Annotated in this window: 51 protein-coding genes and 1 tRNA gene (2 of these 52 only partly in view); 24 read left to right on the top strand and 28 right to left on the bottom strand. The window is 42.3% G+C overall.

Features of this window, described 5'->3' with window-relative positions; all coding sequences use genetic code 11:
- On the top strand, positions 1-1,957 hold the 3' portion of the coding sequence (locus PseudUWO311_RS04170) for a VIT domain-containing protein (RefSeq protein ID WP_142653839.1). Its footprint begins 575 nt before the window's first position; 1,957 of the gene's 2,532 nt are visible here — the last part of the coding sequence; the start codon falls outside the window, past its left edge; its stop codon occupies positions 1,955-1,957.
- 56 nt (positions 1,958-2,013) lie between these two features.
- On the opposite strand, the gene pglZ is transcribed toward PseudUWO311_RS04170, so the two are convergent.
- From pglZ to PseudUWO311_RS04155, 3 genes are read right to left on the bottom strand one after another with little or no spacing between them, the layout of a single operon-like run.
- Positions 2,014-4,323: a BREX-2 system phosphatase PglZ gene (pglZ, locus tag PseudUWO311_RS04165; RefSeq protein ID WP_142653838.1), complete on the bottom strand. Its 2,310-nt coding sequence runs from the start codon at positions 4,321-4,323 to the stop codon at positions 2,014-2,016.
- Positions 4,324-4,326: 3 nt separating this feature from the next.
- Positions 4,327-8,106 carry a phage resistance protein gene (locus PseudUWO311_RS04160; protein ID WP_142653836.1) on the bottom strand — a complete coding sequence of 1,260 codons (3,780 nt, stop codon included), beginning with the start codon at positions 8,104-8,106 and terminating at the stop codon, positions 4,327-4,329.
- A gap of 6 nt (positions 8,107-8,112) precedes the next feature.
- Positions 8,113-8,760, bottom strand: coding sequence for a Uma2 family endonuclease (locus PseudUWO311_RS04155; protein WP_142653834.1), 648 nt, complete (start codon positions 8,758-8,760; stop codon positions 8,113-8,115).
- A gap of 102 nt (positions 8,761-8,862) precedes the next feature.
- Between PseudUWO311_RS04155 and PseudUWO311_RS04150 the strand changes: the two genes are divergently transcribed.
- Both PseudUWO311_RS04150 and PseudUWO311_RS04145 read left to right on the top strand, forming a co-directional pair.
- Entirely contained in the window at positions 8,863-9,435 is a 573-nt protein-coding gene (locus PseudUWO311_RS04150; protein ID WP_142653832.1) for a Uma2 family endonuclease, read from the top strand.
- An 11-nt stretch (positions 9,436-9,446) separates the two neighbouring features.
- Entirely contained in the window at positions 9,447-10,283 is an 837-nt protein-coding gene (locus tag PseudUWO311_RS04145) for an Rpn family recombination-promoting nuclease/putative transposase (RefSeq protein WP_142653830.1), read from the top strand.
- A gap of 27 nt (positions 10,284-10,310) precedes the next feature.
- Here PseudUWO311_RS04145 and PseudUWO311_RS04140 read toward each other — a convergent pair whose 3' ends face one another.
- Genes PseudUWO311_RS04140 through PseudUWO311_RS04130 form a run of 3 tightly spaced genes read right to left on the bottom strand, consistent with a single transcriptional unit; the run spans position 10,311 to position 11,145 of the window.
- Entirely contained in the window at positions 10,311-10,697 is a 387-nt protein-coding gene (locus PseudUWO311_RS04140; protein ID WP_142653828.1) for a type II toxin-antitoxin system VapC family toxin, read from the bottom strand.
- Entirely contained in the window at positions 10,694-10,921 is a 228-nt protein-coding gene (locus PseudUWO311_RS04135; RefSeq protein ID WP_142653826.1) for a type II toxin-antitoxin system Phd/YefM family antitoxin, read from the bottom strand. Before PseudUWO311_RS04135 ends, PseudUWO311_RS04140 begins: the two co-directional genes overlap by 4 nt.
- A gap of 20 nt (positions 10,922-10,941) precedes the next feature.
- Complete coding sequence (locus PseudUWO311_RS04130) at positions 10,942-11,145, bottom strand: DUF7008 domain-containing protein (protein ID WP_142653824.1); 204 nt, start codon at positions 11,143-11,145, stop codon at positions 10,942-10,944.
- A 58-nt stretch (positions 11,146-11,203) separates the two neighbouring features.
- Here PseudUWO311_RS04130 and PseudUWO311_RS04125 point away from each other — a divergent pair, with 58 nt between their 5' ends.
- Complete coding sequence (locus PseudUWO311_RS04125) at positions 11,204-12,145, top strand: HNH endonuclease (protein ID WP_142653822.1); 942 nt, start codon at positions 11,204-11,206, stop codon at positions 12,143-12,145.
- Here the strand turns inward: PseudUWO311_RS04125 and PseudUWO311_RS04120 are convergent.
- Complete coding sequence (locus tag PseudUWO311_RS04120) at positions 12,053-12,982, bottom strand: hypothetical protein (RefSeq protein WP_142653820.1); 930 nt, start codon at positions 12,980-12,982, stop codon at positions 12,053-12,055. The genes PseudUWO311_RS04125 and PseudUWO311_RS04120 overlap by 93 nt on opposite strands.
- A gap of 75 nt (positions 12,983-13,057) precedes the next feature.
- On the opposite strand from PseudUWO311_RS04120, the gene PseudUWO311_RS24825 reads away from it, so the two are divergent.
- Together PseudUWO311_RS24825 and PseudUWO311_RS04110 are read left to right on the top strand one after the other, a co-directional pair.
- The gene (locus PseudUWO311_RS24825; protein WP_142653818.1) at positions 13,058-13,225 is read left to right on the top strand and encodes an element excision factor XisH family protein; all 168 of its coding nucleotides are present in this window, start codon (positions 13,058-13,060) and stop codon (positions 13,223-13,225) included.
- The gene (locus PseudUWO311_RS04110; protein ID WP_223807441.1) at positions 13,146-13,469 is read left to right on the top strand and encodes a XisI protein; all 324 of its coding nucleotides are present in this window, start codon (positions 13,146-13,148) and stop codon (positions 13,467-13,469) included. Before PseudUWO311_RS24825 ends, PseudUWO311_RS04110 begins: the two co-directional genes overlap by 80 nt.
- A 22-nt stretch (positions 13,470-13,491) precedes the next feature.
- On the opposite strand, the gene pglW is transcribed toward PseudUWO311_RS04110, so the two are convergent.
- The 6 genes from pglW to PseudUWO311_RS04080 all read right to left on the bottom strand — a co-directional run bounded on the left by pglW (position 13,492) and on the right by PseudUWO311_RS04080 (position 22,509).
- A complete protein-coding gene (pglW, locus tag PseudUWO311_RS04105) occupies positions 13,492-17,625 on the bottom strand; it encodes a BREX system serine/threonine kinase PglW (protein ID WP_142653814.1) in 4,134 nt (1,377 codons plus the stop codon).
- Between the two features lie 24 nt (positions 17,626-17,649).
- A complete protein-coding gene (gene lipA / locus PseudUWO311_RS04100; protein ID WP_142653812.1) occupies positions 17,650-18,522 on the bottom strand; it encodes a lipoyl synthase in 873 nt (290 codons plus the stop codon).
- 588 nt (positions 18,523-19,110) lie between these two features.
- Positions 19,111-19,470, bottom strand: a complete 360-nt coding sequence (locus PseudUWO311_RS04095; protein ID WP_142653811.1) for a DUF3155 domain-containing protein — start codon at positions 19,468-19,470, stop codon at positions 19,111-19,113.
- A gap of 168 nt (positions 19,471-19,638) precedes the next feature.
- A complete protein-coding gene (gene nrdR, locus PseudUWO311_RS04090) occupies positions 19,639-20,091 on the bottom strand; it encodes a transcriptional regulator NrdR (RefSeq protein WP_142653809.1) in 453 nt (150 codons plus the stop codon).
- Positions 20,092-20,354: 263 nt separating this feature from the next.
- The gene (locus tag PseudUWO311_RS04085) at positions 20,355-20,957 is read right to left on the bottom strand and encodes a hypothetical protein (RefSeq protein ID WP_142653807.1); all 603 of its coding nucleotides are present in this window, start codon (positions 20,955-20,957) and stop codon (positions 20,355-20,357) included.
- A gap of 19 nt (positions 20,958-20,976) precedes the next feature.
- Positions 20,977-22,509, bottom strand: coding sequence for a serine/threonine-protein kinase (locus PseudUWO311_RS04080; protein WP_142653805.1), 1,533 nt, complete (start codon positions 22,507-22,509; stop codon positions 20,977-20,979).
- A gap of 273 nt (positions 22,510-22,782) precedes the next feature.
- Between PseudUWO311_RS04080 and PseudUWO311_RS04075 the strand changes: the two genes are divergently transcribed.
- The 3 genes from PseudUWO311_RS04075 to PseudUWO311_RS24820 all read left to right on the top strand — a co-directional run bounded on the left by PseudUWO311_RS04075 (position 22,783) and on the right by PseudUWO311_RS24820 (position 26,966).
- Positions 22,783-25,713: a cation-translocating P-type ATPase gene (locus PseudUWO311_RS04075; RefSeq protein WP_142653803.1), complete on the top strand. Its 2,931-nt coding sequence runs from the start codon at positions 22,783-22,785 to the stop codon at positions 25,711-25,713.
- A gap of 473 nt (positions 25,714-26,186) precedes the next feature.
- On the top strand, positions 26,187-26,537 hold the full coding sequence (locus PseudUWO311_RS04070) for a Spx/MgsR family RNA polymerase-binding regulatory protein (protein ID WP_103669468.1): 351 nt from the start codon (positions 26,187-26,189) through the stop codon (positions 26,535-26,537).
- Positions 26,538-26,732: 195 nt separating this feature from the next.
- Positions 26,733-26,966: a hypothetical protein gene (locus tag PseudUWO311_RS24820; protein WP_142653801.1), complete on the top strand. Its 234-nt coding sequence runs from the start codon at positions 26,733-26,735 to the stop codon at positions 26,964-26,966.
- On the opposite strand, the gene PseudUWO311_RS04060 is transcribed toward PseudUWO311_RS24820, so the two are convergent.
- Complete coding sequence (locus PseudUWO311_RS04060) at positions 26,928-27,389, bottom strand: VOC family protein (protein ID WP_142653800.1); 462 nt, start codon at positions 27,387-27,389, stop codon at positions 26,928-26,930. The two genes, PseudUWO311_RS24820 and PseudUWO311_RS04060, sit on opposite strands and share 39 nt — an antisense overlap.
- The gene (purF, locus tag PseudUWO311_RS04055; protein ID WP_142653798.1) at positions 27,386-28,915 is read right to left on the bottom strand and encodes an amidophosphoribosyltransferase; all 1,530 of its coding nucleotides are present in this window, start codon (positions 28,913-28,915) and stop codon (positions 27,386-27,388) included. Before purF ends, PseudUWO311_RS04060 begins: the two co-directional genes overlap by 4 nt.
- 299 nt (positions 28,916-29,214) lie before the next feature.
- Between purF and glpX the strand changes: the two genes are divergently transcribed.
- The 3 genes from glpX to PseudUWO311_RS04040 all read left to right on the top strand — a co-directional run bounded on the left by glpX (position 29,215) and on the right by PseudUWO311_RS04040 (position 32,572).
- Positions 29,215-30,258, top strand: a complete 1,044-nt coding sequence (gene glpX / locus PseudUWO311_RS04050) for a class II fructose-bisphosphatase (RefSeq protein WP_142653795.1) — start codon at positions 29,215-29,217, stop codon at positions 30,256-30,258.
- A gap of 317 nt (positions 30,259-30,575) precedes the next feature.
- Complete coding sequence (locus tag PseudUWO311_RS04045; protein WP_142653793.1) at positions 30,576-31,877, top strand: glutamyl-tRNA reductase; 1,302 nt, start codon at positions 30,576-30,578, stop codon at positions 31,875-31,877.
- A gap of 260 nt (positions 31,878-32,137) precedes the next feature.
- Positions 32,138-32,572 carry an HHL1-like protein gene (locus PseudUWO311_RS04040; RefSeq protein WP_142653792.1) on the top strand — a complete coding sequence of 145 codons (435 nt, stop codon included), beginning with the start codon at positions 32,138-32,140 and terminating at the stop codon, positions 32,570-32,572.
- A gap of 54 nt (positions 32,573-32,626) precedes the next feature.
- Here PseudUWO311_RS04040 and PseudUWO311_RS04035 read toward each other — a convergent pair whose 3' ends face one another.
- The 4 genes from PseudUWO311_RS04035 to PseudUWO311_RS04020 form a co-directional block, all read right to left on the bottom strand.
- Positions 32,627-33,331: a PleD family two-component system response regulator gene (locus tag PseudUWO311_RS04035; protein ID WP_142653791.1), complete on the bottom strand. Its 705-nt coding sequence runs from the start codon at positions 33,329-33,331 to the stop codon at positions 32,627-32,629.
- Between the two features lie 35 nt (positions 33,332-33,366).
- Positions 33,367-34,377, bottom strand: coding sequence for a diguanylate cyclase (locus tag PseudUWO311_RS04030; protein ID WP_142653790.1), 1,011 nt, complete (start codon positions 34,375-34,377; stop codon positions 33,367-33,369).
- A complete protein-coding gene (locus PseudUWO311_RS04025; RefSeq protein ID WP_142653789.1) occupies positions 34,364-34,741 on the bottom strand; it encodes a response regulator in 378 nt (125 codons plus the stop codon). The genes PseudUWO311_RS04030 and PseudUWO311_RS04025 overlap by 14 nt, the downstream gene beginning before the upstream one ends.
- A 183-nt stretch (positions 34,742-34,924) precedes the next feature.
- On the bottom strand, positions 34,925-36,088 hold the full coding sequence (locus PseudUWO311_RS04020; protein ID WP_142653788.1) for a GuaB3 family IMP dehydrogenase-related protein: 1,164 nt from the start codon (positions 36,086-36,088) through the stop codon (positions 34,925-34,927).
- 274 nt (positions 36,089-36,362) lie between these two features.
- Between PseudUWO311_RS04020 and PseudUWO311_RS04015 the strand changes: the two genes are divergently transcribed.
- On the top strand, positions 36,363-37,319 hold the full coding sequence (locus PseudUWO311_RS04015; RefSeq protein WP_142654010.1) for a branched-chain amino acid ABC transporter permease: 957 nt from the start codon (positions 36,363-36,365) through the stop codon (positions 37,317-37,319).
- A gap of 30 nt (positions 37,320-37,349) precedes the next feature.
- Positions 37,350-37,976, top strand: a complete 627-nt coding sequence (locus PseudUWO311_RS04010; protein WP_142653787.1) for a murein L,D-transpeptidase family protein — start codon at positions 37,350-37,352, stop codon at positions 37,974-37,976.
- A 68-nt stretch (positions 37,977-38,044) separates the two neighbouring features.
- Here the strand turns inward: PseudUWO311_RS04010 and PseudUWO311_RS04005 are convergent, their stop codons facing one another.
- Complete coding sequence (locus tag PseudUWO311_RS04005; RefSeq protein ID WP_142653786.1) at positions 38,045-39,076, bottom strand: aromatic ring-hydroxylating oxygenase subunit alpha; 1,032 nt, start codon at positions 39,074-39,076, stop codon at positions 38,045-38,047.
- 71 nt (positions 39,077-39,147) lie between these two features.
- Positions 39,148-40,179 carry an aromatic ring-hydroxylating oxygenase subunit alpha gene (locus PseudUWO311_RS04000; RefSeq protein WP_142653785.1) on the bottom strand — a complete coding sequence of 344 codons (1,032 nt, stop codon included), beginning with the start codon at positions 40,177-40,179 and terminating at the stop codon, positions 39,148-39,150.
- Between the two features lie 463 nt (positions 40,180-40,642).
- On the opposite strand from PseudUWO311_RS04000, the gene PseudUWO311_RS03995 reads away from it, so the two are divergent.
- Positions 40,643-41,422 carry an ABC transporter ATP-binding protein gene (locus PseudUWO311_RS03995; protein WP_142653784.1) on the top strand — a complete coding sequence of 260 codons (780 nt, stop codon included), beginning with the start codon at positions 40,643-40,645 and terminating at the stop codon, positions 41,420-41,422.
- A gap of 36 nt (positions 41,423-41,458) precedes the next feature.
- Here PseudUWO311_RS03995 and metK read toward each other — a convergent pair whose 3' ends face one another.
- Positions 41,459-42,697 (bottom strand): methionine adenosyltransferase, encoded by a 1,239-nt coding sequence (gene metK, locus PseudUWO311_RS03990; protein ID WP_142653783.1) that lies wholly within the window; start codon positions 42,695-42,697, stop codon positions 41,459-41,461.
- 244 nt (positions 42,698-42,941) lie between these two features.
- Between metK and PseudUWO311_RS03985 the strand changes: the two genes are divergently transcribed.
- From PseudUWO311_RS03985 to PseudUWO311_RS03975, 3 genes are all read left to right on the top strand, one after another.
- Positions 42,942-43,418: a T3SS (YopN, CesT) and YbjN peptide-binding chaperone 1 gene (locus PseudUWO311_RS03985; RefSeq protein WP_142653782.1), complete on the top strand. Its 477-nt coding sequence runs from the start codon at positions 42,942-42,944 to the stop codon at positions 43,416-43,418.
- Between the two features lie 103 nt (positions 43,419-43,521).
- The gene (locus PseudUWO311_RS03980) at positions 43,522-44,688 is read left to right on the top strand and encodes a homocysteine biosynthesis protein (protein ID WP_142653781.1); all 1,167 of its coding nucleotides are present in this window, start codon (positions 43,522-43,524) and stop codon (positions 44,686-44,688) included.
- 111 nt (positions 44,689-44,799) lie between these two features.
- A complete protein-coding gene (locus tag PseudUWO311_RS03975) occupies positions 44,800-45,660 on the top strand; it encodes a Uma2 family endonuclease (protein WP_142653780.1) in 861 nt (286 codons plus the stop codon).
- A gap of 80 nt (positions 45,661-45,740) precedes the next feature.
- Here PseudUWO311_RS03975 and PseudUWO311_RS03970 read toward each other — a convergent pair whose 3' ends face one another.
- From PseudUWO311_RS03970 to PseudUWO311_RS03955, 4 genes are all read right to left on the bottom strand, one after another.
- The gene (locus tag PseudUWO311_RS03970) at positions 45,741-46,613 is read right to left on the bottom strand and encodes a hypothetical protein (protein ID WP_142653779.1); all 873 of its coding nucleotides are present in this window, start codon (positions 46,611-46,613) and stop codon (positions 45,741-45,743) included.
- Between the two features lie 165 nt (positions 46,614-46,778).
- Positions 46,779-47,009, bottom strand: coding sequence for a hypothetical protein (locus PseudUWO311_RS03965; RefSeq protein ID WP_142653778.1), 231 nt, complete (start codon positions 47,007-47,009; stop codon positions 46,779-46,781).
- Positions 47,010-47,085: 76 nt separating this feature from the next.
- Entirely contained in the window at positions 47,086-48,039 is a 954-nt protein-coding gene (locus PseudUWO311_RS03960; protein ID WP_142653777.1) for a tetratricopeptide repeat protein, read from the bottom strand.
- Positions 48,040-48,077: 38 nt separating this feature from the next.
- The gene (locus PseudUWO311_RS03955; protein ID WP_142653776.1) at positions 48,078-48,335 is read right to left on the bottom strand and encodes a hypothetical protein; all 258 of its coding nucleotides are present in this window, start codon (positions 48,333-48,335) and stop codon (positions 48,078-48,080) included.
- A 348-nt stretch (positions 48,336-48,683) separates the two neighbouring features.
- On the opposite strand from PseudUWO311_RS03955, the gene PseudUWO311_RS03950 reads away from it, so the two are divergent.
- A complete protein-coding gene (locus PseudUWO311_RS03950; protein ID WP_142653775.1) occupies positions 48,684-50,132 on the top strand; it encodes an ATP-binding protein in 1,449 nt (482 codons plus the stop codon).
- A 5-nt stretch (positions 50,133-50,137) separates the two neighbouring features.
- Entirely contained in the window at positions 50,138-51,607 is a 1,470-nt protein-coding gene (locus tag PseudUWO311_RS03945; protein ID WP_142653774.1) for a tetratricopeptide repeat protein, read from the top strand.
- Here PseudUWO311_RS03945 and PseudUWO311_RS03940 read toward each other — a convergent pair.
- A complete protein-coding gene (locus PseudUWO311_RS03940) occupies positions 51,585-52,778 on the bottom strand; it encodes an MFS transporter (protein WP_142653773.1) in 1,194 nt (397 codons plus the stop codon). The two genes, PseudUWO311_RS03945 and PseudUWO311_RS03940, sit on opposite strands and share 23 nt — an antisense overlap.
- 120 nt (positions 52,779-52,898) lie before the next feature.
- Between PseudUWO311_RS03940 and PseudUWO311_RS03935 the strand changes: the two genes are divergently transcribed.
- Positions 52,899-52,985 (top strand) — tRNA-Ser (locus tag PseudUWO311_RS03935).
- Positions 52,986-53,213: 228 nt separating this feature from the next.
- The gene (locus PseudUWO311_RS03930) at positions 53,214-54,257 is read left to right on the top strand and encodes a YheT family hydrolase (RefSeq protein ID WP_142653772.1); all 1,044 of its coding nucleotides are present in this window, start codon (positions 53,214-53,216) and stop codon (positions 54,255-54,257) included.
- A 52-nt stretch (positions 54,258-54,309) separates the two neighbouring features.
- Here the strand turns inward: PseudUWO311_RS03930 and PseudUWO311_RS03925 are convergent, their stop codons facing one another.
- The gene (locus PseudUWO311_RS03925) at positions 54,310-55,677 is read right to left on the bottom strand and encodes a hypothetical protein (protein ID WP_142653771.1); all 1,368 of its coding nucleotides are present in this window, start codon (positions 55,675-55,677) and stop codon (positions 54,310-54,312) included.
- 1,040 nt (positions 55,678-56,717) lie between these two features.
- Here PseudUWO311_RS03925 and PseudUWO311_RS03920 point away from each other — a divergent pair.
- Together PseudUWO311_RS03920 and guaD are read left to right on the top strand one after the other, a co-directional pair.
- Positions 56,718-57,341, top strand: coding sequence for a ribonuclease H-like domain-containing protein (locus PseudUWO311_RS03920; protein ID WP_142653770.1), 624 nt, complete (start codon positions 56,718-56,720; stop codon positions 57,339-57,341).
- 258 nt (positions 57,342-57,599) lie between these two features.
- A protein-coding gene (gene guaD / locus PseudUWO311_RS03915; protein ID WP_142653769.1) for a guanine deaminase crosses the window boundary here: on the top strand, positions 57,600-57,671 show its 5' portion. The gene runs 1,260 nt beyond the window's last position; 72 of the gene's 1,332 nt are visible here — the first part of the coding sequence; it begins with the start codon at positions 57,600-57,602; its stop codon lies beyond the right edge, outside the window.

The raw sequence follows: 57,671 nt of genomic DNA, 5'->3' as shown, positions 1-57,671 counted from the left end.
AAGCCTTAAATTCGAGCAAGGCGATTATGAATTTGTATTCCCCATGGTCGTGGGACCTCGCTATATTCCAGGGGCAGCGATCGATCCAAAGGGAAATACTACTCAAGTCCCTGATGCCTCGCGAATTAATCCGCCCATACTCAAGCCTGAAACGCGATCGGGCAATGATATTACGGTGAGCTTGCAAATTGATGCAGGTGTTCCCATTCGCAATCTTTATTCCACTTCGCATCGCATTGATGTTCAGAATAATGGCGAAACCATGCAACTAAAATTAGCGGCTGGCGATAACATTCCTAATAAGGACTTGATTGTGCGTTACAAAATTAGTAGCGATCGCACTCAGCCCACGATCCTCACAACCACAAACGACCAAGGCTCACACTTTGCAACTTATCTGATTCCTGCGATCGCCTATCGTGCCGATCAAATTGTACCCAAGGACGTTGTGTTTTTAATGGATACATCAGGTTCTCAATCAGGCGATCCGATTATCAAATCAAGGGAACTGATGCGCCGCTTTATCAACGGATTGAATCCCAACGACACATTCACAATTATTGATTTTTCTAGCACCACTCGCCAGCTTTCTAGTTATCCGCTCCAAAATACCGTTGCCAATCGTCAAAAGGCGATGAACTATATTGATCAAGTTGATGCTAATGGAGGTACAGAATTAATGAATGGCATCAATGCTGTAACTAACTTCCCCTCATCATCTAATGGACGTATTCGCAGCGTGGTACTAATTACCGATGGTTATATTGGCAATGACAATGAAGTAATCTCTGCCGTTCAGAAAAATCTCAAACCTGGTAACCGTCTTTATAGTTTCGGTGTTGGCAGTTCCGTTAATCGCTACTTGCTTGAGCGTGTTGCTGAAATGGGACGAGGTACTTCGCGAGTAGTACGTCAAGATGAACCAACCCAAGAAGTTGCCGAGAAGTTCTTCCGTCAAATCAACAATCCTGTCCTTACGAATATTCAAGTGAAATGGGAAGGTGATGGCGCGGCTCCCGAAATCTATCCTAGTAATGCTCCTGACCTATTTGCGGAGCAGCCTCTAGTATTATTTGGCAAAAAGGGCGATCGCGCCAATGGCAAACTCAAAATCACAGGTATCGCCGCAGGTGGCGAGCGTTACGAGCAAACCCTTGATGTGAATTTTGATAAAGGCAATAGTAATCTCGGCATTGCCCAACTATGGGGACGCGCTCGCATTAAAGATTTAATGAATCAGATGTTTGGTGGCGAAGTCAAATCACTTGTTGATGCAGTGACTCAAACTGCTCTCAACTACCGCTTGCTCTCTCAATACACTGCTTTTGTTGCAGTGAGCGAAGAAGTGCGCGTCAATCCTGACGGCGGCAAGGTCACAGTAAATGTTCCAGTAGAAATGCCTCAGGGTGTAAATTTTGGCGTAACTTCAGGCGAAATCGCCGATAGTCGAAGTCTCAAGCCTGCTGCCCCAAGCTCTGTACCTATGACTTCTCAGCGCACTACGACTTTATCTCCTCAGCAATTTAGCACTTCAACAAAATTGCAAGGAGAAGCTATTTTTTCAATTACTGGCAGCGATAAGCTTAACACAAGACTCAGTCCTAAAATTGATAGCAGTAATACTCCTGCTGAACCATCCAAGGTAAGCCAACAATCTACTGTATCAAAAGTCCAAATCGTGAGTATCTCAGGCATTGCTGGTGTTGATATTAGCATTGTCCAGCAAGCGATCGCTCAACAATTGCAGTCAATTAATATTCCTGCTGGATTCAATGGAACTGTAGTCTTAGAGATTCCCATTCAAAATGGCAGGTTGACAAGATTTGTACTGGATGATGTGGCTTCGACTGTGAAGGATAAAAATCTTGTAGAGATGATCAAGCGATCGCTACAAAATATCGTCTTGTCATCGACAGCTAATGGCAATATCCGTCTCACTCTCAACGTTATTTCTTAAAATCGCAAAGTCTCACAAGCAAAAGGCAGCGAATCGCTGCCTTTTGCTTGTGAAGCTTAAATATTCCACCAACTAGGAAACTTATTTAGTGACTCTATCCAACCACTAGGGAAAGATTTTCCTGAAGATAATACTGCAACAGGAGTTACTAACTCTTGGGGGTTGACTCCACCATGATATCCATTTTTTTTGGGCTTATAGCGAAGCTGCTCTGACCAAGGTGCAATTACTACCCTGTGTTCCGATGCAACAACTCGACTTCCAGTCAATCGACATTCTTGGTCTGTAAGATTGCCATCATCAGGTCGCCATCTTTCGCCTCCCTCTGTTGTAGATATTAGTTTAGTTCCATGCTCAATAATATGGCCATGATCGCTTGCCAAAATCACGATGCGATCGCTATTTTTTGCTTCATGTAAAAGAGCAGGGAGGAGGTTTATGGATTGCTGTGTCCAGTTCACATGCAACTGCTCACCTTTAGTTAGACGGTCATCGATCGCATTGACAACTACACCGATGACTAGGCGATCACTAGATGCAATTGCTTGGCGCACATCTTGGCTAAGAGTTACATCTTCTTCTCCTTGTAGATGGGTTTTATGGAATAGGAGAGGAGCTTGTTTTTTCTGTTGTTTGCTGCGCTCGTTAAGGTCAGGATGAAATGTAAATCCAGAGGTTTCGTCCTTTGCACTACCACTTCTTACTCGCCCACACAATAAGCTAGTACGTGATATTTCAGTGATTGATGGAACTGTGGCTAGGGCTGGTATTACTGGAAAATCTCGATCTTCTTTGTGCAATAGTAACCAACCTTGACGAGTGATATTTTCTAGTAGTTGAAAACATACTGACATACTCATTCCATCTAAAACAATCAAAAGAACTGGATTGTGAGATACGATCGGTGCAACGATATCTTTGAGAACATTTTCAACTACTAATACTCCATTTAATACTTCATTGTTATTTGAGCCTAACTCTGTCCAACTAGCAAAAAGATGGGCAAAGTTTTGTGAATGGTCTTCGCGTGCTTTGACAGCAAGATTAAAAAGCTCAGCATAGGCGGCTGAAAGTATTTGTAACGGCTCATCGGCAGTCAGCGAATGTCTTGCCCAGTCTGCAAAGCAGTTGTCACTGAGTTCAATGTCGATCGCGCCCGTTAGGGATTGTGGCAAAGAATTTGTCTCTGTTTGTTGTTGAACCCACTTACACAGCCTAATCGCCATATCGAGATTATTGATGCGACTACGATATTGCTCCTCTTTAGCTAAGGTATGTCCTAATACTTCATGACGACAAGCGAGCAGTTTTTTTAATCCACTGGAGTTTTTGAGTGATTTTTTTAGAATAGACGATAGAGTTTGTCCAAAGGACTCAAGTCGCTGATGAAAACCTAGTGGTGAGATCTCGCTGAGGTGGGCTAGATGACTAGCACCAACTTCTTGCAAAATCTCGTCGGCGCGATGCAAGATTTGCGATCGCTGTTGGATTTCTGATGATAAACGCCATTGAATCACTTCCTGAGTTGCATCTCGCCAAGCAATTCCCAAATCGGGAGTTAGGCTTTCTCCTTGTAAATAGCGCTCTTCGATTTTACCGATCGCCTTATCCAGCTTTCCTGATGCTTGGGGATGAAATAAAACTCCAAATACTAAGCCTAGAGAGACTAAATCGTTGCGTTCTGTTTGGCAGGCACAGCGCAATATGTAATGAGCTGTTCTGCCGACAAGATTTGTGAGGTAAGCAATTACGGCTTGTTGAAAGATCGGTGGAGCAGTTTTGAGTTTAGTAATACGATCGTTATCTATTGACCATTTCAAAATATATGGTAAATCGGGAGAGAAATCGGAAATGTCTAAACCGCGATTTAAAAGGATTGTCCAAACTGTCTCGGCATCGAGAAAGCCGTTGCTAACAGGTGCATAACTATCGGTGCTACTCCAATCAATCAAATATTCGGCGATCCAGCGTTCTTTCCGCAGACGTGGATCGATCGCATTTGCTTGAAATAAGGATTTGACGACTTCCCAAACATCGATCGCCAAAAGTTTCCGTTTAGCCAATCGCATGAGAATATCTTCGCCAAGATCGTTGTCTTCTAGGGGAGTTAGAAGAACGTGGATTTTATTGTTTTGACGATCTTGATCTAGATTGCGGATTGCATCTTGCATGACATCTCGCATGATTAAGCGGATTGCTAGAGGAGATTTACATGGATGAATGTAAATGGTGATATCGCCATCGGTTTGCACTGTTTCGCTAATCCATTGTCCTGAAGTGTGAATACCAATGAATTTGGCATTTTCACTTTTTTTGCGAATGGTCGTAACTTGCACCTTAATTTGATTGATACTGGGGACGATCATTGTTTATTCGACAATCCAACTTAAATTAATACGGATTTTTTGATTTTGTTTTTGCTGTGATTTTAAACTACTGAGAAGTTGCTCGGCTTCGGCTAGATTAATGTTTTCATGGTTTTCTTGACTAATGATTTGTTCGCTAGTTGGGAGCGGTGGAGCAGGTGTGATGGTTGGATTAATATTTGTGGCTAATGATTGGGTATGGGTTAGTGGCTTTGTAGAATCAGCGGCAATTTGAGTGGGCTGGTTAGGTAATAGGGGAAATGGGGCAGAGGTTGGCAATGGGATATTTTTTGGCTTTGCTGTAAGGATGCGGGTGGCTTTAGCTTCTGAATCTTTAAGTACAGGTGATAAGGCGATCGCATATTCATCGCCACTAAGGGCATAGGTCAGGTTATCTAGCAAAGTTTTAACTTCAGCTGAGCGCTCATCAGTTATATCTTGGCTTATGACCTGAATGGCGCTGAGAATTTCCCAATTTGCACGATCCAAAGATTTACCAAGTGTTTTTAGTTGCCTGAAACATTCTTTCATCGCAGTCTCAGAGGTAGCGATCGTAATATCCGCCAGGATATTGATTACGTCTTCTGATTTACTGGCTTTGAGTCTTTCGAGAGCATGACTGATCGCTAGAGCTGTTTGCAGCCGATCGCAGTTTTTATTGATCTGATTGGCGATCGCAAATCGTTTTATAGAGTCAGTGAGTATATTGGCATAGTGTTTGGCATGGTCGATATTTTCTGATGCGAGATTGGCGATTTGTTCATTGAGGATGGCGACATTTTGAGCATTGAGCAATCTAGAGATTTGCACATTAAAAATGCTACTGGCGCGATCTAGGGCAACTTGCCATATTGCTTCATCGGGAAGCTGTTGGGTGCGAAACTCGATATCATCGGGCAGAGATTTGAGGGTTGGCTCGATCGCGAGATTGCTGCGATAAGCAAGGCGATTGGTTTGCGCCGTGAAGATGAGTATGACGAGATTTTGGGCGATCGCAGGTAGTCCCATTGGTTTTAGCTCATCAAGCCAACGGCGCAACTGCCCTACGGATATCGCTCCGCCTGCTTCCGCAATTTTGCGTGTGAAGAGTTGCTTCCAATGCTGTCCGAGCACAAAGTGGGTGGCATCTGGAGCCATTTCGCCTAGTAATAATGGATTGGCAATTTGGCGAACTAGTAGGCGGAGTTTCCGATCTTCGATCGCAATTCTGCCATCGTTTTGCTGGGTTGCATCAAGGATCACGCGATAGACTTTCTCAAGATTATTACTGGCTTCAATTTCGGCTTCAAATTCTGGTGCGGAGGGAAATTCGTAAACTAGTGCTTGTTCTAATAAATTGGTAAGTGCATCTCGCAGGGTAGAAGCCACAGGCGGCTGGAGCTGTAGTCCTTCGTAAAGGGATTGAAAACGTTCGTTTAATTCGAGCGATCGCGCAGAGTTAATGGAATTAGTATCGGAAGATTCGAGTCCATAGACTACTTCTAAATGATGTAAAACTCTTTGGTGGAGACTGCTGCGCTGATTTTCTAATAAGGACTTTGCGGCTTGACGATCCTGTGCTGAGAGATTATTCGCAAACTGGGCAAACCGTTCGCCTGTGCCAGCGAGAATATGCTCAAGGGTAACGAGCATACCAAGATCGGTGAGAGCGTCTTCACTGAGAAAGGCAGGAATCCAACCTAGGGTCTTGGCTCCTTGGGGATGATCTTCGCTGAAGGATTGAATCCGACTGATATCATCACGCGGGGTATGGGTATCGACATCAAAGGGATAGTCGATGATAATTTTCCAGCGATCGCTATTGTTTTCTAGGACGGTGAAAGGTAGTTCGCGAATGTTCCGAAACATGACTGTACAGGAGCGTCTTGTGTTTTTCCAAAGATGGGTAAAACTCTGCTCTAGTTCATCTTCGCCTTGGATGTTTAGTTGCTTGAATAATAAGTCACGCACGAGCCTGATCCGATTACCATGGTTGTCTTCGCGCTTGCCTTGGGCGATGATGCTCTCGGTATCCACTCCAGAAAGCTGAATAGAGATTGTTGGCATATTACCTTCGGTGAGACGAATTTCGCCGATAGTGCCAGCCCATTGCCGACATTTTTGCAAAACGATCTGTCCTTCTCTCCCTGGAATCGGGGCTTTGATAGTGCCGTGGTTGAGTGCAGACAGACGTTCGGGCGTGAGACTGCGCAAGACTTCCACTTCAGGCACAAGCGCCGATAATAGTAGAGTTTTAATCAAGCGATCGTCGTTGAAAAAGGCAATGCGCTTGGGGTCATTCTCTAACAGAAGTTCAAATTCTTCGCGGCGCAAACCGTGCTGCTTCTCAATCATGGGCAGCAGTTTTTGATGGTAGAGCCGCTTGGCATTGTCAAAATGAAAGGCTGTTTCGGGACTGAAGGATTCGTCCCCATGGGCGATCGCATCAAATAAATCTCCCACGGGCAGAATATCTCCAACGGCAAGATAATCGCGCCTGTCCACAAGCATTTGCACCATGATTTTGAGGGCGGTGCGTTCGCGTTGGAGGACGCTAGAGACGGCGATTAGGGCTTGAATCAAGGCGGGGCTAAATGGATAGACTTGTCGAAACATTTCCCGATCGCCTTCGCGGGTAAGTAGGACATTCATGGCTGCTTCACGAATGCTGAGAGTTTTGTCAAAGGCGGCATCAATCTCGGTTGTGGCGGCAGGATTTTTAGGACGGAGAACGCGCTTTTGGGCGATCGCAGGTAAGTTGCGATCTTCGAGAACGATGCGATCGAATCTGCCTTCCCAATGTTTGAGGGCATCACTAAAGTTAAGGCGTTCGGCTCCAGGGACAGCATTGCCGATTAGGTCGCTGAGGTCGCGCTGTCTTGCCACAAAGCTGACAATCGGAATTGGGCGATCGGGGGTTTGAGCTTCGACGAGTTTGGAGAGTTTCTGTCCTTCGCGATGGATAAAGCTTAAGTCGGTGGCGCGACTGGCTAACCAGAGAATCAATTCATCAAGAAATAAAATGAGGGCATCATAGCCGAGGCTCTTGGCGTGCTGACTGATTACTGATAGTCCTTTATCAAGAGATAGAAAAGCTTCGCCTTTGGCTTGTTGATCGTAGGAATTGAAAAAAGCTTTAATCAATGCACCGATGATTTGCGATCGCACTTCGGTTGCGGGTGGTGCATTGGTGGCTTTTTCAAAACTCTCAACATTCCAATCATTGGCGGCAATTTCACCCCAGCCAGTATTAGTGGCATTTGCGCCATTGAGCGCTGCAAAAAAAGCGACATCGCCCATTTGCGATCGCAGATTTGCGGCATCTTGAAACATTCCTTCCGCAAGATATACGCCTGGAATCGGTGCTTCGGGATGGGTGCGGCGGATGAAATCGACATAGCCACCAAGGATGCAGGACTCCATATTTTCGGAGCCGATCGCATGGTACGGAACTAAAAGGAACTTTTTACCTGTGACCCATTCGTTATTTTTGGCGATTACGGGTGCGAGTTCGTTGATGCTGCGGGCGGTGAGGTTGCCTTTGAGGATGAGGTAGAGGACAGCCATAAAGTGGCTTTTGCCGCTACCAAAGCTGCCATGTAGATAAGTTGCCTTACTGACGTTGGTTTGGAGAGTGCTGCGGATAAAGTTGAGTGCTTTTTCAAAGCATTTCTGTAATTCGGGCGTAACGACATAATCGCGCAGGATCTTATCGGCATCATTCGCCACTGATGACAGATTGAGTACAAAGTCACCTTTTTGGAGGCTTTCAGGAATTTCGATTAGGTCTTTGAGGAGCGTCATGGGCTTTTATTTAATATTTTTAGCGATCGCCCATTCCCGCACTTGGCGAATTAAGGCATTTTCTTTAACGGTGGGTTTAAGGCTGAGAAATCTTTGTAGATCGGTGGTTTTGACGAAGGGCAGCGCGATACTGTATTGAGAAGCTGCATAGCGATCGCCATCCGTTGATGACTCAAGCACAAATATGGTTAGTACTTGTCCGTCATAGCGCCAAATTTCAGGTACTCCCAGACGGGCATAGATTTTGAAGCGATTGAGTGAGCTGCTGGTGATATCGATTTCGATCGCTAGATCTGGAGGTGGATCGGTCTGTAAATCAATGTTTTCTTTCCCCCAGATTGCGGCTTCATTTTGGATGTAATAACACTGGTCTGGTTCTAAGCCACGGGCAAGATCTTGGCGATCGCAGGTCATCGAGCCAAGGCTACGAATCTCTAGTTCACAAGCTTCTGTGAGGGCTTCAACAATTCTACCTAATAATTTTTTGTAGGTTTCATGGAGGTCAGAGGGCATCCGAATTTCTAGTTGTCCTTGGTCATAGGTGAGTCGGGTGCGAGGTTGTTGTTCGCAGTCACGGGCGATCGCGCGATAGGTTTCCCAACGAATGCTGGAAAGTAAAATGCGCTCAGATGGTGGGGTGAGTGTGGTATGCATACCCAGTAAGAGTTTTAAAAGACTATTTTTGTTAAGTAATGCGATCGCCTGTCTGGTTATTATAATCGTTAACTATGGTCAATTTTTAGGAGGCGATCGCATATGGTGTTAGCCGCGACTAAACGATATACCGCATCGGAATATTTAGCCTTAGAGGATAAAGCCGAATTTAAGAGTGAGTTTATTGATGGAGAAATTATCCCGATGGCAGGAGCTTCCGCAAATCACAACAAAATCGCCTTAAATTTTTGTCGGCTTTTACCGCTAGTAATTGGCGATCAAACCTATGAGACATTCATGAGCGATATGCGGTTATGGATGCCTGAATATAATCGTTATACCTATCCTGATGTGATGGTGGTGGCGGGTGAGCCTGTTTTTGTCGATCAAAGACAGATGGAAGTGACTAATCCCTGTTTGATTGTGGAGATTTTATCTAGCTCTACTCAAGGCTACGATCATGATGGCAAGTTTCGCCAATATCGATCGCTGTCTAGCTTTCGGGAATATGTTTTGGTGTATCAAAATGGTTATGAAGTCGATCACTATGTTAAGGAGTCGGAAGATCGATGGGTATTGCTGACCCATAGGGGAGAGGGGGCTGTAATTAAGTTGGTGTCAGTGCCGCTAGAGGTCAGTTTGCGAGATTTGTATAAACGGGTGCAATTTAGTTAAGGTAGGGCAATATGCGATTTATTAATCCGAAAACTGATTATGCTTTTAAAAAGATCTTTGGCTCTGAACAGAGTCATGATATTTTGATTAGCTTTCTCAATGCCATTCTCTATGATGGTAAACCGATAATTCAAGATTTAGAGATTCTTAATCCTTATTTAGCACCGAAAATACGCGGTGTTAAGCAAACCTATCTCGATGTCAAAGCTAATCTCGATAATGGGACAACCGTAATTATCGAGATGCAGGTGTTAAATATTGAGGGGTTTGAGAAGCGGATTTTGTATAATGCGGCGAAGGCTTATTCTAATCAATTGGGAGTGGGGCAGGACTATAGCTTGCTCAATCCTGTGATTGCGCTCACGATTACCGATTTCGAGATGTTTCCAGAGATTGATCAACTAATTTCGCGGTTTATCCTCAAAGAGAAAGACTTTTTGATTGATTATCCGATCTATGACATTGAGTTGGTATTTGTGGAACTGCCCAAGTTTGAGAAAGATGTTAATGATTTAGAAACTTTGGCGGATAAGTGGTTATATTTCTTGAAATGTGCGCGACAGTTGGCGATCGTGCCTGAAAGTATGAATGTTGTGCCTGAGATTAGCCAAGCCTTTGCGATCGCCAATGAGATCAATCTTACGCCTGAGCAAATTGAGGATATGGAGATGCAGGAGATGTTTATCCATGATCAGCGCAATGCGTTTAAGAAAGCCATTAATCAGGGCAAGGCTGAGGGCAAGTTGGAGATGGCGCGACAGTTGCTAGGTGTTTTGGATGATGAGGCGATTAGTCGGGCTGCGGGGCTAAGTGTGGAGGAGGTGGCGCGGCTGAGAAATATAGAATAAGTTGCGGCGCGATCGCGCCGCCAATCTTTACCAAATTAGGGTTACGGGATAATTGGCAAATAGCCCATCTTTAGTAACTATGGGCATTTTTTCGGTTAATCCTTGAGAGAGGATAAGGCGATCGAATGGGTCTTTGTGATGAAACGGTAAACCCGCTAAGGTATCGAGATGATGGGACTGTATTTCTAGCATCTCGATCGCATTGCCGTAGACCTCACGGTTGACCAATTCTGTGAGGGTCATGCCTATCTCTAGTTTGCCAATACTGACTTTGATTGCAATCTCCCAAAGACTGGCTATGCTCAAATACCTTTGATTAGTTGGAGATTCGATCGCATTTTTGGCAGTTAGACTCAGATTTTGGTTGCCTTCGATAAACCATAAAAAAGCGTGGGTATCGAGTAAGAGCTTCATGGGGCATACTCCGCAAAGTCTTCTAATGGCTCGTCAAAGTCATCGGACATTTTGATTAAGCCTTTGGCGCTGCCAAATTTTGGGACTGGTCGAGTTTTACCGATCGCAATAATTTTAAATAATGTGCCATCGTCATTGACCACGATTACTTCTTCGCCTCTGTTGGCTTCTGCGAGGAGATTAGCGAGGTGCTTTTCTGCGTCTTGTAAGGTGACTTGGTGCATAGTTTTTACTTTTTTACTTTTTACTTTTTACTTTTTACTTTGCCAACGGGTTCCCACATCCTCAAACTCTCAACCGTATGCCCGATCGCTTTAGCTTCTTCAATCAAAAATACTTCGTAATAGTCACCCATGGCTAAGCCGAATTCTGAATCTATGTCGTTGTGCCATTGTTTGAGCCAAGGGATTAGCTCGACTAAACTGGCTAGTAATGGCGCGACCATCATAAGCAATAGGACATATAATCGTTATAACTTAAAAATATCTTTTTCACTAACAGTTAGTATGAAATTTTGGGTAGGAGTCACAGACAATGATTGGTATAAGTTCTTATCTCAATTGCAGCCAGATGAAGTGAATTTTTGGCAGCCTAGTGGCAGACCTCCATTCAAAAAAGAGATTGAAATTTTCCTGTTCAAGTTACATAGTCCACTTAACTATATAGCTGGTGGCGGCTACTTTATGCGATATTCTGACCTACCAATGACAATAGCTTGGGAGGCTTTCCAAGAAAAAAATGGAGTTAGCTCTTTTCAAGATTTTAGGTCAAAAATAATTAAATATAGAAGAAGTAATAATAAACCTGATGTCCCTAATCCAAATGTTGGATGTAGTATTTTATTAGAACCATTTTTCTTTAAGAGAGAAGATTGGATACCTATTCCAGAAGACTGGAAGCTCAATATTGTTCAAGGCAAGACCTACAATACAGAGACGGAGATAGGAAATAGATTGTGGTTACAAGTTCAAGAGAATCTTAAAAAAGTTTCTTCGGTCTCAAGCAATACATTAGTAGATTCTAGTTTAGATAAACTTAGACCGTCTGGTTCTGGTTATGGAAAATCTTATTCTGTGAATCCTCGCTTGGGACAAGGTGCATTTCGTGTTTTGATAACTGATATATATCAGAGAAAATGTGCAATTACAGGCGAAAAAACTTTGCCAGCCTTAGAGGCAGCTCACATAAGGAACTTTGCAGAAAACGGTCCTCATGCGCCTAATAATGGCATTTTACTTCGTGCTGATCTACACCGCTTATTTGATGGATTCTATCTCACAGTTACAAAAAACTTTCAGGTAGAAGTTAGTAATCGAATTAAGGAAGAATACGAAAATGGTAGAGAATACTATGCTTTACACGGGAGAAAATTGTATATTCCTGAAAATCCAAAATATTTGCCAGACAACGAATATCTTGAATGGCATAACAGTAAATTTACTGGTTAAAGAATTTCCCAATGTTTCGCAATTTTGTACCAACACCCGCATATTTTGGCTAGGATTGTTGCGTGATAGGCGATCGCATAGCCGCGTAAAACTGCCCAACAGGAAATGCCCCGACCCACAGGCAGGATCGATCATCTTGAAACCATCCAAACCAAACTCCTTCAGCGCAGGTTCCAACGTGCGATCCAAAATAAACGCCTCCACAAAATCAGGAGTCTGCAACAACGCATACTGCTTCCGCACCGCCTCCGACAAGTCCTGATAGAGATCGCCCAAAAATCTGGCATCCCAATTAGAATCCGTAAAATCATGGACTAACAAACCCGTATTCGCATCAATTTTTTGAAAGAACCGCAACAACAACGCCGCCGCATCCCCACTCAACCAATTCGCCATCCGCCAGATACCATTCCCCTCGCCAAATACTTCCCCCGCCACAGGCAACTTCGCCAAATCCTGAAAAACCGCCAACAAATAATCGCGATCGCTATGGGTGGGAAATTTTTGAAAATATAACTCATGCTCATCCCTTGCCCGTGACAAGCGATCTCCCACCCCCGCCAACCTCGGCGGCTCGATCATTTTGTTATCTTCCAGAAATCGCACAAATACACAACTCAATACCCAAGCCGCCGCCACCTGCGCCACAGAAAGCGATCGCCATTCCTCAAAACTCTGCGCCGTATGCTGTGCCTTCTTTGCCTGCTCATAGGTACTCCGCAACCGCAACCCGATTTCGGGTATTTCTGTAGATGTGCTGCGATCGATCAAGTCATCCTCCAACTTCTTCAAGAGAACTTGTAAATCTTTGAGCAATGATGAGCGAGCGATCGGCATAGTTTTTATAGAATTGTAGGGTCAATTATATGATCTTAAAAGCGTAGGATAAACTGGGATATCAGGAGGAAAGCAATGTCAGCCCGCGATCTATTTCACCAAGTTGTCAGACACGCCCTTGAAAAAGAAAATTGGCAAATAACCCACGATCCCTATGGATACCATCTCCCAATACCGTCAACATATCCAAAACCTCCTAAAAGAACATGCCAGCCTAGTTTGGGATACCCGAATTCGCGCTGAAACTATTTTTGATACCGAACATGACCATTATCAACTCATCTATGTGGGTTGGCGCAACTCCAAACGAGTCTACGGCGTTGTTCTTCACCTTGACATTATCGATAATAAAATTTGGATTCAGCAAGACGGTACAGAAATTGGCATAGCCAATAAGTTAGTAGATCTCGGCATTCCTAAAACAGATATTGTCCTCGCCTTCGATCCGCCAAATCTCTGCAAATACACCGATTTTGCGGTTAGTTAAGTAGAAATCATAGCCAAGGCAACTATTGTAAGTCTGGGCTGACTGCCCGATGTCGATTTTCTAGCCAGCCTTTGGGAACGGTTACTTTCTGCGAAGGACTCAATAAGGGAATCGCTTTACCTTCTAAAAATGCTTGCCGATCGCCTGGCACTAAAACCCATAAACCAGCCAAATCATCACCCACCCGATCTCGCCATTTCTCAAGCCAATTCAAGCGATCATACCTTGCCAGCATTCCCACATAGCTTAATAAAACCGTGCAATTAGCCGCAGCTAATCGTCGATCGACTAAGGCTAATGCGCGATCAACCAGCAATAATAACTTGTCCCAATCCCCTTCATCGGGTTTTGCATCAGTCTCAATTACCAACTCCCAGTTGACCTTAGCAGCATCAGCAACCTCTTGCAAAGCATCGAGCAGCATATCCTCAAAACTAAGATGTACCACGGGCAATCGGTTAGAGATTTCCGCGATCGCCTGTTGGTAATAGGTTGGCAAAACCAGCATCACCAAAAAAGATCCCTGCTTAATTCCACGTTGCAACTTCTCCTCAAATAACCGTGCATCAGCCGCCGCCTCATCGATCTCACCCAAAATCAGCGTACCCAAAGCCGTCGGTTGCCGTGAAAAGGAATTTACAGAAGACGAATCAGAATAAGGACTAAACAAGCGATTCACATAGCAGCCCCAACCTTTTGCCCCCGTTGCATCCCAGCGAAATTCTAACCCTGCTGCCGTCAGCAATTCATCAAGTTGCGGATGGTCTGGTATCTTCTCAGCTGCGGGATAGCGACTAGCAATGCGATCGCGGATTTCCACGACCGTCAGATTATTTACCCCAAATAACGCGCCTTGGGACAATTTGAGTGCCCGTTCTGCTTCCATGCCACGCGGATAAAACTCTTGCCGACTAGATAGCGCCGCCTGATACGAAGCCACCGCCGCCAACCGCATCAGTCTAGACTCATTCAGAGTCTCCATCGTCACAGGTACAGAAATTTCCCTCAATTGCGAAATTGATCGACTTGGCGGTAACAGTGGATCGCTTTGTGCCAAGCGATCAGCGACCTGCCCCAAGGCGATCGCATAGTTAAAGGCTTCGATATCAGCAGCGATCAAAGGCGATGCTAGAGAAGGCTTCGCGTCATCTTGATTATCATCTAGCTTATTTTCATAAAGCTTAAACCGAGGTTTTGCCATCTCCGCTTCCACTTCTAAAACAATTCGCAAAATAGCGATCGCATAGTTAGTGCGTTGCGGCTCATCATAATCCGAACCCCTCGCCACCAAAATCGCCGTCGCCGCCTCGTCTAGCGACATCACCAATCCTGCCGCCGCCAAAATGTCGGCGACATCACTTCGCAATTTCACAATTGCCGAATCCTTCGCCCAACTACTTTTAGATTTCGGTGACCCTTTGCCACTAGCGCGGATGATGCGTTGCACCAGCGTATTAATACTGAGCTTGCTAGGATCGACCACATTCTGCGATATAGGCTGATAGCCCACCTTACTAAGCTCTACTTCGGTGATATCCATGCGATCGCGGAACTGTTTGACAACATCAGCAATCTCACGCCTAGTTTTATTCCCGACACCCCGCAGACTCACCAGCCAAGCTGTCTGTACTGATAGCAATTCCTTAACTGTCAATATGTTGTGGCGATCGAGTGCTTGCAATGCCCTCGCTCCTAGCCCCAGCTCAGCGATGGGAGTATCCTCTGTAGCGATCGCAATTTGCTCTTGTAGGTTGATGCGCTCTTCTTCTGTGAGAGTTGCTCCCGATGGTTCTAGTCCCGCAAAACATTCCCGCCATTCCCGCAGCATTTGTTCTGCATTATCAAAGCGATCGGCAAAATTGCGCTTTAGTGACTTAGCAAAAAACTCTGGCAGGCTATCTCGTAAAGCCAAATCAAATAACTCTGCATCAATCGTAATCTCGCATTCCAAAAAAGAAGGATCGCTAATACCATCTCCCCATTTCGGAATCGTCCCTGTCGCCAATTCATACAGAGTAATAGCGACAGCATAGCGTTCTGCATAGCTATCCCAGATCGGTGGTTTTCTTAGGGGTAGTAATGGATCGAGATAGCCCGTAGTTCCCGCTCGAATCTGATCTATTGGTACTTTGGAAAGTGAAAAATCAAACAAAACCGCATGGAGGCGATCGCCCCGTCCCACCTGACCAACGGCGATATTATCGGGTTTGATATCACGGTGATAGAGCTTTTGATCTTCCAAATAGCGCACCGCATTGAGCAAATCTTCTCCAAATCGCTCTAGTAATTCTAAATGTAGTCTTCCTTCTCGGCGCAGTCTTTGTCCTAAGGTTTCGATTTTTTTCTCAGCTTTTTTCTCGACATAGATCGGGTTCATCAAAAAGGCAAAGCGATCGCCAATCATCGAAGTTCCACGAAACTCTACAATTGCCTCGTGATGTAGCTTTTGTAAAACTTCGGATTCACCGCGTAGGCGATCGTTATACTCAGGATCGTTCGCAACCTTGATTACAAACTCTTGACCATCGAGCTCAACTAAAAAAGCGATCGCTGACCCTCCCTGACCTAGACGATGCAATATCTGAAAACCTCCCGCTAGAATATCTCCTTTTTGCGCAACAATTGGATCTTCGACAAACTGTTCGCTAGGAGTGGTCAATTCCTCTTCAACCAATTCCAAACGCTCAAGAAACTCCACTGTGGAGTCGATCCGCAAACTCACATCAGGATGGGTACTCAACTGAATCAGATCCTGTAATTCCTTGCCCACCCCGTCAATTACACCACTGATTTGTAATCCCTTCGTCGCTCTTAACTTGTTGCTGAGTTCTGCGCCATCACTAGCAGGTGGCTTCCCAGAGAATAGATGATAAGCGATCGCTCCTAAGGAAAAAACGTCAAGATGTTCTCCCTCACTTATGTTAGATAGAGCTTCTGGAGCGAGATATGCCTTACTGATGTCATCAACTAGTACTTCCACATGACTAGTTGCGGCGATCGCCATCTCCCCACCCGTTGTCGAAGCATCGCCACGATAGCCAACCTGCCAATTGAGAATTTTGATTTGTCGCCTTTGTCGAGATAGCTGCACTACAAAAATGCTTTGCGGACAGAGTGCACGATGAACAACTCGTTTCTGATGGGCATAAGCCACAGCTTCGGTAATTTGCCGTAATAGATCTAACCGAATATCCACGCTTAAAATGTCCTTATGCTGAACTAGATAGAGATCTAATCGCATTGAAGAAGGATCGTGATCGAAAATAATTGCCGAGCCAAGCTGATGCTCTGTATAACCATAAGCCCGTAAAATCCCAGGATGCTGCAAGGATTCGAGTAACTGAAATTCCCGTAATGCAGCTCGTTCGACAATTTTTTTTTGCACATCTGGCCAGTTACTATGCACCAGATACAACCGCACTCGCCTTACGGAGTTCGGTAAGCTAACATGCTTTGCAAGCCAATCCTGATAGCCCAGCCCCTCTCCAATCTGTGACTCAAGATTGTAATCACTAACCCTGCGTTGTTGCTGAGATACGCGAATTCCAGCTTGTTCCATTGCTAGGGCAAAGGCTTTACTCGTCGGACGATCGTGTATCCCTTTAGGTTGTTCGTCTAGCCCAGGGCAATCCCGTTTCAATAAAGCTGCCATAATTCCCGCTCGCATTGGTGTAGTCGCTGTCGCTAAGCGATCGCGTAAACAAATCCGAAATCGAGCATTATCCTTTAAATCACACTTCAAATCAGGAGCAGAACAAAAAACTAAGGCTTCGATAAATGGCAACTTATACTTTCCACGAAATGCTTTTTGAGATCCAAGTAGCGATCGTAATTTCTTAGCTTTGCTATTTGCCAAAATCAACGGATTGTCATAAGCGCGAGACTTGCCATCATTCTCCCAAGACCAAGTTCCAGCATCTCCAGATAGTCTCCCTGGACGGCTTTTAATCTCTACTAAAAACACCCCTTGAGTCGTAAACGTTAGCAAATCGATCTCGTTAATACTGCCATCACTAGCAATAAATTCAAAATTTGACCAAGCCCTATACGGTTCACAGTTTGGAAAATGCTGCCGTATATATTCGAGAGCTTCTCTCTCCCAAGCAAAATTTGACTCGGTAACTGTTATCCAGTTACTAGGACTAGGTACTTGCATTTATTCGATTTTCCATTGATTTCGTTAAACTTTTGGGTATAGCTTCATTAACGCTTGTACCTGTTCTGCATGATAAGAACTGCGCGTAAGCGGCGAAGACACCACTTGTAGAAATCCCATAGCTTCACCAGCAATCCGCCATGCTTCAAACTGCTCAGGCGTTACGAACTCATGCAAAGTCAAATGCTTTGCCGAAGGTTGTAGATATTGGCCAATGGTAATAATATCGCAATCAACTGTTCGCAAATCACGCATCACCTCCAAAACCTCTTCGTTGGTTTCGCTCATTCCTACCATAATGCCTGACTTGGTATATACCCAAGGCGCTATTTCACGAGCTCGTCGTAATAGTTCTAAACTGCGTTGATATTCTCCCTGTGGACGCACTCGTCGGTAAAGCCGTGGCACAGTCTCAGTATTGTGATTAAGTACATGAGGTCGGGCTGCCAAAATCGTTTCTAAGGCTTCCCAATTAGCACAAAGATCAGGAATAAGCAGTTCAATTGTCGTTTGTGGCATCAACTTCCGAATCTCTTCGATGCACCGTACAAACTGGGAAGCACCGCCATCTGGCAAATCATCCCGATTAACAGAAGTAACGACGACATGCTTAAGCTTCATCCGACGTACTGCTTCACCCAAATTAATTGGCTCCATCGGATCGAGAGCTTGAGGCTTTTTCTCAAAGTCAATATCGCAGTAAGGACAAGCGCGAGTACAAGCTGGCCCCATAATCAAAAATGTGGCAGTACCTTGGTTAAAGCATTCGCCAATGTTTGGACAAGATGCTTCTTCGCAAACAGTATTTAGCCCCAAATCGCGCAAGACTTCTTTAACATTCCCAACGCGCTCCCATTGAGGGGCTTTAACTCGCAACCAATCTGGTTTGACTGCCATATTTGTAATTACCTAGATTTCTAGCCTATGCAGTTCATGCAATTTTTGTAACATTTTGTATTCTAACATTATTGCGAGTTAGAGATAATTACAGCGCTTTTTGCTTTATCAAAACCCAAGAAATTTTTTAAAAGTGTTGCAAAGCAACACTTTTAAAAAATTTCTTGTGATACATGAAACCTAAACAGCCTTTAACAGCGCTTTACGCCATAAAGTAGACTTTGAAAGAAAGGCTTGAGATCCCCCTTTCTACAAACCCAAAAAAATCCAGAAGTGACATTTCACTTCTGGAAGATGTAATAAAATAGCTCAACAGTTAATATCTGTATAGATAAATAAAAATCCCCATTTTGCAGCTACCTAAATAACTGTAAAAATTTTAAGTATATTTAATAAGAAAACAAATCAAACATACTTAGAATAAGAAATTTACTTTTTAAAGAAGTTTATAAATAAATCCAGATTTCTTCACATTGCCACGGTGAACGCCGTTTGTAGAAGAAATAAGCATGTATATATAAAATTGATTAAAAAGTGACCAATAGAAAAATCGAGATATTTGCTTGCTCTAAATAGACTGATAAAAATTTATCTACATCCAGCTAGTGCAACTTCTCTTTCTTCGGGTGGTTTCAGACTAGGGAACAAGAAGTGATTTTCTTCAACATACTGTGCTCCAAATAGTCCTTTTTCCGCCCAGAAGTATCGATCTGTTGTATGCTCGTTACGTCTTACAAGCAACAGTGCTGGGGGAAGAATACCATGTGTATGAATGTACTTTCGTGCAGCCGTCACAGGCTTGTCTTCACCGCTATCGATACTAAATTGAGGAATATGTTCTAGGATTTTGCGCCCTTCTTGGCGACGTCTACTTTTGCGCTTACGTCTCCTTGCCAAATTGATACCTCCTAATTTAGACCCTGAAATGCGATCGGGATTACAAAACATAGTTATTATAGCTAGGGTCAATAAAAAATTTCAACTTTTCTTTACAAATTTTTGTCACAAGTTATTTCTTTTGGTATAGCTTGGCACTACTGTGAAACCCAAAAGCTATGTATAGCAAGGCAATCATAGTTTGGTTTGATTTTAATTAACACAACAACAAACTTGACGTTAATTTGCTGCAAAGTGGTTTAAAGCTTCGGCAAAATCTCGAACCCCCCGAAATTGTCGGTATACCGATGCAAATCTCACATATGCAACCTCACTGACATCCTGTAAATATTGCAGCACCATTTCACCAATTTCTACGCTTGAGACTTGATGGCAATCGCGTACTTGGAGTTGTGCTTCGATTTCGTCAATGATTGATTCTAAAGTTGTCTGTGATACCCCTGTCTTTTCACAAGCCCGAATCATGCCACGTAAGAGCTTAGAGCGATCGAAGGATTCACTAGCTCCATCCCGCTTCAAAACAGTAATTGGCACAAACTCAATACGTTCGTAAGTAGTAAACCGACGATGACAATTAAGACATTCGCGTCTGCGTCGAATACTACAGCCTGCCTCTGCCGAACGAGATTCTAAAACACGGCTATCGGTATGCTGACAAAACGGGCAGAGCATGACATATCTCAAAATGTGATGTGTGGAACAAACATAGCGCAGAGCAAAGCTTTACCCTATCTATAACAACTGTAAATTATAGTGGTCAGTTTCGCCCAACCAGAAGATTTTTGTCCAGCAATTCTCATCATAAAAATCGTTTTTTTGAAAGCCCACCTAAGGTGGGCTTTCAAAAAAACGATTTTTATAAAAACCAGAAGATTTTAGTTGAGAGTGTTGCTTTGCAACACTCTCAACTAAAATCTTCTGGTTTTACACGGTAACTATGGGGTGTACCCCAATGACAACCATTTTAGAAGTTTGGGTTGGCAATATAGTGGCAGCTCCTTGCAATATGTATTAGAGCTATAAGCCATCAGAGAATCAGGATTAATCGGGGCAATGTACTTTAAGGTAGCTCTGACATAGCACTCACCTAATTGATCAAAATTAGCTGGCTTAGCTGGATAAGCCAATTCATTCTGTGAACCCTTAACTCTTAACCAAGGAGTGCCGTCACTGTCTAAAGCGATCGCATCACTAGATGGCTCAGGAGGTTCAGCTCTATGTAGATTTGGAGTTCCTTTAAAAACTGCCGTAATGATCGCGCCTCTTTGAATCCGCGACCTAATCTGTCCATTCGGGGTGTATCGACAATTTAAAGCATAATCTTCTACACCAGATCCCATTGGTTGTATGACTAGCCATTTGCTAATGGTATAGAAACCACGATTCCCCCTTTGAAAAGCGGATCTAAAGTCCCCATTACTATCGGGATTGGGGACATCAGCAACTTGAGCGATCGCAGCATGAGGACTCAACATTACAGAGCTAATTGAGCTTGAAGTTATTAATAAGAGAAATAGGTTACGCAAATTTAATCTCATATTTCTATCCTTTTAAAAATTAAGATGAGCATCGATATAAGGTAGCCATGCGCTCAAAATTTTTGTTGGGATCGCGTAGCAAAAATGGCAGGTGACCAACGGGCGGAGATTTAAAATTAGGCTGGCGACCCTCAATGTATTCCCATCTTGTAGTTTTGCGATCATAGGCAGTATCGATCGCAAGTTCACCAGATGGACTGAACCAACCAATGTTTTCGTATGTTTTACGAATATCTTTAGCAAAATCTTCGTAAATCTTTTTCTGAGCTGTTAATCCCTGCTTGCCATTGCTTGCCTGTGTCCATAACTGATCAATTAAAACTAGATCCGCACAAGTAATTTGATTAAATTCATCGGGGTGAAATGTTCCATCACGTTCAGATTGATTTCCTGCGGCTTTGAGAAGCAATAAATAGGTTTCATGATCTGCGGCTTTCCAGTTTTTTTCTTTGAGATAGATACCTAATTGCCCATAGTTAGCCTTGCGATCTGATAAAGGTGCTGCTGAGGGCTGAACTAAAGGAGAAGATGAAGTCTCAGGTGTGGCGACAGAAAGACTGGGGGTAGGACTAAGGCTGTTAATTGGCAGGCTATTGCTTTTGAGAGGGTTCCATCCTGTACTAAACAGATAAATTCCACCAGTTAAAGCTAACAAAGCGATCGCAGATGTCAATAATAGAGGATTTGACTTAACCTCCCGATCATCAGTAATTCTAGGAGAAACCGTACTTAGTTTTGGTAGTTTCGCGATGTCTTTTAGGACTTCATCAACTGTCTGATAGCGATCGCGTGGATTGCAACGTGCCATCCGATCTAAAACTGCGGCGAATTCACGACTAACTTTTGCATAGCTGCGCCAAGTAATCTCATTGTCGCGATCTCTTGGGAACTGGCTAGGATGCTTACCTGTCAAAGCTTGCAGTGCTAGCATCCCCAAAGAATAGATGTCGCTATTTGATACAGATTGACCACGCTCTTGTTCGTATGACATATACCCAGGCGTACCAATTGGTAATGTCACCTTGGCTTTATGATGGGCGCTTGCTACTTCCATTTGGACTTGCTTTACAGTGCCAAAATCAATTAATACTAGTTTGCCATCACTATGACGACGAATCAAATTACTAGGTTTGATATCGCGATGAATGACATTGTACTTATGAACAAATTGCAGGATTTCTAATACTTCTTTTATGATTTGAGCAACTCTGGCTTCAGCCATTTGACTACCAGGAGGCATTTCTTGGCTGAGGGGATGTCCTGCGATAAATTCTTGAACGAGATAGAACTCTTTGCTCTCTTGAAAATATGCATAAAGTTGGGGAATCAGATCATGTTTTCCCAATTCTTGTAATGTTTCGGCTTCTGCTTTAAATAGTTCCAAAGCCTTTTGGGTGAAAACAGGATCATCAATGGTGGGATTAAGATGCTTGACCACGCATTGAGGATTTTTGGGCAAGCGAGTATCTTCAGCAAGATAAGTTTGCGAAAAACCTCCTTCTGCTAACTCTCTGATAATACGATAGCGGCGATCAAGTAGCTTGCCTAACATGTTGTCATTATACAGCAATGTTCGATCAAACAAACGCCACAAAGATTATTGAAAGTGTTGTAAAACAACACTTTCAATAATCTTTGTGGCGTTTGGCGTAGTCTTAAGATTTCGCTAAAGCCTCTGGTGCTAGGTTTATATTTATAGTGATTTTCATTTTGTCTTAGGCAAAATAAAAACTCAAAAATCTCACTGAGATTGAGTTTTTATTTTCAAATGAGTACATATTCAATTGAAAAACGCTAGATGAGGAATTAATAGGAGTAGACCAGCATGGCATCACTTCACCAGCCACTATGGGCATTGTCCTTTGAAGAAGTATACGAATCTCTTGGCACTGCTGCCGATGGATTATCGCAAATAGAAGCGCAATCGCGATTAGAGAAATTTGGTGCAAATGAATTGCCTGAACCTGCCCATCGTCCTTTGTGGTTGCGGTTTGCCGATCAGTTAACTCATTTTATGGCTCTCCTACTCTGGATCGCAGGGATTCTTGCCTTTATTTCCCGCACTCCTGAACTTGGTTGGGCAGTCTGGTCAGTGATCTGGATTAATGCCATCTTTAGCTTTTGGCAAGAGTTTCAAGCGGAGAAAGCGCTATCAGCTCTCAAAAAAGTTTTACCGATGCAAGTGAAAGTTTATCGAGACGGTGAATTAAAGCAAATTCCCTCTAGGGAACTGGTGCGTGGCGATGTCATGCAATTGGAAGAAGGCGATCGCATTTCCGCCGATGCGCGGTTGATATCAGCAGAAAGTTTGTATCTAGATGTATCTGTAATGACGGGAGAATCTTTACCCGTAGCACGAAGTCCTTATCCAGTGAGGTTGCGCGAGACAGTGTCAGTGCGTGGCGGTAAAACGATGCTACGTCAAGGCGAACAGCCGATGCAGGAAAAAGTGAATCCATCGGAAATTGCCAACCTTGTGTTGGCAGGTTCAACGGTAGCGGCAGGACGAGCAGTAGCAGTTGTCTATGCAACGGGCGCTGAGACTGAGTTTGGACAGGTCGCCCATTTAACTACAGAGGTAAAGCGTGAGCCCAGTACGTTAGAAATTCAAGTTTCGCGAATTGTGCGGATCATTACCGCGATCGCAGTCAGTATGGGAGTGCTTGTCTTTGTGCTGGCTTACTTTCTGGTCGGTATAGAAGTAAAAGAAAGCTTCATTTTTGCGATCGGGATCATTGTTGCATTAGTACCAGAGGGATTATTACCAACTGTAACGTTGTCTTTAGCGATCGGTGTACGGCGAATGGCAAGGAAAAATGCTCTAGTGAGAAGGCTTTCGGCTGTAGAGTCTCTAAGTGCTACCACGGTTATTTGCACCGATAAGACTGGGACATTAACCAAAAATGAAATGACGGTGCGTTATTTGTGGCTACCGACACAACCAGATCTAAACGATAATTCCGAACCTAATGCTGAGACCAATGCTCAGCAAACCAATAGATTAATTGAAGTCACAGGCGCAGGCTACGATCCCACCAGTGGCAAGGTAAATATGCCCTCTGATTCCGAGATTACGTGGAAAGCTCAGATCCTGCTAATTGGTTCAGCACTGTGTTCTAATGCGCGTTTAGTGCATCTTAATGCACCTAGTCGTTGGCAAGAAATTGGCGATCCGACAGAAGCGGCTCTATTAGTAGCTGCGGCAAAAGCAGAACTAAATTTGGAGAATTTGCAAAAGAAGTTTCCACGGTTACGAGAAATTCCCTTTGACTCTCGCCGACTAATGATGACCGTCATTTTAAATTGGCAATCATCGGAACTATGGGCAGATGAACTTCCCAATCTTGCATTCACCAAGGGCGCACCATTAGAAGTTCTCAAACATTGTCATTGGATTTTGCGTGATGGTGTTCAGCAAGAATTGACCCATGACTATTGGCAAGAAGTAGTTACAGCAAATGATGATTTAGCCAAGCAGGGATTTCGGGTGTTAGGACTGGCGGCGCGTCGTGGTGGGCAAGAACTGATTGATCTCAAGGCACAGGAATTAGAACAGAATCTGATTTTTATTGGTCTAGTAGCCATGTTCGATCCGCCCCGTGACGAAGTACCAAAGGCGATCGCCCAATGCCATCAAGCTGGGATTAAGGTGACGATGGTCACGGGTGATTATGGACTCACTGCTGAAGCGATCGCCCGTCAAATTGGACTGGTTGGAGATCGCGTGCGGGTAGTCACTGGTGAAGGGATGGGACATCTCTCCGACGCGCAACTAAGGCAAGTTGTGAAATATCGGCATGGACTAGTGTTTGCGCGGATGTCACCTGAACATAAATTGCGTTTAGTCCAAGCTTACAAAGATATTGGTGAAATCGTTGCGGTTACAGGGGATGGAGTAAATGATGCTCCTGCCTTACGGGCTGCAAATATTGGTGTAGCGATGGGACAGAACGGTACGGATGTGGCACGGGAAGCTGCTGATATTGTGCTAACCGATGATAACTTTGCCACGATTGTGGTAGCGATCGAGCAAGGGCGATCCGTGTATCAAAATATTCGTAAGTTTATGACCTACATTCTGGCATCCAATGTTGCGGAACTAGTACCATTTCTCGCTATGGTGATCCTCAAAATCCCTCCTGCCCTAATTATCATGCAAATTCTAATTGTTGATTTAGGAACGGATATTTTGCCTGCACTAGCTTTAGGAACCGAGCGTGCGGAATTAGGAACGATGCAGTTACCGCCTCGCGCAAAATCGCAACCTCTTCTTGATCGGTCTCTGCTTCTACGCGCTTACTGCTTCCTCGGCTTAATCGAAGCAGCATTAGGAATGCTTGGTTTCTTTTGGGTGTGGCACAGCTATGGTTATGACTTCAAATCATTGCAATCGATTGCGCCATCCATACTTTCTCGTACTGCTAATCCAGAGATTACCTTCATTTATGCTCAAGCTACAACGATGACTCTAGCAATTATCGTCGCCTGTCAAGATGGGAACGTTTTCGCCTGCCGCTCCGAACAAACTTCCATCTTTCGATTAGGATTCTTTTCTAATCCTTTTATTTGGCTAGGAATTGCTACAGAATGGATATTAATTATCTCAATTATTGAAGTCTCGTCCCTAAGACAAATTTTCTCTACAGCCCCACTAACATCATGGCAATGGCTATTTTTGCTGGTCTGCCCACCAATCTTACTAGGTGCAGAAGAACTTCGCAAACGATTTCTGCGCAGTAGAAGACGGAAGCATTAGCGATCTTTATGACTATATCCATGTCAACTACTCCCTTCCCACTAAAAGAATAGGCGTTATAAAATTAACAAATGGGGGGCGCGGCAAAGCCATGCACCACCATTTGTTAACTGGAAAGGGTAATACCTATAATGTTATACCAAAACACAAAGTGGCTACGCCACTTTGTGTTTTTAAAACCCTTACAGGGTTTGCTTTTTAATTCACAGAAGTGTTGTCACACTTTTGTGAATTGGTATTACTTAACATATGATTTTTTTGCGAGGTATTTAACCGATGAATATCGATAAATGCTGCAATCCTCAAATAGTGAGTAGGCGCAAATCACCTACTCACTATTTGAGGGTTGCGATAAATACCATACAATAGCTGTAGGTAGTCAAAGCTGCCTTGTCGTGTTTTATCTGCCACTAAAGGAGTGGGCTTGCCTATCCCTGTATCTTTTTTTAACAAGTCATAATCCGAGAAAATTTATGTCTATTCAAGTTTATGGCATACCCAATTGTGGAACCTGCAAAAAAGCGATCGCTTGGTTAGACAATCAAGGAATTGCCTACGAATTTATCAATACCAAAGACTATCCGCCATCTCGAACTGCGATCGCCGAATGGGTAAATGCATTAGGGGAAAGAGTAATGCGAAACACCTCTGGACAATCCTATCGATCACTCGGCACTGAAAAAGATACATGGTCACATATCCAATGGATTGAAGCCTATGCCAAAGATTCAATGTTGCTAAAACGACCTTTATTTGTCAAAGATGGTAAGGCGATCGCGATCGGATTTAGAAACCCTGAAGAAATAAAGCAAAAATTAGCTTAAATGAGGCATCTTGTAATCACACATACTCATTCTAAAGAGTGATAGTAATCCCTATGTGAGCTAACGTAATATTAAATCAGTAAATTACGAATTACGAGTTACGAATTACGAATTGATAACTAGTAATTACTAATTCCTAATTTACTAATCGTTAGATTATCTCCAAAAAATTTAATCACATGGGTAAAAACAACAATGAGCCAAAGATTAAAGCGGTGGGAATCCCCGCGCAATGAAGGTCGAAACGATAAAGGTAAGGGTGGATCTGCTCGCCAACGCCAAAAGAAAAAGCAAATGCAAATGCTTCGTAAGAAATTAAAAGCAGGAATTAATCCTAAACAAAAAAGAGATGGTACTAGCGCCATCTCTTTTTTGTTTTTTGCCAACAGGTTAATGCGAAACCACAGGAATCTGTTGAGCAAAGTCTGAATCTCCGACTTTGTTGAAATCAGTCTCACCAAAAATTGCATTTTCAAATTTGTAATGCTTGAATTCTAAAATGTTGCCTGAATTATCAGCCAAGAAAAAGGTTCGATGCTCTAAAGGGGTGTCCACAAAGCGAATTTTTGGTTTTTGATAAAATTTAAGACGCTTATCATGGACTTTTTCTAACAGAGCCATCCAGTTATTTTCGGAATAAAAAACTAACCCGAAATGTCGCGGATAGATGCCACGTTGAGAATCAATATTCTCGTGATCAACATGCGCTACCAACTGGTGACCATACAAACTCATGATCAGCGAGTCGCTTGACTCGCGTCCTGCCAAACAACCCAAACCATCAATATAAAAAGCTTTGGTGCTTGGAATATCTTTTACTGGAAATGCGAGATGAAAGAGGATCTTGGTCATGTTGCCGTATTTTCTAGCATAAGTTTGGTGCGCTTGAGTTTATCAGGAACTTCAATCGGATATTTCCCAGTAAAACAAGCTGTGCAAAAATGCGTGGTATCAATTTGTGTCGCTTTTAACATTTCGTCGTGACTGAGATACGCAAGCGTGTCAACCTCAATCTGTTTGGCGATCGCATCGACAGAACTGTGCGAAGCAATCAAATGATCTTGCGAGTCCGTATCAATACCATAAAAACAAGGGTGAGTAACGGGCGGCGAAGAAATACGCATATGTACCTCAATTGCACCAGCTTCACGCAATGCTCTAACTATTTTACGACTCGTCGTTCCCCTTACGATCGAATCATCGATCACAATTACCCTTTTACCCTGCAAAACATCCTTGAGGGTATTGAGCTTCATGCGGATTCCTGATTCTCGCATCGCTTGGGTTGGCTGAATGAAAGTCCGTCCCACGTAACGGTTTTTGATCAAAGCCTCACCGTAAGGAATCCCTGACTCTCGTGAAAATCCGATCGCCGCAGGAATACCAGAATCTGGGACACCGATCACAATATCAGCTTCTACAGGACTTTCTCTAGCTAATGCGCGACCGATTCGCAGTCTGTAGGTATAAAGACTTTCATCATGCATCACACTATCAGGTCTTGCAAAATAGATCATCTCAAATACACATAGCTTTGGCTTAGCCTCCTCCCATTGTAAAGATTGAATCCCATTCTCGATCGTAATTATCACCAGTTCCCCAGGAAGAACCTCACGCACATACTCAGCGCCAATAATATCTAACCCGCAGGTCTCAGATGACAAAACATAAGAACCATCTTCAGTTTTGCCAATTACCAAAGGACGAACACCATAGGCATCTCTTGCTCCTACGATCACATTAGGCATTGCCATTACTAGACTAAAAGCTCCATGGCATCGACGCAACGCCTTTACTATCGCCTCTTGCCAATCCTTACCTTCTTCTACTGCCTCACCCACGGCAAAAGCTATTCCTTCAGAATCAGTAGTTGATTCGAGAGCATGTCCCTGAGCTGACAGTTCACCGCGTAACTCTGTCGCGTTGACTAAATTGCCATTATGAGCAAGTGAGAAATCACCCAGTCTGGTATTCACAACAATCGGTTGAGCATTGCAAACCTTACTCGAACCTGTAGTCGAATAGCGGTTATGCCCAATCCCTAATGCTCCCTTCATTTCAGAGAGGATCGTTTCATTAAATACTTGAGCAACGAGTCCCATCGCTTTATGTGTATGGGTCGTACCATGCTCATCGTAGACGGTAATACCTGCTGATTCCTGCCCACGATGTTGTAAGGCATAGAGTCCAAAATATACAAGTTTAGCAACATCCCCTTCTGCCGCTAATACCCCAAAAACACCACAAGCTTCCTGTGGTTTGTCAGCCTCAATTTCATTGTCATCATTAAAATCTAGATCATCAGAATCTCTATGATTTATAAGGTTTTTAGGCATCTCATCAGCAAAAACAGAATGGTCAGAATGGTCTGGCAACATAGCAGGTATACGCAATACATTAGTTTGGGTAGAAGAGAAAAGCCCCTTCCTAGATCCTACCAGTGTTAAGCATTTCTTAACCAAAATTAATAAACCAAACCCAAAAGATAGAGTGCGCCGCGAAGCGGCGCACTCTATCTTTTGGGTTTTAATTTGTCCTTCTGCCCTGTAAACTTAATTACAAGGTTGTGTAGTAAGACACAACCAAACTTATATTTTGTTTTCTGGTTCTAAAAAAATTCTAGAACGTAACGAAGTCTTAATAGTCATAAAATTTAGGTAAATAGGTATTTCTACGCATGGATAGTACAATCAGTCTTGAGATTATTGAGGTCGTTGAACAAGCGGCGATCGCATCTTCTAAGTGGATGGGTTTGGGCAAAAAAGACGAAGCCGACGAAGCCGCAGTTGAAGCAATGCGCGAACGTATGAACAAGATTCATATGCGCGGACGTATCGTCATTGGTGAAGGTGAACGTGACGAAGCACCTATGTTATATATCGGCGAAGAAGTTGGTATCTGCACACAGGCAAACGCAGCCGAATTCTGCACAATCGAAGAATTACAAGAAATCGATATCGCTGTTGACCCTTGCGAAGGTACAAATCTTGTTGCTTATGGTCAAAATGGCTCGATGGCAGTTCTTGCTATCTCTGAGCGTGGTGGATTGTTCCAAGCACCAGACTTTTATATGGACAAACTAGCTGCGCCACCTGCGGCAAAAGGTCATGTCGATATCCGCAACACACCTACCAAAAATCTACAAATTCTTTCTGACTGTTTGGGTCGTGCGATCGAAGAGTTAGTCGTTGTCGTTATGGATCGTCCCCGTCATAAAGGCTTGATCTCGGAAATCCGTGCCGCTGGCGCTCGTGTACGTCTAATCAGTGATGGTGATGTATCTGCCGCAATTTGCTGTGGTTTTGCAGGAACAAACATCCATGCTCTGATGGGTATCGGTGCTGCTCCTGAAGGTGTAATCTCCGCAGCTGCAATGCGTTGCTTGGGTGGACATTTTCAAGGTCGTCTAGTCTATGACCCTGCCGAAGTTAATACTCCTGAAAGTGCTAGCTGGACTCGTGAAGGTAACTTGGCTCGTCTTAAGGAAATGGGCATCACTGATGGCGATAAAGTCTATGATGCAAACGAATTGGCTTGCGGTAAAGATGTCTTGTTTGCTGGTTGTGGTATTACACCTGGCACTTTGATGGAAGGCGTACGTTTCTTTGCTGGCGGTTGCCGTACACAATCTTTGGTTATCTCAACTCAATCTAAGACTGCTCGCTTTGTTGACACCATTCACTTGACAAGCGACAAACCTAAAACGATTAATTTGCGCTAATTATTTAGAACTACAAGCCCCGTAGGTTCTGAAAATATTAACCGAAAAGGTGAGAGGTAGTGCAAAGCACTGCCTCTCACCTTTTCGGTTTTATACCAATTCACAAAAGTGTTGTCACACTTTCGTGAATTGGTATAAGGGTTTTAAAAACACAAAATGGCTCTTGCCATTTTATGTTTTGGGATGAGAGAGCGGCGGCGGCTATATTACAGAACGTTAAGGAGTAATAAGTACCTACTACACTGGTAGCTATCTCCTGATAAGCTCTTCCCATAAGATAATTTTTTCTAGTCCTAAATAAGAAACGCATTTACGATATGAATATTGCAGTTGTTGGCTTGAGTCATAAAACGGCGACTGTGGAAGTACGGGAAAAGTTGAGTATTCCTGAAGATCGCATGGAAGCTGCGATCGCTCAACTAATGAGCTATCCGAGCATTGAAGAAGCTGCTATCTTAAGCACCTGTAACCGCTTAGAGTTATATGTAGTTACTAGCGAAGCCGAAAGTGGTATTCGCGAAATTATGCAGTTTCTTTCAGAGTTTAGCCAACTACCTCTACAGTATCTACGTCGCTATCTGTTTATTCTGCTCCGTCAAGATGCCGTAACTCATCTGATGCGAGTTGCTTCGGGTTTAGATAGTCTTGTACTTGGCGAGGGACAAATTCTCGCACAGGTCAAAAACACCCATCGACTCGCCCAGCAACATAACGGCGCAGGTAGGATTCTCAACCAACTTTTTAAACAATCTCTGTCAGCGGGTAAGCGAGTTCGGACTGAAACCGAAATTGGAACAGGTGCGGTGTCAATCAGTTCTGCTGCGGTCGAGCTTGCCCAAATTAAATTACAAAATTTATCTGATAAGCACACGACAATCATCGGTGCTGGCAAAATGTCTCGCTTGTTGGTGAAGCATTTGATTTCCAAAGGGGCGCAAAAAATTGCGATCGTTAATCGATCTCGCGATCGCGCTGCGGCAATGCTCAAGGAATTTGAGACAAGTGATGCAGAGTTTGATATCCGACCATTAGATCAAATGTTAGATTGTGTAGCAATTTCCGATCTTGTATTTACTAGTACAGCTTCGACTGAAGTGATTCTTAGCCGCCAAAATCTCGAAGCGATCGCCCAAAATCACACTGGTTTGACCCTTATTGATATTTCTGTACCCCGCAATATCAGTTCTGATGTTAAAGAGTTGCCAAACACCAGAGCTTTTAACGTCGATGATTTGCAAGCAGTGGTAGCAGGAAATCAAGAAAGCCGTCGTCAAATGGCGATGCAAGCTGAGATTTTGCTAGAAGGTTGTGTTGCTGAATTTGATATGTGGTGGCGATCGCTAGAGACCGTACCTACGATCAGCAAGCTCCGTCAAAAGCTAGAAATCATCCGCGAGCAAGAAATGGAAAAAGCTCTATCTCGTCTTGGTAATGACTTCGCAGACAAGCATCAAGATGTAATCGAAAGCATGACTCGCGGCATTATCAACAAGATCTTGCATGATCCGATGGTACAGTTACGTGCTCAACAAGACATTGAGACGCGCCGCCGTGCGATGCAAATGTTACAAGTACTTTTTGATCTAGATTCGCCATCAAGTCAACTAAAAGAAGGGTAAATAAAAAAGCCACCTTGAGGCGGCTTTTTTGTGACCAGCTAATTACTCCAAAATTAGCGTTGTATGGCTTCGCCACGCAGCGCTAATTTTTTACTAGAAAGGAAATAGGTTGATGGTAAGACAGCGATCGCGCTTCTAAAGACAGATTGTTTTTGAACCATAGACTAAAGTAAACTTTTGTTAAATGTAAAAATCTAAGTGATTCAACTTAATTTACATATTTATAAAAAATTTATTTTTAGAAATCTAGAAGGTAAAAAATGTCTGAAACTAAGGCATCTGGGTTTGGTCAGGTTTCTGGACAGCCCAAGAAGAAGAAAAAAGCACCAAACAAGCGTGAGGCTGCTGCTAGTAAATATGATGAAATGAAGAGCAAGGGTTTGCCTGAGTTCAACATTTTTATCCGTATTAAGGGTAAGGAATGGGTTCCTGCGGGTTCGATGGCAGTGGAACGCAGTAATAAAATTAGTCAGGCAATTTTTCAACAGGAAGCGGAGTTATTGAAAAGCGCAATCCGTTTATATCCTATTTTGCGGAAGTTCAAAGATAATTTGGAATATGGCTATCGTCTAAAAGAGTTTCCTGATGAGGAAGTTACAGTTGCAGTTTTGCCTGATCCAACAATTGGCGATAGAGTGAAGTACGCTTTTGCTAAGGCTAAGGAATACTTCAACAGCCTAACTAAGAAGAAATAAACCCCCAAAGAGAGTTGCGCCGCAAAGCGGCGCAACTCTCTTTGGCGAGTAGTTTCATTCACCTACCCTAACCTTCCCAGATTGAATTGCATCAAATACTGAGTGAATTTGATAAACCTCTTGATCGGTTAGCCCTGAATTCTCAAATAAAGCATTGAAAATTGCTTTACTAAAATATAAGTAACCTTTACGGCTAATCATCCCCGACTGCATAATACGATGAACAACTTCATCAAGACTAATTGAATTAGTTGAAGTCCCACGAGTAGTCTCTTCGGGCAATTTAAACTCAGAGCTTTGTGTACTAGGATTAGCAAAACTAGGACTAGATAATCGAGAAATAGGCTGATTAGGAATCATCGGAGGATTTACAGACCTCCCCCTGTCAGGAAGACAACGATTAATTGCTGCTTTAAGCATCTCAGGATCAAATGGCTTGGTAAGGTAGTCATCAGCTCCTATTTCCATACATTTCATAACGCTATCCATTTCTTCGATCGCCGATATCATGATTACAGGAATGTCACGGAGTCTTGAATCTTCTTTCAAATATTTGAGAACTGCATATCCATCAATTTCAGGCATCATGATATCCAAAAGGATTAGATCATAGAGATTTGCTTGAATCATTGATAAAGCTTCTCTTCCATCACCAGCCATTGACAAATTAAAATCTCTTCTATGCAAACGCCGAGCAAGCATATCGCGATTTATTTCATTGTCATCAACAATCAATACTTGAAAATTTTGAATTCCCATTTTTGCCACCCGCTATTTAAAATCTCAATGTTTGATTATCTGTCCGTTGACCATACTTTTACACAATTTCGCCCCTCTCGTTTAGCCTGATACAGCGCTAAGTCTGCTTCTTTAATTAATTGTTGAGATGTGGAAATTTGGGTGTGAGGGCTGATAGTTGCCGTTCCTAAACTAGCCGTGACACAAGAATTTATCTGTGAAGAACTATGGCTTATATTAAGGCTTTCAATAGCATAACGGATTTGTTCTGCACAAAACTCTGCGCCCAATTCATCCGTATCTGGTAAAATTATTGCAAATTCTTCACCTCCATACCTTGCTAATGTATCCCTAGGACGTTTGATTACATGTGAAGCAGCGATCGCAACTTGACACAGACAGTCATCTCCCGCTAAATGCCCGTAGGTGTCATTATATTTCTTAAAGTAGTCTATATCAAATAATATGAGAGAGAGAGATTTCTTTTCTCTGTGGGCTGCGTTCCATTCCCTTTCAAGGACAGTATCAAAGTAACGGCGATTGGCAATACCAGTCAATCCATCACGATGAGACAGTGCTTCTAGCTCATTTTTAACAACTTCCAAATCGTGATATGCAACAGCGAGTTCCTTATACGCAGCCTCTAGTTTCTGATTATTTAAAACTTCGCGATCGTGCAATATTTTCTTATCTAGACAGGCACTAACCCTTGCTTTGAGAAGGACACGATCATAGGGTTTGATCAAGTAATCTTCAGCCCCCTTTTGAATGCAAGCAAGCATCATTTCTTTTTCATCTAAAGCAGAAATAATAATTACAGGAATCACCCGCGATTGGTAATTATCCTTAAGATGCGTTAATGTCTCCAAGCCATTCATTATTGGCATCATCATATCCAACAAGATTAAATCTATAGAGTTTGAAGCAACAATTTCTAGACCGCTTTTGCCCCCATCCGTCAAGGTAATATCTGAATATCCTAAATTTTTTAAATGGCGAAAGAGAATCTCTCGATTCATCGGATCATCATCAATAACTAATAGCTTAGCATCACTAATTTCTGACATACTTTTTTAATAACTGCTCAATCTTTCCTAATAGTCGTGCAAATTCTATGGGCTTTGTGTCGTAATCATCACAACCAGCTTCGATACCTCTCTCGCGATCGCCAACCATAGCATGTGCTGAGCAGCCGATAATCGGAATATTTTGAGTAGCAGTTATTTGTTTCAAGCGCTTTGTAGCTTCCCATCCATCTAAAATTGGTAGACTCATGTCCATAACGATCAGGTCAGGTAGCTCTGTTTGAGCAGTTACTACACCCGACTCACCATCAACGGCAACTACAACGTCAAAACCGCGACGCATTAGTCTTCGTGACAGCATATCGCGATTCATTTCATTATCTTCTACCAGCAGGATTTTGGGCATAAAGATTTTTTTGATAACACCTAAATTACTATAGTTTGGTAAATAAGGTAAAAAGCTCGCTATGAGAGTCTTTTAAGTACCTTGGCATAATTAAAAACTAGAGTCAAAATCTGTACCGCCCACGTAGCGGGCGGTACAGATTTTTAGGTTTTATGTTTAATTGTGCGTAGGTATTTACCTTATTTACTTGCCCATACCAAGCTGCTGTGCTTTTTGGTAAACCTTACCCTCAGTTAAAAGTGAAGGCGCAATTACTACTTCAACCTGTTGCATTTCTCGAATATTGGCTGCTCCTAGAGTTCCCATGCTGGTCTTAAGTGCTCCTAAGAGATTGTGAGTGCCATCATCAAGCCCCGCTGGCCCACGCAAAATTTGCTCTAGTGTACCAGTTGTACCGACACGAATTCTGGTTCCGCGAGGTAAGACAGGGCTAGGAGTTGCCATCCCCCAGTGAAAGCCACGACCGGGAGCTTCTTTAGCTCTAGCAAAGGGAGAGCCAATCATGACGGCATCGGCTCCACAAGCGATCGATTTACAAATGTCGCCACCAGTAATCAAGCCGCCATCCGCAATGATCGGGACATATTTGCCAGTTTCTTTAAAAAAGTCTTCGCGAGCGGCCGCACAGTCGGCTACAGCTGTAGCTTGGGGAATACCAACACCAAGCACACCTCTAGATGTACAAGCAGCTCCAGGTCCAATACCAACAAGTACACCTGCTGCACCTGCTCTTAAAAGTTCGAGAGTGACATTATAGGTGACACAGTTACCCATCAGGACTGGGATCGGCATTTCTCGGCAGAATTTAGCGAGATCAAGCGAGACTAGTCCTTCAGCAGCGATGTGAGTAGTTGAGACGACTGTGGACTGCAAGAAGAATAGGTCACAACCAGCTTCAGCAGCGATCGCACCATATTTAAAGGCATTAACTGGGATACTGCTGGCGCAAGCAATGCCACCTTTTTCTTTGATTTCGCGGATACGTTTTTGTATAAGCTCAGGCTTTACGGGTTCTGCATAGAGTTCCTGCATGAGGGAGACAAATTCAGTAACTCCCACTGAGGCAATTTTTTCTAATATTGGGGTCGGATTGTCATAGCGTGTTTGGATTCCATCAAGATTGATTACGCCTAATGCACCTAAATCCGAAAGTCTAACCGCCATATCAACATCGATAACACCATCCATTGCACTAGCAATAATTGGAATTTCCCGACGAATTCCGCCAACTTCCCAAAATGTATCGGCAACGTTGGGATCGAGAGTTTTACCCCCTGGTACTAATGCGATTTCGTCGATACCATAGGCTCTGCGTGCAGTTTTACCGCGCCCAATTTGAATGTCCACTGTTTGTACTCTCTAGAATTTGATATTTGCTAAGGGTTACGTAAAAATCTTGCATTTAAGATCTACGCTAAGGGTTAATGTGTTAAGCGGCGATCGCTATGGTGATTGCTGCTTGAGTTGTGTCTATGCTTACAGAAAATCTTAATAATTTCTTAAGATACTGTTGCTTATTGACTAATGATAGCTAATTAGTGTGATGGAAGGTTATTTTTTAAGAGATGAGCATAGGTTTCATTTTCAAAAATAACTAAAAAAAGTAACCAAAGTCTAAATGATGGCTGAATTTTTTAACACCTACGGTTTTTTAATTGTATCGGCAATTTTTGGGGCAATCCTTGGAATTTCTGTTTATTTGCCATTGATGGCTGGGCAGTTGTCATTGGCAACTCCAGGATTTTATGCCCTAGGTGGATATATTGCCGCGATCGCATCGACCAAGATGCTAACGGACACGACAGGGACTTTGCCAGTCTGGTGGGTATTACTGGAAATGTTGTCTGCGGGTCTGATCTCAGGGCTTTTGGCTATAGTTTTAGGAATTCCTGTGTTGCGGTTACGAGGAATTTATTTGGCGATCGCTACAATTGCCTTTGTCGAGATTTTGCGCGTGGTTGCTCTCAATCTTGATATTACTGGTAGCGCAGTGGGGATTTTTGGGATTCCGCAGCCGTTTCAGTCACCCTTAGAATATCTCTGGATTGCTCTGCCATTATTGGGATTGAGCATGGCATTTATGTATCGTCTGGAAAAAATTCGAGTTGGGCGGGCGCTAATTGCGATTCGTGAAGATGAATTAGCAGCAGATTCGATGGGAATCAACCCAACTTATTACAAGGTCTTAGCCTTTACTCTAGCCGCAATTTTGGCGGGTATGGTGGGAGCCGTAAGCGCTCATTTTTTGAATACGTGGAATGCTCGTCAAGGAACCTTTGATGCCAGTATTATTTTCTTAGCTTTTGTATTAATTGGTGGTTCGCGCACTTTTTTGGGGCCTGTGGTCGGGGGGATTGTGCTAACGGCTTTACCTGAGGTTTTGCGAGGATTTTCAAGTGTTAATGGTGTTCCTGTATGGTTAGGGCAATTTCTTAAAGATGGACGCTTAATTATTTTTGGGGTTTTGATTGTGATCGGAACAATTTTTTATCCTAAGGGGATCATTACTCCAGAGTTCTTAGGTTGGTGCAAACGCACAACTAAAAAAGTTCTTGCCAAAAATAAGCAAGGTGCTTAAGCCTCTTGTTCTAAATAATTTGAGGTTGATATGTTACAGAAGAAATTTTTAGGTTACTTAGTTGTACTGGCTAGCTTGAGCTGCCTCTATGCGATCGCAAATCCTCATATTTTTGAACTGCCATGTATCACAGACTGTGAAGCAAGAGCGGCAAATGAATTTCTCAACAAAGATAAGGCGATCGCGGATTTAATTAATCTCAAAAAACTCGATAAAAAGGCGATCAAACTCGTTGTAGAAAAATCTAAATATAAGCTGACTGTCTATTACCAAAACAAGCCGATTAAATCCTATGCGATCGTTTTGGGCGGCAATCCTAAGGATGATAAATTGCGTCAAGGTGATAAGCGCACCCCAGAGGGAATATTTCGGGTTAAAGAGCTTTATTACCATTCGGAATGGTCAAAATTTATCTGGCTGGACTACCCCAATCAGGACTCATGGCGCAAATTCACTCAAGCGAAGGCTAGAGGTGAGGTAACAGCGAAAGATGGTATTGGTGACGAGATTGGAATTCATGGTGTAGAGAAGGGGAATGATTGGCTGATCGATCGCAAAATCAACTGGACTTTGGGCTGCGTATCCTTAAAAAATAAGGACGTGGATGAAATTTATTCTTTATTGCAAAAGGGCACAACTATTGAGATTATCCATTAAAAATAAACCCAAAAGACGAGTGGCGGTGCTTCGCACCACCTCTCGTCTTTTTGGAGTGAAGAGCAGCGCTATTCAATTCTTGGATGAAAATGTTGTTCTGTTTCGCCATGCTGCTTGAATAGTGCAAGTAATTTACGCCGCATCACGATTCCTGGCTGGTCAGATGGCATATGCTGCTCGACTGCCACATCCAGAGGAGCATCATAGTTTGTCGTTTCCAGAACAACTCGATCTTCCAAAACGACTTGGCGATCAAAGGCAATCACATCTTCGGCACTAGCATCAACTTCTGTATCATTGCGTACACAGAACTGCACAATCTGAGAAATGCGATCGCTTACAGGAGTTGCCGCCGTAAAAATCGAATGCATTAATCCATTAGGATAAGTAATTTTTAATGTACGACTAAATGGCATATGCCAAGTTGATTCCACAAATCTAGTTGTAAAAGCTTCAGTCATGCCAAGATTTTTCTGTTGTGTAGGCGGATTAATTACTGGAACCTCTGATTTAATCACCAGACCAAATTCGAGAGTTGTAATTTCGGAAGCTGCTGGCTTTGGCTGCTCAATACTGCCAAATGATGCGGCATGGACAAAGCTAAAATGAGCATTATCAAAGGAGTTTTCCATTACCCGCAAGCCGCTACATTGCCACTGGTCATAGCATTGAGGAATTAATCGATTGATAGGATCTTCAGCTTCAGGAATATAAGGAATCGGCAGCAATGGTTCCTTATCTAGACATACCCAAACATATCCATAGCGCTCAGCACAGTTGAAGGAGTCAACTTTATAACTGGCAGGAATTTTTTGATCTGGTCTAAATTGAGGAACCTTCACACAGACCCCTTGCCCATCGTATTGCCAACCATGATAGGCACAGCGAACGCACCCATCAATGACAACTCCTTTAGAAAGTTTCGCTGTCCGATGACAACAGCGATCGCTAACTGCGACTGGATGACCATCAAGATCTAGCCAAAGTGCTAGTTTTTGTCCTAGCAGCTCAAACGGTTGTGGCATTTTGGCGGTTAGATGTGCGATCGGCATAACGGGATACCAGAACCGTTTGAGTACTGGTTGTTTGGTAACTAACATTGAGATATTCCTTCATGCTACATAAGTGTAGACCCCAAACCCATAACGTTGAACCCCTTCGGGGTTCAACGTTATGGGTTTGGATAATTCAGACGTTGCTCCACTTCGCCATGCTCTTTTAGTAAAGCCGCTAGTCGATGCCTCATAATGATTCCTGGTTTATCCGACGGCATATGCTGCTCCTCAGCTAGAGACAATGGCGCATCAAATTCAGTGGTTTCCAATACATCGCGATCTTCTTGCGTCACCTGACGATCAAAGGCAATAATGTCAGCCGCTTTTGCGTCATCTTCTGTATCATTTCGCAAACAGAATTGAACTAACTGAGTCGTCTGATCATCAATGGGAGTATAAGCCGTAAAAATTAGATGAATCAAGCCATTGGGATATTGAATTTTCAGCGTACGGGCAAATGGCATATACCAAGTGCGTTCGTTAGTACGAATCGTCTTTTCGGAAGCGATTCCTAAATTCTTTTTTTGGAGGTCTGGATTCAGAACTTCTACCCAATGCTTCATCACAAATCCAGTGTCAGTTTCTACGGTTTCGTCGATAGGTGGTGGCACTGGGTTACTCTGATCACCCCATGATGAGGCATGGACAAAATGCCCATGAGCGCTATCAAACGAGTTTTCGATCGTCCTCAAACTTCCAACTTTCCATGTTTCATAAAACTCATGAATCATGCGGAAAGATGGGTCTGTCACTGCCGCGATCTCAGGAATTGGATGCAATGGCTGCTGATCTAAACAAACCCAAATATATCCATATTGCTCGACACATTGATAAGAGGGAACCTTATAGGATTTGGAGATCTTCTCATTCTCTAGCTGAGGTACTTTCACGCAGGTTCCCTCAGGGTTGTACGACCAGCCATGATAAGGACAACGAATGCAGCCATCAATCACAACGCCTCTGGATAGCTGGGCTGATCGATGACAGCATTGGTCAGCAACAGCAGCAGGTTTTCCATCTTTATCGATCCAGAGGGCAATCTTTTGTCCCAGTAATTGAAATGACTGGGGTTTGTCAGCAGAGAGTTGCGCGATCGGCATCACTGGATACCAGAAGCGCTTAAGTACAGGTTGTTTGGTAACCAACATGAATATTAGACCTTGGATAGAGAAGTTTTTTGCAAGTGAATTTCACTGTGTTGTAGATATTGCTAAGACCAAAGCCATACTTTCCTATCCCTATCTCACTGATAGTGTCAGCTCTATCAAAACTGTGCTCATAACTAACATTCAAAGATCAATGCGTATACTGTATACAGGTTGTTTCTGTATCTAAGGCGAGTAGACAGGAAGTTTCTGTATATATAAATACAAAGAACTGTGGCTTAAAACCTTACCCAATCAAATGAGAGGTAAATTAGGTGATGCATCAGAGATTTGTGGGAGAAGTGTCACTGCGATCGCTATACTTGCAAATGCTACAAAGCTTAATTCAAGAGGATTTATGATTGAATTCATAGGACATCGTGAAATATGGTAGCGTATCGCTTACAGCGCAAAGCGATGTAATAACAACTTTACCGAAAATCAGCAAAAGCACATCACCATTGACATGAATATAAATAGCAAATCAATCTTAGCTATTCAGCAAGTAACCCGTCGCTTTGGGGGCTTGGTGGCAGTGAATGAAGTGTCATTTGATGTGCAAGAAAATGAAATCTTTGGCGTGATTGGACCAAACGGAGCAGGTAAGACGACGCTGTTTAATACAATCACAGGACTAATCACGCCGACGAGTGGCAAGGCTCTCTACGATGGTCAAGAAATCACTAACCGTCGCCCACATCAGATTGCTAAATTTGGAATTGCCAGAACCTTTCAGAATATCCGTTTATTTGGAGAACTTTCTGCTTTAGAGAATGTGGCGATCGCAAGACATCTCAGTACCACGACAGGAGTTTGGAATGGAATCTTAGGACTGCCACCAACGGCAAAAGAAGAGAAGCAAACTTATGATCGAGCCTTAGAGTTACTGGAACTAGTGGGACTGAGCGATCGCGCTGAAGTTAAAGCCAAAAATTTCTCCTATGGCGATCAACGCCGCCTAGAAATTGCTCGCGCCCTTGCTCTACAACCAAAATTATTATTGCTAGATGAACCAGCCGCAGGGATGAATCCTAATGAAAAAGGGCAATTAAGTGATTTTATTCGCAGTTTGCGCGATCGCTTTGAACTCACAATTCTCCTGATCGAGCATCACGTACCATTAGTAATGGGACTATGCGATCGCATTGCTGTTTTAGATTTTGGACAATTGATTGCGATCGGCAAACCTGAAATTGTTAAAAGCGATCGGGCCGTAATTGAAGCTTATTTGGGTGATGAAGGGTAATTATCAAAAAGGCTCGCTTAGCGAGCCTTTTTGATATTAAGCGTTCTTTTTCAAGAGTTCCACTTTGTCTAGACGTTCCCAAGGAAGGTCTAGATCGTTACGTCCCATGTGACCATAAGCCGCGACATCTTGATAGAAACGACCATTGCGAGTACTAGGTAAATTTTGCAGATCAAAATTCTTAATAATTGCCGCAGGGCGCAAATCAAAATGATCCTTGACTAAGCGGAGCAAAGTCTCTTCATCAACCTTGCCTGTGCCAAAGGTCTCAATATGCATACTGGTAGGACGAGCCACACCGATCGCATAACTAATTTGTAACTCACATTTGCTAGCCAAACCTGCCGCCACAATATTTTTAGCAACATGACGAGCAGCATAAGCAGCACTGCGATCAACTTTTGTGGGATCTTTGCCTGAAAAAGCTCCGCCACCATGACGTGCATAGCCACCGTAAGTATCAACGATAATTTTACGACCTGTTAGCCCTGAATCACCTTGAGGTCCACCAATCACAAACTTTCCAGTGGGGTTAACCAGATAACGGGTTTGGTCACTTGGCTTGACTGATGTATCAGCAAAGCTAGGTAAAACTACATGTGTCCAGAGATCGGCTTGAATACGTTCTTGTACTTTAGCTTCATCACTAATGCCATCGATTGCCGCATCATGCTGTGTCGAAATTAGGATCGTATCGATCGCTACGGGCTTATCACCTTCATAAACCACGGTGACTTGAGTTTTGCCATCAGGACGCAAATATGGCAATGTACCATTTTTACGAACTACTGATAACTGACGAGCTAGACGGTGAGCGATCGCGATCGGCATCGGCATAAACTCGGGCGTTTCGTCGCAAGCAAACCCAAACATAATGCCTTGGTCACCAGCGCCTACGGCTTCAATATCCGCTTCTTCTTCCGCTCCAGTGCGGACTTCATGTGCAACATTCACCCCTTGAGCAATGTCTGGAGACTGTTCGTCAAGGGCTACCATTACTGCGCAGCTATTTGCCGAAAAGCCATTATCAGCATTGGTATAACCAATTTCAGCAATTTTTTTACGAGCAATATCGACGTAGTTGACATGCGCTTTGGTGGTGATCTCCCCCGTGATCAAGACCAGACCTGTGTTAACCACAACCTCAGCTGCGACACGCGATCGCGGATCTTGAGCCAATAAGGTATCAAGAATCGTATCGGAAATTTGATCACAAATTTTGTCAGGGTGACCTTCCGTAACTGATTCAGATGTAAATAAGAAGCGACTAGCCAACTATGTTTCCTCCTAAACGCAAGAAGTAATAAGGCAAATTTTTGGTATCTCTTAAGATTTATCCATCATAGTACAAGGGGTCAAATGAAACCCTAAAAATAGGATGGGGCGCAAAGCGCCCCATCCTATTTTTAGGGTTTCATTTTAAAATGTACCTGTATATAGGTATAGTCTGATTAATCTAAGTACTAATATCTGATTGCCAAAATCAAAAAGTTGTCTAACACCTATGGAGGCAAATAACTTGAAATTTCAAACTACTGCTCAAGAAGCCTGTTATGAAAAAGTAGTAACGTGGATACAAGAGATATTTAGCAAATGTCCCTGTGCTCGCCAAGATATTCCAGGATTAGGCATATTTATGGGTTCAGCGTTAGTAGAAGTATTGGTTTTTCCTTGGGATGGAGACGATGCAATTATTAATACGCGATCTTATGTAGTAGTTGGCGCAGAATTAAAACCAGACCTGATGCGGTATTTACTTGAAGAAAATGCCAAGATGATTTTTGGGGCATTCGGTATATCACCAGACAGTGAAATCCTATTTGAACATTCAATTGTTGGCTCGACTTGTGACAGGAAGGAGCTAGAAGCCTCAGTTAAGGCAGTGATAGAAATTGCTGACGAATATGATGACAAGATAGTCGATCGCTGGGGTGGGAAACGCGCTTTAGATCGTATTCATGCAGGCACATTATCAAATAATGGTTGGTCATTATAAAAAGCAAAGGTGTCACCTAGTAACCCCTTTGCTTTTTATGAGAGCGCAAAGCGCTATATTCTAGATAAGCACCTTGGCATAATTAAAAACCCAGAAAAATCCTATGCCTCAAACGATCGCCGATATTAATGCCAAAATCAAAGCTGGTAAGGCTAAAGTCCTTACTGCTACCGAACTCAAAGCCCTTGTCTTGGATATCGGAGTGACTCAAGCTACTAAACAAGTAGATGTGATCGTCACAGGTACATTCGAGCCGATGGAGTCATCGGGGGCTGTGCTCAATTTAGGACACACCGATCCACCGATTAAGATCAGAACTTGCTGGATTGATGGAGTGCCTGCTTATGCAGGATTTGGGGCAGTAGATATTTATTTAGGAGCAACCCAAGAAGCTGATCCTACCGATGAAGCACCGCAATATCGTGGCGGTGGTCATGTGATTGCTGATTTGATCGCGGGGAAAACAGTGAACTTTAAAGCGATCGGACATCCCAATGATTGCTATCCTCGCGCTAATTTTGAAACAACGATTACAAAAGATTCCATTAATCAATTCTATCTATTTAATCCCCGCAACCTCTACCAGAACTTTATTGTCGGGGTCAATGGTGGCGAAGAAACCCTCTACACCTATTTGGGACCACTGCAGCCCCGACTAGGCAATGCTGTTTATTCTAATCCTGGAGCGATTTCGCCATTGTGGAATGATCCTGATCTGCAATTAATTGGCATTGGTACACGCATCTTTATGGGCGGTGGCATTGGTTATGTGGCATGGGAAGGTACGCAACATTTTCCATTACAAAAGCGGTTGGAAAATCATACTCCCATTGGTCCTGCGGCAACTTTGGCACTGATTGGTGATGCTAAGCAAATGACTTCTGATTGGGTGCGTGGTTGTTATTTCCGTAATTATGGTGCGTCATTGATGATGGGTGTAGCTGTCCCACTTCCTGTAATTAATGAAGAAGTGTTGGCGAGAGCATCTGTTTTAGATGAAGAGTTAGTCGCACCTGTAATTGACTTCTCGATTCCGAGACGAGTACGCCCTATTTTTGGGTCTGTTACCTATGCTCAACTCAAGTCTGGCAAAATTACGATCTCAGGTTCAACAGTTCGTACTGCACCATTAGCTAGTTTACATTTATCCGAAGAAGCTGCCAAAACCCTTAAGGGCTGGATTGTGAAAGGAGAATTTACCCTTACAGAACCTGTGGCGATGTTACCAAGCGATCGCGCATTTTTACCGCAAGATGTACGAGGGTTCTAGTTTTTGGTTTGGCACTCAATTTCAGTGAATAGTCAGGGGGACGAGGCAAAGCCCAGTACCCCTGACTATATCCCATGCTAAAATTAAGCCAACGTATCTCTCAGGGTTACTATGGAAAGCACTCAAACTCTACTCAAGCCGACTGCTCCCCAACCCGTTCAAGAGGCTAAAATCAGTCTCCCCGACCATAAGCAACTCCCAGACTCAGACGGAACCTTTGTGAAAAATTTTCAAGAACACCCACAAAGTATTGTTTTAACTAGCTCGATCGCACCAGTTTTAGAAAAACTACATTCCGATGGACGTTACTGCATTGGTCAAGATAGCGGCATTTACTGGCGAATGATGGAGCCACCCGAAAAAGGAGCCGAAGCACCAGACTGGTTTTATGTGCCGAATGTATCGCCGCTTCTCGATGGCGAATATCGTCGTTCTTATGTACTGTGGAAAGAATTTGTCGCGCCCTTAATTGCGATCGAATTTGTCTCTGGTAATGGATCAGAAGAACGAGATACAACGCCACCTAGTGAGACTGAAAAAGCTGGGAAATTCTGGGTTTACGAGCAAGCGATTCGGATTCCCTTTTATGTGATTTTTGACGGATTTAGAGACAATCTTGAGGCTTATCATTTGCTGGATAGTCGCTATGTCAAAATGCTGCCTAATGATCGCGGACATTATGAGATCGCGCCAATGGGTGTGGAACTTGGGTTGATATTAGAGAATGGTGTGTCTTGGTTGCGCTGGTGGGATGAGTCGGGCAATTTATTGTTGACGGGTGATGAAAGGGCGATCGCGGAAAAACAGGCGCGATTAGATGCTGAGGCGATCGCAAATCAACAAACTGCGATCGCAGATCAAGAGCGTTTAATTGCTACTCAAGAGCGTCTTGCCAAACAAGAAGCAGAGCAAAAAGCTGAACGTCTTGCCGAAAAGCTCAGATCGCTGGGCATTAATCCTGATGATGTATAATGCAGCGATCGTTACAAAAGTTAGTGCAAATATGAAATTGCGATCGCTTGAATGAATCCCCTTATCCTATGAATACAACGCTAATTTAGATTAACTTGAACTACCTTGTAGACGCATGGTCCAGCCTTGTCCACATTACTAATGTTAAATACTTGTGCACCTATACCGCTTACCGTAGTAATAGCTTTACCTGCACAAATAACTGTTAAGGTATTTGAAGAATCTGCCGAATAGTATCCGTTCTGCATAGCTTCAATTGACTCGTTTAGAGCGGCAAACTTAGTTTTTACGTCATTACAAATAGATTCAAAATTTTTATTCCCCCAGCCAGTTATATTCCGTCTGGCAGAACCTCCACTACAGTAGGACAGTAAGCTACTGCTGTTAGATGGACTGGATATTTGAGTTAAGATATTTCCTAATTTCTGCCCTTGATTATTTCCAATACTAAATGATACGCTTCCGTTAATCTCTTCCTTAGCACCACTATCGCCAAGTAAACCACTTAACGGTATTCTATAAATTCGTTTCCAACTTCCTTGTATTTGATTATTGTCTGCAACATTAAAAGTATAAATATGTCCTAGGCTTGAATCTGTTCCACCTCCATTGGATAAAATCTGAGTTGTTTGGAAAGTCAGCATTTGGTCAAGAAATAATCCTTCAATTTGTTTAACAACACCACTTTGTGACCACCACATCTCTCCAACTATAAATCCTGTATTTTCATCAAAGTAAGTGAAGCGGATATTAAAAGCATAAGATTGCCCAGACTTATTGTCAACAAAGACTCCAGGAAACGCCTGAGAACTTTTTATGGCATTGGTCAGGTTTAGCCTTTGAGCTTCTCTTTGTGCTTGAGCCTCCGCACGTTTACTCTCTAATTCCTGTTGTGAAGGTCCACAGCTAGAGAGCGTTAAACAAATCGCAGCTAAAACAGCTAACATTCTCATAAAAATTCTTGCTATATAATGAACTTGGACGATGCAATATAAATGTTGATAAAGTGCTGTGTTTCTCGGCTTTCATCCATTGTATTAAGGAGCATTTGACGAGATGTATCGTTGGAATATTGAATCTATATTGCTGGAATCAGTCTATACCAACGAGAACAAGCTCTAAATATAGACAATAACGCGACCTTCGATTCTTCCTGTATAAGCTGTTTGGCCACTTACAAAAATCCGCCCGTTGCAAGGCTCGACATCAGCGAAATGGGCTTCTCCTCTGCTGTCTGTTAATTGATCTTTTGTTATTCCACCAGAAAAAAAGCCGTCAATCCCAATAGCTACTCGTTCCCCTTTATTCGGCGTGCCACTACTTTGATGAATTACCATAACTGTAACCATGTTTTAATCTCCTATTATTAATTTATTTCTTACCACTACTTGCTTATTAACAAATAGTCGTTGGCGATTGCTCCGATCACTGAAATTGCTCGATCAATTTGATCGAATCGTTGTAGCTTTCCAAATCACCTTGCATCTTAAAAAGTTCGGCTGCTCTAAGAACGTCTGTTATTCTGGACTTATCGCCTAAATCGTCCTTCGCGATTCCACGCAATAAATAAGCATAGGCAAAATCAGGCTTAAGACGGATTACTTCGTTATAGTCACAGATCGCGCCCTGCTTATCTCCTAAGTCCGATTTGACAAACCCACGTCTATAATATGAGTCAGCAAAATCAGGCTTGAGGCGGATTACTTCGTTATAGTCGTTGAGCGAACCCAGCTTGTCTCCTAAATCTTCCTTTGCAAACCCGCGATTAAAGTAGGCGTAGGCAAAATCAGGCTTGAATTCGATGGCTTTATCGTAGTCGGCGATCGCGCCCTGCTTATCTCCTAAATTGAATTTCGAGATTCCGCTCAAACAACTGGCTTCGGCAAAGTCAACAATCGCGCCTAGATAATCTCCTAATTCCGACTTTGCTAACCCACGCCTATGATAAGCCGCAAAATCGTCAGGTCTGAGACGGATAACTTCAGTAAAGTCATCTATTAAACCGAGCTTATTTCCTAAGCTATTCTTTGCTAATCCTCGACACAGATAAGCAGTAACAAGTTCTGGTGAAAGAAGGATGGCTTCGTCATAGTCAGCAATCGCCCCCTCAGCATCTCCTAAATCACACTTTACTGTTCCGCGAAAGAAGTAGATATATGGGTCGTCAGGTTCAAGACGAATGGCTTCACTATAATCAGAAATTGCGCCTTGCTTATCTCCTAAATCGTCCTTTGCCGCCCCCAGATGGAAGTAAGCCTTGGCAAAGTCTGGGTTGAGTCGAATGGCTTCAGCATAATCGCTGATCGCGCCGTGAATATCTCCTTGCTCAAACTTCGATTTTCCTCGATTGACGTAACCAGATGCATCGTTAGTTATCATTGGATTTTCAATTGGCGATTGATTAACTTTATATTTCTTTATGAGTCAGTTTTAAGCAGTCCTGCTAGTAGAAACACTCCACCGAGTCCCAAAATATATGGCGGAGAGGCTTGAAGTAATCCAGCAATAGTCTTATCCAGCTTTACTCCTTTTGAGTCCAAAATGCTATCTCCTTGAGTAACAAAGAAGCATTGACCAACAATACAAGTCATTTTTGAGGCTAGAAATAAACTCAATCCCCCTACAGCAAATAGTGCGATCGCAAGGTTGATAAAACTCTTTCTTTGATTTTCCACATCATTCGTTCCAAGTTAGATATATAGTTTCTATGAATCCCAAATACCAGAACCCCTGCAGGATTGACAATCAACTTTACCTGTCCTGACGTAAAAGAGTCCTACGCATACATCACATAGGTCTCCATTTCTGCCAACCTTGCCTGTACCTTTACATTTCGGACATCTTACTTTCCCTTTGCCACCACATGTACGACACTTTTTTGACATAAATCACACCTAATTTACTGATATTTATTTTGTGGATTACTGCATTCAAAGTAAACAAATAGTTGTACGTTGTTTGTACGTTTGACTGTACGATCGCTCCCAAATGATCTATCATCTTGCAAACGAAAAGGGTGTGAGATGGCTAAAAATAGATCGAAATTATTTAGGCTAACCAAAATAGGACTCAGGCTAGTTAAAGAAGCACTGAAAGACTATGACTCGATCAACAGGTTCTCAGATTTAAATAAGAAACGTGGCGTACATCGTGGAACTTTTACTAAATTTCACGATGGCGATGGCGTAGAACGGGAAACTATTGAGACCTATTGTCATATTTTAGAAATTCCTAATTGGAGAGAAGATTGGGATAATATCTGTGAACTTTTACCCGATCGCATCGAAGATTGGACTGCCTATGACGATCGCTGGGTAGGGCGAAAGCAACTTATCAGTGACTTGACCAAAAAGCTGCGTGGATCGTATCGATTGTTATTGCTGCTGGGGATTACAGGAATTGGTAAAACCGCTTTGTCTGAATGCATTGCTAATGACGTACAAAGTCGGTTTGCCAAAGTACTGAGAGTTAATTTTGATAATGACGAAAAACCGAGAGACTTTGCTAGTAGTGCAGAGCGCTGGTTGGAAGAATTAGGGTTTAGCCAATTGGTTGAGGACAAACAGCCAAAAGCAATTTTGGATGGATTAATCGTGCACTTACAAGAAAATCGGGTGCTGGTGTTGATTGATTCCTTAGAAGCGATTTTGATCAAGAATGAGGAATATGGTTGGGGTGATTTTGGGGATGAGTGGTGGGGAAAGTTTTTTGCTAAGTTTTTGGCAATAGAATCTTGTGAAAGCTCCTTAATTGTTACTTCGCAGGATTTACCTACTAAGGTTGAAGCCTTAGCTTCTCGCTATCCAAATCTATATCACCGAGAAATTTTGGGTGGATTGGCTGATGAAGATCAGATCGCTCTATTTGAAAAGGCTGGCTTGGATGTGAGCGAAGATTCGGTGTCTAGAGATTTACTAATACGAATTGCTAGGGTTTATCATGGGCATCCTCTGACATTACGTGTAGTTATTGGCGATATTGTTCAGTCCTTTGGGAAAAGTGCTGTTGCTTTTTGGGAAAATGTTGGTGGAGAAATTAAAGAAGTAGAAACAGCTTTAGCGGAAGCAGAAGCAGGTGCTAAATTAGAAGGCGCGGATGACGATTGGAAATTGCACAAATTGACACGCGAAATTCGGCTTAAGGTTTACAAACAACGGCTAGAGGCAGTATTTTGGCGATTAGAAACACAAAATGCTGACGCTTATTTGTTGATCTGTGTAGTGGCAAAATATCGCCGTCCCGTTCAAGATTCTGGCTGGCTGAGACAGTTAGAAGTCTATGTCAAGCGATTAAGGCAGGAAGTCTATACTAAAGAACAGCAACAGAGAGTTTTGGATGATTTGTGCGATCGCTTTTTAGTCGAGAAATCACTAAATCACAATAGCAATCGCGTATTGGGGCTACATAATTTAATTCGCAGTGTTGCTCTAGAGCATCGCAAGGATTTGTTGCAAAAGTGGGAGCTTGATTGAGAGAAATGGCTAATTTAACCGCAGGAAAAAGACTATTTACCGCATTAGAGATCGATTTGGATACAGTGCCAATCGAGTATCTAGACGATTATATTGCGATCGAATATTTCCTCACGAGTGAAGATGAACCACCTGCTGATGCAAGTAATCTAGAGAAAATAGATCCATATTTACAAGTCTTTAATCATCTACGCGAAGCCTCAGCATGGCAACAAGCAGGTCAAGTCTTATCATTTAGACTCGAAGATAATGATAGGGAACTCCATGAAAAATTAAGGCTCTGGGGCTATTACCGCGATCAGATCGAACTCTACCAAAGCCTTTTGGGTAAGGTTAACTCTGAGCAAGATCTAGTGTGCTTAAGTGGTTTGGGCTGGGCTTTCTATTATCTCAGTGATTCGGCTAAGTCCCTTGACTACTTCCAACAGCAATTGGATCTTGCTCGTCAAATCAACAATCGCCAAGCTGAAGCACAAGCATTGAATGGCTTGGGCGCTTTAAAATTGCTTCAGTTCAAACATTTAGAGGCAATCGCATGTTACCAGCAGCAGCTAGAAATTACTCTTGAAATCGATGACCAATTGCAAGAAGGTTATGCCAATCAATATCTTGGGTTTACTTTTGTCGATCTAGGTTTCACAAATGGCAGTAATTCCAATAGACAAACAGGATTACAGTACTTAGAAAAATCTCTGAATATCGCTCAAAAATTTGGTGACCACGAACTAGAATGCCTATCTCTTAATAGTATTGCCTATATTTGCACTCAGAGAGGGCAGCACGAGCGATCTGCGGAATATCTTGAGCAAACGCTAGATGTCTGTAGCAATTCTAGTGATCAGCATGGTAGATATGTTGCCCTACAAAATTTAGGGCTGTGTTATATGATGCTTAAAAACCATGACAAAGCTTTAGAGTGTATTCAAGAAGCTTTAGAAATTGCTCGTGAGATTGGTGATCGGATTGCTGAAGGCAAAGCATTAGCCAGCATTGGTTCATTTTACTATCTCGTCGCTAAGCAATATCAAAATGCTATTTTCTATTTTGAGAAAGCATTAAATATTTTGAGAAAACTAGATGTTAAACAAGACATAGTTATATGTGCGATTAATCTATCTATTTGTCATACTTATATAAAACAGACTAAGGAATCTAATTTATGTCTTGAAATAGCTGAATCGATTGCCAAAGAGCTAGATTGTATAGAAACAAAAGGAATAGTGACAATGGCATTAGCAAATGCTTACTGGAATCGAGATCGAATCTGGGACAAGCTATTCGGGCTATTTTTAGCAGCAAAAGGCTTGATGATGATCCCTCCTTGGCGAAGTGCGAATGGGCGACTAGCACTTCAAGAGACTACCTCAATCTTAACTAAATCTGCACAAGATTTACTGATGAAAGCATTCAAAAACATGAGAAACCTCTTTAATCTCGAAACTGTCAAGGAATTTATTGCAAACGATCGCGGATAATTTTCCTGTTCACAAATGGAATCAGAAACCAGCCCAGAATTCCATAAAAAGCCGCCCCGATCGCTAACAATAGAAAAGCGAAACCTTGATCGTAGAGCCAGCCGCCAATAATCGCCCCAAACGTAGCAGCAAGATTTACAACAGAAACAAAGCAAGCATAAAATGTACCTTCAATCATCTCTGGACAAGAACGAACGAAAACTTCTGAAAGACTGAGGAAGGCGATAATAGCAGCACAATTACTAAAGACTTGAACAAGAATGGCACTATTTTTGTCAAAAATAAAAGCGATCGCAAGAGCCGAAAGTACACTAGCAAACACAGACAGTTTGAGAAGCGTGTTCTGATGAAACTGGCGAAACCAAATACCAAAAGTGATCGCACCTAATCCCACCCCTAGAAAGCTAAATGCACCCAAAATGCCAAAAAAGTCTTCAGAAAATTTCAGTACATCGCGTTGGTAATACAACAGCGGTGGTAGTGGCATAGTCCCAAGCAAAAATACAAAACCAGCGATCGCTAAGAAACTCGGCGATCGCAATGCCGCCCAAAGCGAATGTAAGCTTTGACGCATAGAAATTGTCCCAGACTTCACTTTGGTCTCTGGCATCCAAATCAGTACAGCGACGATTCCTGCTAGAGGCAAAACAGCGCTAACTAAAAACGCGAAAGAGAGATTTTGATGTTGAGCAATTTGTCCGCCCAGATAAGAAGTGATTACACCACCTAGCCCCAGCCCCGCCCACTGTAAAGACTGTAGTTGTCCTGTTTTGCCGATTGGCTTGCCAACTTCAATCATAAATTTGTCAGCAAGTACATCCGAAAAAGCGATACAGGTAGATATCAACAATGCACCTACGGTTAGTACAGGGAGTGAATAAGATTTTAGGGTAGCTAAAAACAAGAAAAATCCAGTTGCCAAACCATAGCAGATCACAAAGTAGCCTTTAAATTTGTAGCCAAATAAGACAAAACTATCTGCGATCGCGCCAAAAATAGGTTTAATCATCCAAGGTAAAAAGGCGATCGCCACAAAATGAGCAGACTCACTTGCTGACAAACCAATGGTTTCTTTTAGATATATCGACAGAGCCAGCGAAGAAATCCCTGGATTGCTGACATAGGTTTGAATGAAGTAAAAAAGTATGGTCAAGACAAAAATTTGCGGCATTACGCTAATTAACCAAAGATTTGCGATCACAAGTCTTGCATATGTGTCATGTTTTGGTATGATTAAAATCCGCGCGATTGAGCAAACAACTTTAACAGAGTTTTTTGTCACGTTAAGCGAGGAGAGATGGCCGAGTGGTTGAAGGCGCAGCACTGGAAATGCTGTTTAGGGGTAACTTTAACGAGGGTTCGAATCCCTCTCTCTCCGTAGTAATAGAATAGGCTCCTGCTAAATGCGGGAGCCTATTTATTTTTGAAGCAATGCTTCATGATTAGGGTTAAAAATAGCAACAGATATAGTAGTAATACCAAAACACAAAGTAGCGCAGCCATTTTGTGTTTTTAAAACCCTTACAGGGTTTGGTTTTTAATTCACAGAAGTGTTGTCACACTTTTGTGAATTGGTATAAAGAAATGCAAATAGGAAATTTTTCGTATGTTCTACACTCCGCCTTGGCATCTAAAAAATGGATTGCTAATGACTCTTTATACGGCTCTGCGGATCAGTAAAAAGTGGGAAAATTTCACGGTAGAACCAGAACCCATCTATCAAGAGCATATATTTATTGGTGCACAGGGAGTTCCCATCTTTGGGAAATATGCAATTCCTCAAAATGCTAAGGGCACAATAGTTGGAACCTATGGAATTACAGGTGATTTAGATAATCAATGGTTTCTGAAAATTTTGGGTCGCAAAGCTTTTGCCAAAGGATACGCAATAGTTTTATTTGATTGGCGAGCGCATGGCAAAACTGCCGAGCTTTCGCCAGCACTGACCTCCGATGGACTATATGAAGGTGAAGATTTTATTCGTATCGCCAATACGGCTAAACAACTAGGCTGTCCAGCACCCTTTTGGCTAATGGGTTATTCCCTCGGAGGGCAATTGGCTTTATGGGGAATTAAGGCGGGAGAATCGATCGCTGAATGGGGAAGTGATCTCGAAATTACATCCACTGATATTGCGGGTGGGGCGGTAATCTGTCCTAGTGTTGACTCCAATCGCTCGCTTACTTATTTGGTCAAAGATGAACTGGGGCGATTTCTCGAAAAGGCGATCGCACGTGAATTAAAAAAGCTCGGACGTGGCATGGCGAAAATGCATCCTGAAGCAATCGATCGCGAGGCAGTGGAGAGAGCAAATAGCATTTGGGGATTTGATAATGAATTAACGATCGCCAAATTAGGATTTGACTCCGTAGAGGAATATTACGATGCAAGTTGTCCGTTATATTTCATGCCGCATTTGCAAAAGCCAACCTTTATTCTCTATGCGGCGGATGACCCGATGTTTGACCCATCGATCATTCCCGATTTAGAAAAAATCGCTGAAGATAATCCTGCTATTAAACTTATGGTTACAGAACATGGTGGTCATGTCGGCTATGTCAGTAGTAAAACATGCCAGCACCAATATGGCGATCGCGATCGATGGTGGGCATGGAACCGTATTTTTGAATGGATAGAATCCTTAGCGTAAAACCAATAAAGGTCTCTCTCCCAGCTACGCTGGGAGAGAGACCTTTATTGGTTTAAAAATTTAAAGTTTCGGTTATATTGTCTTGATCAACTGGTTTCTTACCTCTATCTACGATCCTCTTTAATTGGGAAAAAACACGATAGTTATCTAAATTAATATCAGTTAAATCATTCTCAATATTTTTCATTTTAACCAAGCTATAGTCCGTATCCTCATCAAAAATTGCTAGTGTCACATTTAATACATCAAGAAAATTAATGAATGCTTGACATTCAGTTTCTTCATAGACACTATAAAACTTGATTAATTCAGCAATATAGCCTTCTAAATAAAAGCGAATATGCGGCTGAATTAGCACAATTTTTAGCAATAAAATTATGGGATTGAGGAAATTATCATATTCTAGTGACAATTGTAAAAATTCAGATGGCTGACGACGTTCACTTAATAATAGATACTGTAAAACTCGATTGCAAGTTACTAACAATAAGCTAAGAGTCATTAACTCATTATCACGATGTTCTTGGAAATGTTTTAATTTCTGTACAACCGTCAAACGAAATACTTCAGATATTTCTAAGTCATCTTGTGATATACCTAAATATGCGAGTAATCTGGACTTAAATTCTACGAAAGTTATATTTTGCGAATGCTCGTAAAGACTTCTAGCTGCTTTTCGATAGTTATCATTACCCTGCTTATTCAGCACTCTCTTAATTAAAAGTAAAACGCCATCCCCTAAATTAGTTGGATTTTGACGTTGAGGATTTGCACCTGATTTTGAATCAAGACGAGCGGTATACATAGCAAGATCAAACTTAAATTGTTTTTTGATCTTGCGAGATAAGTTCTCTGCATATTGGCGTTGTTCTAGTGGTTTTCTTGAATCAGCATATTCAGATATCAATAGATAAGAAGAGAAGCGCTCACTCCAGTTATGATAGATTTTGCGAACTCCAGGTCTACCTGACAGCGATCGCAAAGTACTATATTCGTCAGATTGAGCAAAGCTTTGTAACCACTGCCTTAGCTTTTTTAATTTGTAAATTCTCGTAGGAATGCCAATTGAATCTGCTAAAAAAAGATCAACTAATTTTTGACAAGCACTAATATTTCCGTTGATTGCCCAATTATTATTAAGAATATAGCAACAGCGTAGAAGAGTATACTTAAACTCACCTTCTTTATTGTGAAATATGATTTCACCTAAGGCATAATAAGCGCTAATATTATCAATTTCTTCATACTTAATAAATAGTTTTTCAAATTGATTTAAAATTACTTCAGAGTCATAACGCTTGATAATTTCTAAAAAGAAATTATAGATATGATGCTGAGCTTTTTCAATGCTACCCGCAGTTATATCGGTAACTTGTTCAGAAAATCGGTTTGATTGATGTTGATTGTAAAACTGTGCCATATCAATATTTTCTTGAACAAAAGCAAAAAATCTTAAATTTCAAAATTGACTAAATAATAGGTAACCATAGTTAAAATCCAGATCTAGAACCTTTGCCTCCTGCGTAGCAGGCAGCAAAGGTTCTGTAGTTCTATATTTAATTGTGCCTACTTACTACTCAACAAAAAAATTATTCTAAGTATGACTTCTGTAAACAACTTATTGTTACTTAGAAGTTTTTCTAGCCAAGTAGAGTGTTAATTTGGTTAAAAAGGTCAACTGTCCAAGTAGTTACGGAAGTCTACAAACAGACTTACCAGATACAAGAACAGACAATCCTTTGCAGAGCTTTTAACTATATGCAAAGTTTTTAGCGATGTCTACATAAATATTTAACGAATCTCATATGGGTATGAGATGTTTGTTTCCCAGATACTGAGCTGCCTAAAAACCTTATTGATTCAGTGTTGCTTGTATTAGACTCTGATTAGCACTGTTTTAAACAATAAGAGTTTTTACTCAATATTATTGGTCTGAGACAGATTTTATTATATAAGCTTTGTAAAATAGAGTCATGATACTAAACGCTTATTTTAAGAATTGCTCGCTAAATTCATTTATAGAAATAATCTAAAAATCAAAATATGCATGAAGACTGCTTATTCTTGCTTTAAAGTCATAATTTGTCAATTCTACAAATAGCGTATTTAAAAAGTTCTGCATCTTGCTAAATCTAGATTTGTAGGATTAGCATCTTTAGATTTATGCCATCTCTAAAAAAGATCACTGATTTGGTCAGTATTACCTAATGAAATTATGCTCGGCAGTAAGTCTGATTATCTTGATTAAATTTTATAGGCAGCTGACTTGAAATATAACAATTTTAATTCATCTATGGGATTAAATGGTTCGTGAGACTATGCCCCAAGAAGGAATAGTCTCACGAACTATCTAGCGTTGCTATATCAAAAACAACTTTTATAATGAGAATTACTGAATTTTGTTTTGCAAAAGCTGTATAAATGCTAGAGACAATTTAAGAATCTAACCCAAAAACTAAGATGCCAGCTTTTAAAATCTTTGATAACGATATCGATTTTGAGACTCTTCAAGAATATCTTGGCTGTGAAGCGATCGCTGTTGATACTGAAACCATGGGGCTGATCCCCAGACGCGATCGCCTTTGCCTAATCCAAATTTGTAATGATGATGAAACCGTAAGCTTAGTCCGAATTGCTCAGGGAATTAAAGAAGCCCCCAATCTCAAATATTTGTTTGAATCGTCTAACGTTACTAAAGTTTTTCACTTTGCAAGGTTTGATGTAGCAATGCTGGAAGCGCATCTCAGCATTGCCACTCATCCAATCTTTTGTACTAAAATCGCTAGCAAGCTCGCGAGAACATACACAGATAAACATGGCTTAAAGGAACTGGTACGCGAACTTGAAAAAATTGAATTAGATAAAACTTCACAATCTTCAGACTGGGGGAATGTCAAAGTTCTTTCAGAAGCTCAGCTACATTACGCAGCTAATGATGTGCGCTATCTATTAGCTGTTTATCGCAAGTTGATTGATATGCTGATTCGAGAGAATCGCTACGACTTGGCAAAGGCGTGTTTTGCACATATTCCCACGCTTGTGTATTTAGATTTACTAGGGTATGCAGATGTTTTTGCCCATTAGTAAAAATTTAGACTGATATTACTCACGCTTCCGAGTGAGAATTGGTGGTGCGGGGCAAAGCCCCGCACCACCAATTCTCACTCGGAAATGTTTATTTATTAAGTGAGCAAGGAATAGTTCTACCGCACCTCTAAATTTTGAATATTTATTGTACTTTTTGCGACTACGATAAAGGACAAAAAAAGCGAAAAATAGGTTTATCTTGTTAAACAAAGCTTTTTTTAACTTATTCATTGACTTGTTCCAATTTTCTAAACTATGCAAAATCAAACGATAAAAGGGTTCCGAGCCAGTTTTCTAGATACGATCGCCGATCCATTTTATGCTCCA

The sequence above is a fragment of the Pseudanabaena sp. UWO311 genome, from assembly GCF_006937785.1.
GTDB lineage: Bacteria > Cyanobacteriota > Cyanobacteriia > Pseudanabaenales > Pseudanabaenaceae > Pseudanabaena.
Note: the sequence above shows the minus strand (reverse complement) of the source record. Positions and strands in the feature narration are given on the sequence as shown.

What these genes read in the sequence shown, in the direction of transcription:
- PseudUWO311_RS03945 (WP_142653774.1), top strand. Translation starts at nt 50,138, where the DNA reads ATGGCTAATTTAACCGCAGGAAAAAGACTATTTACCGCATTAGAGATC.
- PseudUWO311_RS03965 (WP_142653778.1), bottom strand. Translation starts at nt 47,009, where the DNA reads ATGGTTACAGTTATGGTAATTCATCAAAGTAGTGGCACGCCGAATAAA.
- PseudUWO311_RS24820 (WP_142653801.1), top strand. Translation starts at nt 26,733, where the DNA reads ATGAGCCAAAGATTAAAGCGGTGGGAATCCCCGCGCAATGAAGGTCGA.
- PseudUWO311_RS03930 (WP_142653772.1), top strand. Translation starts at nt 53,214, where the DNA reads ATGTTCTACACTCCGCCTTGGCATCTAAAAAATGGATTGCTAATGACT.
- PseudUWO311_RS04085 (WP_142653807.1), bottom strand. Translation starts at nt 20,957, where the DNA reads ATGAGATTAAATTTGCGTAACCTATTTCTCTTATTAATAACTTCAAGC.
- PseudUWO311_RS04035 (WP_142653791.1), bottom strand. Translation starts at nt 33,331, where the DNA reads ATGGGAATTCAAAATTTTCAAGTATTGATTGTTGATGACAATGAAATA.
- nrdR (WP_142653809.1), bottom strand. Translation starts at nt 20,091, where the DNA reads ATGCTCTGCCCGTTTTGTCAGCATACCGATAGCCGTGTTTTAGAATCT.
- glpX (WP_142653795.1), top strand. Translation starts at nt 29,215, where the DNA reads ATGGATAGTACAATCAGTCTTGAGATTATTGAGGTCGTTGAACAAGCG.
- PseudUWO311_RS03975 (WP_142653780.1), top strand. Translation starts at nt 44,800, where the DNA reads ATGGAAAGCACTCAAACTCTACTCAAGCCGACTGCTCCCCAACCCGTT.
- PseudUWO311_RS04120 (WP_142653820.1), bottom strand. Translation starts at nt 12,982, where the DNA reads ATGCCGATCGCTCGCTCATCATTGCTCAAAGATTTACAAGTTCTCTTG.
- PseudUWO311_RS04075 (WP_142653803.1), top strand. Translation starts at nt 22,783, where the DNA reads ATGGCATCACTTCACCAGCCACTATGGGCATTGTCCTTTGAAGAAGTA.
- PseudUWO311_RS03980 (WP_142653781.1), top strand. Translation starts at nt 43,522, where the DNA reads ATGCCTCAAACGATCGCCGATATTAATGCCAAAATCAAAGCTGGTAAG.
- purF (WP_142653798.1), bottom strand. Translation starts at nt 28,915, where the DNA reads ATGTTGCCAGACCATTCTGACCATTCTGTTTTTGCTGATGAGATGCCT.
- PseudUWO311_RS04010 (WP_142653787.1), top strand. Translation starts at nt 37,350, where the DNA reads ATGTTACAGAAGAAATTTTTAGGTTACTTAGTTGTACTGGCTAGCTTG.
- PseudUWO311_RS24825 (WP_142653818.1), top strand. Translation starts at nt 13,058, where the DNA reads ATGTCAGCCCGCGATCTATTTCACCAAGTTGTCAGACACGCCCTTGAA.
- PseudUWO311_RS04005 (WP_142653786.1), bottom strand. Translation starts at nt 39,076, where the DNA reads ATGTTAGTTACCAAACAACCAGTACTCAAACGGTTCTGGTATCCCGTT.
- lipA (WP_142653812.1), bottom strand. Translation starts at nt 18,522, where the DNA reads ATGGCAGTCAAACCAGATTGGTTGCGAGTTAAAGCCCCTCAATGGGAG.
- PseudUWO311_RS04080 (WP_142653805.1), bottom strand. Translation starts at nt 22,509, where the DNA reads ATGTTAGGCAAGCTACTTGATCGCCGCTATCGTATTATCAGAGAGTTA.
- PseudUWO311_RS03940 (WP_142653773.1), bottom strand. Translation starts at nt 52,778, where the DNA reads ATGCCGCAAATTTTTGTCTTGACCATACTTTTTTACTTCATTCAAACC.
- PseudUWO311_RS04135 (WP_142653826.1), bottom strand. Translation starts at nt 10,921, where the DNA reads ATGCACCAAGTCACCTTACAAGACGCAGAAAAGCACCTCGCTAATCTC.
- PseudUWO311_RS04025 (WP_142653789.1), bottom strand. Translation starts at nt 34,741, where the DNA reads ATGCCCAAAATCCTGCTGGTAGAAGATAATGAAATGAATCGCGATATG.
- pglW (WP_142653814.1), bottom strand. Translation starts at nt 17,625, where the DNA reads ATGCAAGTACCTAGTCCTAGTAACTGGATAACAGTTACCGAGTCAAAT.
- PseudUWO311_RS04155 (WP_142653834.1), bottom strand. Translation starts at nt 8,760, where the DNA reads ATGCATACCACACTCACCCCACCATCTGAGCGCATTTTACTTTCCAGC.
- PseudUWO311_RS04150 (WP_142653832.1), top strand. Translation starts at nt 8,863, where the DNA reads ATGGTGTTAGCCGCGACTAAACGATATACCGCATCGGAATATTTAGCC.
- PseudUWO311_RS04140 (WP_142653828.1), bottom strand. Translation starts at nt 10,697, where the DNA reads ATGAAGCTCTTACTCGATACCCACGCTTTTTTATGGTTTATCGAAGGC.
- PseudUWO311_RS03995 (WP_142653784.1), top strand. Translation starts at nt 40,643, where the DNA reads ATGAATATAAATAGCAAATCAATCTTAGCTATTCAGCAAGTAACCCGT.
- pglZ (WP_142653838.1), bottom strand. Translation starts at nt 4,323, where the DNA reads ATGATCGTCCCCAGTATCAATCAAATTAAGGTGCAAGTTACGACCATT.
- PseudUWO311_RS03950 (WP_142653775.1), top strand. Translation starts at nt 48,684, where the DNA reads ATGGCTAAAAATAGATCGAAATTATTTAGGCTAACCAAAATAGGACTC.
- PseudUWO311_RS04060 (WP_142653800.1), bottom strand. Translation starts at nt 27,389, where the DNA reads ATGACCAAGATCCTCTTTCATCTCGCATTTCCAGTAAAAGATATTCCA.
- PseudUWO311_RS04095 (WP_142653811.1), bottom strand. Translation starts at nt 19,470, where the DNA reads ATGTTTTGTAATCCCGATCGCATTTCAGGGTCTAAATTAGGAGGTATC.
- PseudUWO311_RS03925 (WP_142653771.1), bottom strand. Translation starts at nt 55,677, where the DNA reads ATGGCACAGTTTTACAATCAACATCAATCAAACCGATTTTCTGAACAA.
- PseudUWO311_RS04000 (WP_142653785.1), bottom strand. Translation starts at nt 40,179, where the DNA reads ATGTTGGTTACCAAACAACCTGTACTTAAGCGCTTCTGGTATCCAGTG.
- PseudUWO311_RS03970 (WP_142653779.1), bottom strand. Translation starts at nt 46,613, where the DNA reads ATGAGAATGTTAGCTGTTTTAGCTGCGATTTGTTTAACGCTCTCTAGC.
- PseudUWO311_RS04030 (WP_142653790.1), bottom strand. Translation starts at nt 34,377, where the DNA reads ATGTCAGAAATTAGTGATGCTAAGCTATTAGTTATTGATGATGATCCG.
- PseudUWO311_RS04015 (WP_142654010.1), top strand. Translation starts at nt 36,363, where the DNA reads ATGGCTGAATTTTTTAACACCTACGGTTTTTTAATTGTATCGGCAATT.
- PseudUWO311_RS04045 (WP_142653793.1), top strand. Translation starts at nt 30,576, where the DNA reads ATGAATATTGCAGTTGTTGGCTTGAGTCATAAAACGGCGACTGTGGAA.
- PseudUWO311_RS04145 (WP_142653830.1), top strand. Translation starts at nt 9,447, where the DNA reads ATGCGATTTATTAATCCGAAAACTGATTATGCTTTTAAAAAGATCTTT.
- PseudUWO311_RS04125 (WP_142653822.1), top strand. Translation starts at nt 11,204, where the DNA reads ATGAAATTTTGGGTAGGAGTCACAGACAATGATTGGTATAAGTTCTTA.
- PseudUWO311_RS03920 (WP_142653770.1), top strand. Translation starts at nt 56,718, where the DNA reads ATGCCAGCTTTTAAAATCTTTGATAACGATATCGATTTTGAGACTCTT.
- PseudUWO311_RS04040 (WP_142653792.1), top strand. Translation starts at nt 32,138, where the DNA reads ATGTCTGAAACTAAGGCATCTGGGTTTGGTCAGGTTTCTGGACAGCCC.
- PseudUWO311_RS04070 (WP_103669468.1), top strand. Translation starts at nt 26,187, where the DNA reads ATGTCTATTCAAGTTTATGGCATACCCAATTGTGGAACCTGCAAAAAA.
- PseudUWO311_RS04130 (WP_142653824.1), bottom strand. Translation starts at nt 11,145, where the DNA reads ATGATGGTCGCGCCATTACTAGCCAGTTTAGTCGAGCTAATCCCTTGG.
- PseudUWO311_RS04160 (WP_142653836.1), bottom strand. Translation starts at nt 8,106, where the DNA reads ATGACGCTCCTCAAAGACCTAATCGAAATTCCTGAAAGCCTCCAAAAA.
- PseudUWO311_RS03960 (WP_142653777.1), bottom strand. Translation starts at nt 48,039, where the DNA reads ATGATAACTAACGATGCATCTGGTTACGTCAATCGAGGAAAATCGAAG.